Here is a 57,671-nt window from a genome sequence, read left to right on the forward strand (position 1 = left end):
TTTTTCCAGCGAGGCCACGACACCGCGCAGCGCGCGCACTTCCTGGTCGGTCAACTCAGCCTTCTGGAAGATGTTGCGCAGCGTGCGCACCATATGCGGCCGCCGCTCCGGCGGACGGAAGAAGGTTGCCTTGTCGAGTGCCCCTTCCAGATGCTCGAAGAAACGCAGCACTTCGTCCTTCTTCGCCGGTGGATGCACTTCTTCCGACAGGATAAAGGGCAATGCACCGGACGTCGCGGTCTTGCGCCATTCATAGGCACACACCAGCACTGCCTGCGCAATGTTCAGCGAGGCAAAATCCGGATCTACAGGCAGCGTGACGATCTCGTCGGCGAGAGCCACTTCCTCGTTGTTGAGACCCCAGCGCTCTCGGCCGAACAGATAACCGGTCGCGGCACCCTGTTCTCCAAGTTCGACGGATTTTTTGGCAGCTTCATCCGGCCCCCGCACAGGCTTGGGCACTTCGCGCGAGCGGGCCGTGGTGGCGAAGACGAATTGCAGATCGGCAATAGCCGCCTCGACACTGTCGAAAACCTGCACCTTGTCGATAACGTGATCCGCCCGGCTTGCCGCAGCTCTTGCCTTCTCACTCGGCCAACCGTCGCGCGGGTTGACGATGCGCAGATCCACCAGACCGAAATTCGCCATCGCCCTTGCCGCCGTGCCGATGTTCTCGCCAAGCTGCGGCTCGCAAAGGATCACCGCCGGCGGCTTGGCCGTCACGGCGCGGGCTTCGTCTCTGATGTGTGCATTCTTGCTCATGAAGCGGGGATTTAGCGGAAGCAACGTCGGATGAAAAGACCGAAAGGCCTGCACCACAGCTGCGGTCGGCCTCATTCCTCCGATAAATACGATGATTTTTGAGGTCCGTCTGCGTTCCGTGCATCTTGGCCTTGTCAGACGCATCTCCGCCACTGCTCGGAAGGTCTCTCGTTTTCCGAGGGGAAGCCGGTTCGCCGGCACCACAATCTGGCAGCCGGAAAGCGTCAAAGCCTGAGATTGAAACATGTGCGTGTGGATGACCCAACGCTTTCCGAAGGCCGGGAAGTCCAGACATCTTGAAATCAGCCAATTACACCTACGATTAAACAACACTGCAAATATTACCCAGGCACACAAACATTTTATTGTTAATATTTGAGATAAATTGCAGGGAAGATACAATATCAACTTTACACACCCTCAATAAGTGCATGGGATACTGCTTTTCACGTTTCAATTCGGGTGTATTTCGTGCGAAAATCTGCAACCCTCTTCCGGACTTATTGTCCAGCGGTTTCAATGCTTTGCGTTGCCGTGCTGTTCAGTGCGGGGCTGCTTGTGACCAAGAACGCCGGTGCGGTGGGACTGCAGGCAGTGGCTGTATTTCCGCCCTGGTTTTCTGAACGACAAAGCTTCACTTCAGTAGCGCTCACCGGAGCTCCCATCGCAGCACCCGGACCTTTCGACTGGATGGTGGTTGCAATTCCGCAATCCGCGCAACAGTCGCAAAGTCTGAAATCTTCCAACGCACTCTTTCTGCTCAATGCCGAATTTGCACGGTTGTGCGGTATCGACCAGCACGGCCCCAGACTATCGGAGGCACGACCGGTCGAATGAAACCTTCGTTTCTGAATAATTTCTGGGTCGATGTTTCGGCACTGAACGTGCAGCGGCTTCGCCAGGCTGTGAGCTGGATTCTCGTCTGGTACTTCTGGCTGGCTGCAGCAATAGCCGTTATCGCATCTTATCTTACCGGCGGCTCAGTGCTTTTTGTTGCCCTTCCTCTGGCCCTGATCGGTACCGTCACGACGGCAACCGTCATGGCCGACGCGTCGGCCTTGCGCACGCGGCTGATCGTGACCGTCGCGATCAATTCCACATGGATGTTCGGGCTCTACGTCGCCTCCGACATCCACAATGGCGAGTATATGCTTGAAGTGCATATGCTTTATTTCATCAATACGTCGATCATCATTGCCTATGTCTGCTGGCGATCGGTGCTGATGACCACTGTTGCCGCCCTTGTCCATCATTCGGTGCTGACGCTCCTCCACCCGGAACTTGTCTGGCCTTCCTCCAGTTATTCCTGGTGGCATCTGATGAACCACTACATCCTGGGAACGATCAATTGTCTGGGGGGCATCTATATTGCCGCTTCACTCAAGAGATTTCTCGACCACATGGAAAGCGCAAGGCTTGAAGCGCACCATCGCTCGATCCACGATGACCTGACCGGCCTACTGAACCGCCGCGGACTTCGCCACGCCATTGGAAAGCTGCACCAGGACGACGGCACCCTGCCCGACATGACCCTGTTCCAGATCGACCTGGACGGTTTCAAGAACATCAACGACACAGTCGGCCATGCAGCCGGCGACAAGCTGCTTGTGCTGGTGGGGGAAAGACTGAATGCGATTGCTCCCGTCAACTCGATCATCGCTCGTATTGGCGGCGATGAATTCGTGGTGGCGTCTCCTGCGATCGGCGCAGACCAGCAAACCGATTTTCTTGAGGGACTGAAAAGCTGGATGCAACGCCCCCATGTCGTCTCGAAAACCAAGCTTCGCGTGGGCGCCTCGGTTGGCGTAACCCATTCCAGCATAAGCGGCGGCAAGCTCGACAGCATGATGGTCGACGCGGACATAGCGCTTTACGAGGCCAAGAAGGCCGGGAAGAACAGGGCCGTGATGTTCAATCCGGGCCTGAAGAAAGATGCGCAGCATCTGATGAAAACCGCCGAAGCGGTCCTCTACGGGTTGGAGAACGACGAGTTCGAGCCTTATTTCCAGACCCAGCATGACACCCGGACAGGTGCTGTTGTCGGGATTGAAGTGCTCGCCCGCTGGAACCATCCCAAGCAGGGCATTCTGGGTCCCGCCGCTTTCCTGGACGCGGTTCAGGAAGCGGGCAAGGCGGCTGCCTTCGACAGCCACATCATGTCGAAAGCAATCGATCTTATCCTGGCCCAGGAACGCACGGGGGTCGTTTTTCCGAAGGTGAGCTTCAACGTCAGCTACCAGAGGCTGGCCGAACCCGGACTTGCCGAATACATCCAGAACCTGCCGAAGGTCCGTGCCGAAATCGCATTCGAGCTGGTCGAGTCGGTCTTCTTCGATACGCTGTCGGACGATGAAGTCGAAACCGTCAACGCCCTGCGCAAGCTCGGCATTCGAATAGAAATCGACGATTTCGGCACCGGCCACGCATCGATTATCGCGCTGACAAAGCTCAAACCCGATCTTCTGAAGATCGACCGGGCCCTGATTTCTCCGCTGTCCAGCAATCCGGAGCAGTTCAAGCTGATCAAGACAATTGTCGACATGGCACACGGGCTCGGCATCGAAGCCCTTGCCGAAGGGGTCGAAACGGAAGACACGATCAACAAGCTGCGCATGCTCGGTGTCAACTACGTTCAAGGATATGCCTTCAGCAAACCAATGAACATTGTCGACCTGCAAGGCTTCCTCGTTCGCAAGTCAGCCTGACGCGGGCGGTCCTTTCCTTCAGCCTAATGGATATTCCGGTCCCGATCGGAAAGCTCCGGCAGATCGCCCATAACTGCCGGCCAACCTCCGCCGGAACGCCGATCTGCCCGTTGAAAATCAGGCCATGGCCGATGCCGCTCCCTCCACTCCTGATTGCCTTTTCCAACGGCTTTGCTAGAACACCTGCGGACTTCACACCCTTCGCCTTCCGGAGGGCTTTCAATTGATTGCGTACAATTGTATACGCATGTCGAAATTCATCGGGAGCGGTCCCGCACCACTCCTTTGACCAATGTTCGAACGCTAGGAAATGTGACTGTCATGGCCGACATTATCTACACCAAGGTCGACGAAGCACCGGAACTGGCCAGCGCCTCGTTCCTGCCGATCATCCGCTCCTTCACCAAGGCAGCCGGTTTGACCGTCGGTACCAAGGATATCTCCCTCGCAGGCCGTATCCTGGCGAACTTCCCCGAGTATCTGACGGACGCACAGAAGCAGTCCGACGATCTTGCGGTCCTCGGCGAAATGGTCAAGCAGCCGGACGCCAATGTCATCAAGCTGCCGAACATCTCGGCATCGCAGCCCCAGCTCAACGCCGCCATCAAGGAACTCCAGGCCCAGGGTTACAAGCTGCCTGAGTATCCGTCCGAGCCGAAGACGGACGAGGAAAAAACCGTCAAGGCCAAGTATGACGCGATCAAGGGTTCTGCCGTGAACCCGGTGCTGCGCGAAGGCAACTCCGACCGCCGCGCGCCGAAAGCGGTCAAGGAATACGCCAAGAAGAACCCTCACCGCATGGGTGAATGGCTGCCGTCTTCCAAGACCCACGTCGCCACCATGGGTGAAAACGACTTCTTCTCCAACGAGAAGTCGGTGACCGTTTCTGCTGGCTCCGCGGGCAAGGCGAAGATCGAATTCGTCGGCAAGGACGGAACCGCAACGGTTCTCAAGGGCGACTTTGCCCTGGACGAAGGCGACGTCGTCGACGGCACCTACATGAGCGCCAAGGCGCTGTTCGCGTTCCTGGAAAAGGAAATCCAGGATGCCAAGGACATGGGTATCCTGTTCTCGCTGCACATGAAGGCAACCATGATGAAGGTCTCCGACCCGATCATCTTCGGTTACTGTGTGCGGGCGTTCCTGAAGGACGTCTTCGACAAGCACGCCGCAACCTTTGCCGAGCTCGGCGTCAATCCGGACCTCGGCATCGGTGATCTGGAGGCCAAGGTCGCCACGCTGCCGGCCGACAAGGCCGCCGAGATCAATTCCGACATCAAGGCTGCTCTCGACAACGGCCCGGCCATGTACATGGTGAACTCCGACAAGGGCATCACCAACCTGCATGTCTCTTCCGACGTCATCATCGACGCCTCCATGCCGGCCCTGATCCGCGCAGGTGGCAAGGGCTGGGGTCCGGACGGCAAGGAAGGCGACGCCAAGTGCGTGATCCCGGACAGCTCCTATGCCGGCGTCTACTCCGCCGTGATCGACTTCTGCCGCGAAAACGGCGCGCTCGATCCCGCCAAGATGGGCACCGTGCCGAACGTCGGCCTGATGGCCCAGAAGGCCGAGGAATACGGCTCGCATCCGCAGACCTTCAAGGCTCCGGCTGACGGCACCATCCGCATCGTCGACGCTGCCGGCAACACCCTGATCGAACATGCCGTCGAAGAAGGCGACATCTGGCGCGCATGCCGCACCAAGGACGCCCCGATCCGCGACTGGGTCAAGCTCGGCGTCACCCGCGCTCGCCTGTCCGGCATGCCGGGCGTCTTCTGGCTGGACAAGACCCGCGCTCATGACGCGGAACTGATCAAGAAGGTGGAAGCCTATCTGCCGGAACACGACACTTCCGGTCTCGACCTGCAGATCATGGCTCCGGCCGATGCGGCGAAGTATTCCACCGAGCGTATCGCCCGCGGTGAAGACACGATCTCCATCACCGGCAACGTGCTGCGTGACTACCTGACCGACCTCTACCCGATCCTGGAAGTCGGCACCTCGGCAAAGATGCTGTCCATCGTTCCGCTGATGAACGGTGGCGGTCTTTTCGAAACCGGCGCAGGCGGCTCCGCTCCCAAGCACGTTCAGCAGCTGATGGAAGAGAACTACCTGCGCTGGGACAGCCTGGGCGAGTTCTGTGCCCTCGGAGCATCGCTGGAACACCTGGCCAACGTCAAGGGCAACGACAAGGCACAGGTTCTGGCGGACGCGCTTGACAAGGCCGTCGAGAAGCTGCTCGACAACGACAAGTCCCCGTCCCGCAAGGTCGGTGGCCTGGACAACCGCGGCAGCCACTTCTACGTCGCGCTTTACTGGGCACAAGCACTGGCCGCACAGGACAAGGACGCCGAGCTGAAGGCGCATTTCGCACCGATCGCCGAAGCGCTCTCTGCCAAGGAAGATGCGATTGTTGCCGAGCTCAACGGCGTTCAGGGTTCACCCGCCGACACCGGTGGCTACTACCATGCCCCGCAGGAAAAGGTGAACGCCGTCATGCGTCCGAGCGCAACGCTCAACGCCATTATCGGTTGATTTGCAAATACACCCTTGGGTAGAAGTAGGGCGGCTCCGGCCGCCCTCTTTTTTTGCGCCAGGGAGCTCATTTCAAATGGTCCTTCAAAACGAGAACCATCAGCCGGTTGTCCGGAATGGAGCCGGGGAAGAGTTCACCCTCTTCTCGGCAACAAACGACCCTCAATCAGCCAAATGGTGGCCGGACACGAGCTTTCTGGTGCATGCGCTCAGCGATGGCGATTTTTCGACCCTGCGCGGTGCCATACAGCTCATGGATGATGAGCACGAACCAGTCTTTCTGACCGGGCCCGGCAGCGTCACGAACGAACTTTATGCCCGCCTGGAACACCTCGGCTACATGAGGACAACGGAAAAGCCCCTGCCCGAAGACATGCAGGGGCACCTGATCGAGCGCGGGCTGACCGACTACGGCAAGGAACATATCGCCGACTTTGTAATCGCCCAGCGCATCCAGATGGAAGAGCTGGATGGCAACAGGGAAACGCTGGAAGACTTCTGCACGAAATTCGACAATCTGCGGGAGCATCACACGGGTTTCCCGCTCGAGGCGCTGCACACGTTCCGGATGTTCTTTTCCGATCCACGCTACGATTTCGATCTGGACCAGTCTTCGAACTATCTTTTCCGCCTCTACAAGATGTTCGGCATTGTGGAGATCTCCGACGAAGGTGTCGCACGCGCAAGCCGTTTCGGCTCCATGAATGTGCCGTTTCTCTTCGATCTGCTTCTCAACGAGCGTGGGGCAACAGTCAGACACTAGCCCGGAAAAGCGCTATTGCCTGGGTGCAGGAGATCCCCGGGGCTCATGACGATCGGTTGCCTTAGTTGACCTTCCCGAGCCGCAGTTCCGGGCCTGTATCTTTGCTGTGCTCCGTGCGGGGAGACGATTTGAGGCTGGTAACGAAAAAGGGCGGCTCACCGAGCCGCCCGTTTTTACCGATACCGCTTATCCGCGGATGAATGCCAGAACGTCGTTGTTGAACTCCTCGGCCTGCAATTGTGCAAGACCGTGGCCACCGCCTTCATAGATCTTCAAGGTGGCATCGTCGACGATTTCCGCCGCCCGGTGGGCAGAAGCCTTGATGGGCACGATCTGGTCGTCGTCGCCATGCACGATCAGCGTCGGCACCTTGATGGCCTTCAGGTCACCAGTGTAGTCGACTTCCGAGAACTCGCGAATACAGTCGTACTGACCCTTGATGCCACCGGCCATGCCCTGCAGCCAGAAGCTTTCCTGCAGACCCTGATTGGTGTCGACCCCATCGCGGTTGAAACCATAGAAAGGTACCGTCAGGTCCCTGAAGAACTGCGACCGGTTGTAGGCGGTCCCCTGGCGGATACCGTCGAACACTTCCATCGGCGTGCCGTCCGGATTGTCTGCCGTTTTCAGCATCAGCGGCGGCACAGCACCGACGAGAACGACTTTGGCGACCCGGTCATTGCCATGCCGACCAACATAATGGGCAACCTCGCCACCACCGGTGGAATGACCGATCAGGATCACGTTCTTCAAATCCAGATGCTCGATCAGTTCGGCAAGATCGTCCGCGTAGCGGTCCATGTTGTTGCCGTCCCATGGCTGGCTGGAGCGGCCGTGGCCGCGGCGGTCATGGGCAATCACCCGAAAACCGTTCTGGCCGAAAAACAGCATTTGCGCGTCCCAGGCATCAGCCGACAGCGGCCAGCCGTGGGAGAAGACAATCGGCTGCCCCTGCCCCCAGTCCTTGTAGAAAAGCTCAGCACCATCGGATGTCGTGAAAGTCGTCATTTTCAGATTCTCCTGTTCAAGCAGTTGTTTTGCGGCACCGAACTTCGGTGCCATCACCAGACCAAGCCCAAGGACACCGCCGCCAATCAGCGCCTGGCGACGGTTGACCTGCGGCCCAACGATCTTGTTTCCCATCGGATGATCTCCATTTAACTCGTGCACGATTTGATCGTGTGCGATGTATATGTATCGGCAAGTTCGCTCTGTCAACGCTTGCCAAGAAAAAAAATGCTGCTTAGGAACGTTTCATGTCAGAACGCACTGAAAACAAAGGCGCCTCGAAGCCCTTGAAGAACACCGGTCCGGACGCCTTGGGCGGAGATCTCGACGATTTTCTCTGTTTTGCCGTCTATGAGGCCAATCTGGCCTTCAATCACCTTTACCGGTCTTTGCTGGAAGAGCTCGGCCTCACCTATCCGCAGTATCTGGTGATGACCCTGCTTTGGCGCAGAAACGAGAGAACGGTCAAGGATATCGGCGACGCGCTCAGCCTGGAATACAACACGCTGACACCGATGATTAAGCGCCTGGAAGCAATGGAGCTTGTCTCACGCGTCCGCGATCTGGAAGACCAGCGCGTCGTCAATGTCTGCCTGACAGCCAAGGGCAACGCGCTTCGGGAAAAGGCGGCTGCCGTGCCGCAATGTGTTGCCGAGGCATCCGGTCTTTCGGAACAGGCTTTCGAGGATTTGAAGTCCGCTCTCGACACATTGCGGTCCAACCTGAAATCCACGGGAGACCGGACTTGAACAACCTCACGGGCAACATCACCGCCATCCTGTTTGACAAGGACGGCACACTGTTGGATTTCGACGCGACATGGGCACCGGCCTATCGCGAAACCTCGCTCCATGCAGCCAGAGGAGACCGCGCCCTGGCCGACAGGCTCCTGGAACAGACCGGCATGGATCTGGCGACCGGAAAGTCCGCGGCCGGGTCTCTGCTTGCAGCCGGCAACTCTGCGGAAATCGCGGCGGCCTGGATTGCCTGCGGTGCTGATTTTCAGGAAGGCCCGCTGACCGCAGACCTCGACCGGGTGTTCATCGGCTGCATGCATGATGCTGCGCCCCTTACTGGCATTCCGGAAGCTGTCGAGACCTTGAGCGGAACCGGGTTCACTTTAGGTGTTGCCAGCAGCGACAGCGAAGCGGCCATAAGGGCCTTTCTCGCCGGCACCGGGCTTGCGCCCCGATTTGCCTTCGTCACGGGTTACGACACTGGTTTTGGCCCGAAGCCGGAACCGGGCATGGTTCGCGGCTTTGCCGAGGCAACAGGTCTTGCACTGGACCGGATCGCCGTTGTCGGTGACAACACGCACGATCTGGAAATGGCCCGTTCGGCGGGCGCCGGACTTTGTATCGGTGTCCTGACGGGCACAAGCGCGCGCCACGACCTGGAAACCCTGGCGGATGCCGTTCTGGAGAGCGTTGCCGATCTGCCGGCCTATCTGGCCGCTAACTGATTCACATCAGGCCGGCACTGCCGCGCCTTGCCGTCGCACCTGTCCGGGCGTCTGGTTGAATTGACGCTTGAAGGCCCGGTTGAAGGCGGCTTCCGAGCTGTAGCCGATGTTTTCGGCAATATCGATCAGGGGCAGATCCGTCTCCCGAATGTCGCGCCGTGCCCGTTCCATGCGCCAGTGGGTGACATAGGCCAGCGGCGTCATGCCGACGAGGTTCGTAAACCTGTCCGCAAAAACCGTCCGGGACATGCCGGCTTCCCGGGCAAGGCTCTCCACCGTCCAGGGCTTTTCCGGCGCCAGATGGATCTTGGACATGCTGCGCCCGAGCTTCGGGTTGAGCACCGCCGCCAGGCATCCGGCCCTGTCCCCCTCCCTGTCGACGAACGTTCGCACCACCTGGATGAAGATGATCTCCGTCAACCGGTGGATGATCGCCTCGGACCCCGGCTGCCCGGCGCGCACCTCGCTGGCAACAAAACGCATCACTGCTTCCAGCCAGAAGGCGTTCATCGTCTGTGTGTTGGGCAGATGAATGACCGATGGCAAGGCATCGAGCAGCGGATGGACCGAGCCTTCCTCGAATTCGAAATGGCCACAGAACAGTTTGCAGGCCAGTTCCTCGTCCGGACCGCCGTAATAGAGCGCACCTTCCCCCGTATAACCGGATTGCCGCACGACCTCGTCCACTTCGGCAGCGGGACGGCCCGGTTCATCACTCAGGATATGAGCGGCCCCGTGCGGAATGACGGCCAGGTCACCAGTCGCAAGGCGGATCGGCTTGTCAACACCGTCCACCGCGAGCCAGCAGCCACCACGCATTGCCATGTGAAACCGCGCGACATTGCCGAAAGCCGGCACCCGCACGGCCCAGGGCGGCGAAAAACAGGTATGGAAATAGACGGATCCCCGTAGCTTCAAGGCATCCAGGATCTGGGTCAGGGCGTCATGTTTCATGAAAGGCCGGTTCCGGTTGAAGTCTCATTCCCGCATTTTTGCCTCAACACCGCAAAGCGCAAGGCTCCCGGACGATCGGTCAATTTTCAGGGACTTTCGTGCATGGATAGAACCGAAGTCGACCAACATCTTTGGGCTCGTGGGCAATCCGCCCGCAGGAAACCAACCTGGAGCACCTGAAAGATGTCTGTTCGCTTCGTCACCAAGACCATGCACGCCTATCTCGATTATCCCGTCGCGATCGGCCTTATTGCCCTGCCCGTATTCCTTGATCTCGGCCAATCCAACCCGATCGCCTTCTGGCTATCCTTCCTGACAGGCTTTGCGGCCCTGGCCCTGACGATCCTGACGGATCACCAGACCGGCATCATCCGCATTCTGCCCTATTCGGTTCATCTGGCGGTCGATTTTGCCGTCGGCATCGTGTTCCTGGCAGCTCCCTTCGCACTTGGCTTCACCGGCCTCGACTTCGCCTATTACCTGGTCAACGCCATTGCCGTCCTGACAGTGGTCAGCCTTGCCAAACCGCAGGAAACGGTTGCGCAGGCCGCTTGACAGCCACCGTCCACGCACAATGACACCGGCCCTCGCGCCGGTGTCTTTTTTTGAACTGCAATCCGGACGATCTGCAAATCCTCGGGAACTTGCGAACATGGAGACGCCTGAGCTTCGGACGCAAGGTAGAGGCACCGGAGCAAATCCGGCCTTCAACCTTCATACCCTTTCAGGAGTAGAACATGTCCTTGATGAAATCCGCCATTGCCGCAACGCTGCTGTCTCTTGCCGCTCTCTCTGCCCCGGCAATGGCCGCGGACGAATACAACACCTCCAGTGGCCTGACGGCCGCCGGCAGCCCGCTCGGTCTTCATGGTGTCGATCCCGTGGCCTTTGTCAGCCTGGGCAACCGGATTGACGGAACCGCGCAATATACGGCCGTCCACGACGGTGTTGCCTATTACTTCGCATCCCAGGAAGCCATGGATGCCTTCACCGCGCATCCGGATCAGTACTTGCCGCAAAACGGCGGCTTCTGCACCTTCGGTGTTTCAGTCGGCAAGAAGTTCGACGGCGATCCGCAGTTCGCGGCTGTTGTGGACGGCAAGCTTTATCTGTTCCTGAACGAGGCCATCTTCCGCGAGTTCCAGAAAGACCAGTCCGGTACAATCGCCAAGGCGGAAGCCAACTGGAAGAAGATCCGCTCCACCGAGGCAACGAAGCTCTGATTGTTCGTTGTCAAGGCGTCGGAACGACAAACAAAAAGGGCGGCCCCAGGGCCGCCCTTCGTGACTTGATTTCGGCAAAAGCCCGAAGACTTAAGCCGCGTTGTGCAGCCGATTTTCGAAAGCAAGGTTCCGGGTCAGCGGTGCCAGTGTCTTGGCAGCGGCCAGAACAGCCAGATCAGCCAGCGGCTCGCCCAGGATCACCAGCATATAGGCAAAACCGAAGGAACCGACGGAAGCCATGTTCTCGGCACCGAAGCCCTGGCCGTAGAATGCCCAGAAAGCAACCCAGCCAACGATACCGGCCTGGAACGTGGTGGAAAGAGCCAGTGCCTGAACGTAGGAAACGTCAACATAGGCGGTCTTTTCCGGAATGATGCGGTTTGCCAGCATGCTGACAGCCCACAACGGCACAAGCAGCGTGGTGACGTTGATGCCGTACTGCGGCAGGTCGAAAGGAGCAACCAGCGTCCCCTGAAGCAGAAGGCCTGCAGCAAGGCCGATTGCTGCCGGACCTGCGCCGAACATCAGGAACAGGGTGGAGCCCAGGATAAAGTGAACTTCGGAAACACCGACCGGGTAATGCGGCAGGATTTCGAAGAAGCAGAACACGGCAACCGTCGTGATGACGGAGCGGACGGCAAGGCTGAGAACGCCGCTTTTGCGGATCGTGTCGAGAGCCATTTTGCCCAGAAGGCCGAAGGAAGCAGCCGCGGTACCGTAGCTGAGTACGATTTTGGCACCGTCGACGATGCCCGGTTCGATATGCATGTCATTTCTCCTTTGCGCACCCTCCGTGCGCGAGCAGATGGTGTGAACCGGCCCCGATGGGACCGCTGGATGGCAGGTTTCCTGGCTCGCGAGTCTCTGCGCTGCCCGCCTTCCCGGATCGCTCCAGTGGCTTGAAGGGCTTTGCTCGTCGCATACAGTTGCGGGGGCAGCCACGGTATTGGTCCCTGTTGGGTACGCCTCACCGTGTTCCCATTTCATCCGCCCTTACGCTTGTTCGGGCGAAACCATCGCATCGTCTAGATTTGCAAGGATTGGCGATATTCTGCAAGCGAATTTTCGCCATATTCGGTCTGAATGCGACATTGCACCGAAATTTTGCCGCCTGAAGACCGCCACCGAAATCAGCCGGATCAGCATCACCGACAAGCTTCAGATCTCAAAACACTTCTTCAGGAAATTGCGTCAGCCACCTGAAAATTCTGAACTTTGAAGAATCCAATCAAAGATGAAAATCAAAACCATTGTTTATTAAACTTTTCTGTATTTAGGGTAATTGTGATTTTTACTTGCAGAAACCCTAACGAAAGATAACCTCACTCGCATACAAAGCACATCATGAGAGTTTGCAATGCCCTTTACCAAATTGGGAACGCTTATCGCTGGTGTCGTCTTTTTCCTTGGCTGCATTCAGCTGGCACTTCTAGCCGGCGTTACTCTTGGTGCAGTCACTGAACCAAGACCGGGTTTTTTCCTTGGCAATCTGACACGCGAACAGGCGCTCGACAGCGGACTATTGAAGATCATGGCCGCCGTCGCATTCGGCGTGATCACCGAGATCAGCCGCTCGGTTGAAAAGAAGTAGACCACAACCAAAGACTTGCCGCAGGCGGTGACCTGTGAAAGTCTTCGGCCATGTTGAAATCGATTCCCCTGACCGCTCTCGCGGTATCTCTCCTTGCTGCCACCGTCACTCCTGGCTGGGCGGCACCTTACAAGCTGTTCGGCGCCATCAACGAACGTCTGTCGTTCATGCAGTCGGTTGCAGCCTGGAAAGCGGATAACGACAAACCTGTCGAGGATCTGCCGAGGGAAAAGGTGGTGCTGGATGCTGCCCGCGAAAAGGCCGTCGAAAACGGCCTGTCGGCTGACAATGTCACCTTGTTTTTCCAGGCACAGATCGATGCGGCCAAGGACATTCAAACCTGCTGGATCGAACGCTGGGAGAGCGGCGAAGCTCGCCCGCAGAACGTACCCGACCTGATCAAGGATGTCCGTCCGGAGCTGTTGCGCCTCGGCAACGAGATCCTGACGCTACTCGCAGAAAGCCCCGTCGAGGCCTCTGACCAGCAGGCCTTCACGGAGGCGCTGACCGTGGAATGCCTGTCCGACGGATCAAAGAGCGCTCTGTTTGAAGGTCTGGTCGACGTACACGACTAGACACATACGGCCATCAGGACATCCCTTATCGGAGTTCAGGAGGCTGCCTGCCTCCAGGGCTCGGCCGCATTCGCCAAGCCTTCCCGCTTCATGACCATTCGCGAGAACTCGCCGAACGGCACTGCCGGGCTCCACAAGTAGCCCTGGCCGAGCGTCCCGCCCCACAGATTGATGTAATCCATCTGCAACTGGGTCTCGACCCCTTCGGAAACTGTGTTGAGATTGAGCTGCCTCGCCAGCATCAGGATCAGCTCGACGATGGTCCGGCGATCCTCGCAATTGGCAATGTCCATGATGAAGGACCGGTCGATCTTCAGCGTGTCGAACGGCATGCTCGCTAGACTGTGCAACGAAGAATAGCCGGTGCCGAAGTCGTCGATTGCAAATTTGACGCCTTCTTTCTTGATCGGCAGGATCTGATCCAGAAGGTTCTGCGAATAGTCGACAAGACTCGATTCCGTCACTTCCAGTTCCAGCTTCTCCGTCGAGAACCCGCTCTCGCCAATGATCCCGAGCATTCTGCCGGTAAATCCCTTCGCCTGCAGCTGCGCCGGCGCAACGTTCACGGCGACAGATACATCGACATTCTGCCGGTGCAGGGATTTCATGTCGGAGAGCGCCGATGCCAGCACGAATTCTCCGATCGGAACGATCAGACCGCATTCTTCTGCCACGGGAATGAACTTGTAGGGCGGTACGGATCCGAGTTCGGCATCGTTCCAGCGCAGCAGCGCTTCTGAACCGACAATCTTGCCGGACGAAATGTCGACCTTCGGCTGGTAGTGAACGGAAAGCGTGCGGTCTCTCAGCGCGCTTTGCAGCCTGTGCCGGATCTGTTCGCGCTCGGTCATCCGTTCGCGAATGATATCGTTGTAGGCGATCGACTGAGCCCTGCCTGCACCCTTTGCTTCATACATGGCCATGTTGGCGTTTCGCAGAACTTCCTCGGCCGTTGTACCGTGCTCCGGGTATCTCGCGATCCCCGCGCTGACGGTCAGCGAAAGGGAAAGCCGGCCAATTCTGTAGGCCCCGCCCAGCCGCTCGACCATCGTTCTGGACAACTTGGCAAGCGTCTGCAGATCATCGACGCCGGGTAACAGTACGACGAATTCGTCGCCTGAAAACCGGGCAACGCAGGGGGGTTTTGACGTCAGTGGCTTGGCCAGCTCGTCGACCAGGACGGCCAACCGGTTGCCGACCAGCCGCAACAGCTTGTCGCCTACGGCATGTCCGTGCATGTCGTTGATCAGTTTGAAGCGGTCCAATCCAATGTAAAGAACGCTGCCCGTTTCCTTGGGTCGCAGATCAATCAGCGTCATCGCGACATTGTCCAGCTTGGCCCTGTTGGGCAAACCGGTAATGCGATCAGTGTAGGCGAGTTCCTCGATCCGCAGAATATTCTCGCGCAGCTTCACCATCATTCCGCGGAACGCGGTTTGCAGGTCACCCACCTCGCCCGGTGCATCAGTTTCCAGATTGCAGTCGAGGTAACCGGCAGCGGCCTCATTGGCTGCCTGCGTCACGCGGCTGACACCTGCCGTTGCCCGGTACATCAGGGCAGCAATCACCGGAACGAAGGCAAGAAGAAGAACCGCCAGGATCAACACCACCTGAACTATCTTTTCCCTCAGAACGCCCGCAAGCTCGTGCTTCGAAATGCGCACCAGCACGGACCCCACCACTTCCCCACTTCGGGAAACCGGCAGGATGTATTCGATCATATCGGCGGTTTCCGAATACTGAGCCTTGCCCGACTGCGCGACATTCAGGGCGCCTTCGTTGAACTGCACGGCGCTCGAAGGTTCTGCGGAGGTGAAATCGCTGGCGAACTCCTGACCGAAGCGGCTATAGGCCTTGGCTGCGATAATGTATTTGTCACCCGCAATCGCATTCAAAAGTCGCTCGACTTCACCATAGTTCTTGTTGGCGATTTCGCGCGCCGCAATATTGGTGACAAACAGCGCCTTGTCGTGAGCAGTCCGAGCAAGACGTTCCTCGATCTTGTCCGTCTGGGTCAGATAATCGATGCCGATCAGAACCAGCGAAAAAGCCAGCAACCCGAACACGCCATAAAGCGTTGCCCGCACAAAGACGCGCTTGAACAGCGCGTTTCCTCTTGATCGAACGGTTTCGAGCACGAAACAAGCCCTTTCGGTCCATTGCGTTGCCCGGGTCGAAGTGCGACCCGATACCAGCAGTGTTTCGGCAGCCGCCTCAACAAATTCTGAACCTGAAAGAGGAAACACGACCCTATTCTGGAACTATTGAACCTACGAGCATCTATTTCTTTCACGCCGGCCAAATTGCTCGTCAAAATTTCCTAGGCACTACTGAATTCACGAGAAACCCTGTCCGCGTAGAATTACCAAGCCGGTCCGGCATCTACGGAAGATTTGAATCGATCACACTCTCAACTTGGCCCGATTTCTGTACCGAAAGGTGCGATTTTCAACCAACGCCCCAAATCGACGCGCGTCTGAGCAGCTTCCGAACATACTGTTCTTGACGTTGTTGGTTCGTGGGCAATTTTCGTGGTTTGTTGTCGAGCAACGGCAACTATAAATAGTTTTTACTTTACCGGGACCGGATTCGACATATTGGCAAGGGCGCAGTGCAGGCGCGGCCCTACGTGGACACCTGGATTGCAGAAGCCCAGCTGCCGCGCGGTGAACCTGGTGCGGCCTTCAATCGCCTGATCGAAGTGCGCCGGTTCGCCCGCCGGTCAGGATCTGACCTGCAGCTCTCGAATTTCCTGCCCCATCTCATCAGTTTTCTCGCGGTTTAGGTCCGGCGCTAGATAGATTGCCGTTGTCCAATTCCACTTTCAAAGGCACTATTTTCGTATCTGGAATATCAATCCTGGGCGGGAGGCCAAGGACATGTCCGGTAATGCGAAACACGATTCCTGGAGTGCAGGTCGCAGTTACGATCACTACATGGGCAGATGGAGCCGATTGATCGCAAGAGAGTTCGTGTCCTGGCTCAACGCGCCTGCTGATGCAAACTGGGCGGACATAGGGTGCGGCACCGGAGCCTTGACCGAAACCATACTCGATATGGCCAAGCCAAAATCGGTTGTCGGTCTCGATCTTTCGGAAGGCTTCGTGATGCATGCGCGGGAAGCGATCACCGACGAGAGAGCCCGCTTTGAAGTCGGGTCTGCACAGGACCTGCCGCTTCCCGACAACTCCGTTGACGTATCAACGTCCGCGCTCGCGCTCAACTTCGTTCCGGACAAGCTGCAGGCGCTGGCCGAGTTGCGTCGCATTACCCGCCCTGGCGGAACAATATCCTTCTATGTCTGGGACTACCCGGGAGGTGGCATGGGCTTCATTGACGCCTTCTGGAAAGCAGCCGCTTCAATCGACCCCGCAGCCGAAGAACTTGATGAGGCGCTTCGGTTTCCCTTTTGCACTCCGGACGGGCTCCGCCAACTTTGCACTGAAGCCCGGTTGCCGGGTGCCAGTGTTCACACCCTTGAAGTCGACACCGTGTTTCCCGGGTTTGAGGAATTCTGGCATCCCTTCACGCTCGGCACCGGGCCCGCACCCGGCTATTGCATGAACCTGCCACGGGAAAAACGTGATGAGCTGAAGGCAAAGCTCCGGCACCAACTCGATACCGGCGAAGAAATCCGCTTGCCCGCACGCGCCTTTGCTGTCCGCTACCAGCAGCCGTGAACACGCAGTTCATCCAGAGCGGAATTTACAGGCAAGACCAACGGCAAGCACAGCAAGCGCGAAACACGAACTCACCGGATAGAGCAACGCTGCAGCCGCAGCATCCCGGTACAGAGCCTCACTACGACCAGCCGCCAGAACCTGGAAGAAGATCTGGCCCTGCACTGCGATACCAAGCGCCATGCCGATCTGCTGGAAGGCCTGGAGAACGCCGGACCCCGCTCCGGCATCCGGTCCGGAAACCCGCGACAACACGAGCTGGAACAATGCTGGAATCATCGTTCCGGTACCAAGTCCGACAATCAGGAATGGCACCACCAGCAGGCTTGCCGATAGTCCATCGGAAACAAGCAGGCGCACCGCCACCAGACCGCAGAAGACCGCCAGCATGGCAAGGCTGATCCTTGCCGCCTGATAGCGGGTTCCGAAGCGGCCTGTCATCGCGGACGCAAGGATGACACCAACCGGATGTGGCGCCAGGATGAGCCCGGCTGTCATGGGCGATAGTCCAAGGCCTGCCTGCAGGAAGAGCGCCATCATGAAGAACATGCCTGCAAGACCGGAAAAGAACAGCGCGACAAACGCGACACCCGCAACAAACACGCGGTCCCCTGTCAGAAGCACCGGCAGAAGCTGCGCCTGGCCGAGGCGAGCCTTCTGAACCTGCAACCGGTAGAACAGGACAGCCAGAACTGCGCTTAGCCCCATCAAGGCAAAACACCAGAACGGCCAGCCGAATTGCCTGCCTTCCACAAGCGGAAACACCAGCGCCAGCACTGCGAGGGCAAAAAGAAACGTTCCGGACCAATCCGGCGTCACCCGGCTTTCGGTTTCAAGGTGCGGCAGAAAGCGAAGAGCGCCGGCCAGCGAGATCAGCCCGACAGGCAGATTGATCAGAAAGATCGGCCGCCAGCCCAGCCAGAAGATATCGGCCGCCACGATTGCCCCGCCCACCAGTGGCCCCGCCACGGCCCCAAGTGCGCTGATGGAGCCGAACAGGCCGATGGCCTTGCCTTTCTCCTCTGCCGGAAAGATCACGTGAACAATGGCAAGTACCTGCGGCACCATCATCGCCGCGCAAAGCCCCTGCAGGCCGCGGGCGGTAATCAGGGTGCCTATATCAGGCGCCAGGCCGCATGCCAGGGAACTGGCGGTAAACCCGGCGACACCCCAGCGGAAGACCCGCCCCCTGCCGACCACGTCTCCAAAACGGCCGAAAGGCAGCAAACCGGCGGCAAAGGCCAGCACATAGACAACCAGCACCCATTCCAACTGGGTGTCATTGGCACCAAGCCCTTGGCGGATGGACGGCAGCGCCAGATTGACCACTGACACATCGAGAATATTCATGAACATGGCAAGGTAGAGCGCGGCGAGCGCCGCCCAGCGATTGCGCCTCTCCCTGGTCGCACCGTCAAACAAAAGGGACATTCAGAACTCCTGGCAAGGCGTGAACTCGATTTTGTTACTTATAAAGTTACATATTCACACACGTCAATCTCATGTGCCTTGAATTGTCACGTAATCGAATCCGGCATAAGGTTTTTCAAACGGAGATTTCCATGCGAACCGACAGCCGATTGCCGCGCGTGCTTCACGTGCTCCTGCATCTGGACCAGACTGAAGACCCGGTGACGTCCGATCAGATCGGGAAGATGCTCAACACCAACCCTTCCCTGGTCCGGCGCACCATGGCGGGGCTGCGGGAAGCGGGTTTCGTCGGGGCCACCAAGGGTCATGGCGGCGGCTGGGTGCTGGCCAAGAGCCTGGACAGCATCTCGCTGGCCGAGGTCTATGCTGCCCTTGGCTCACCACAGCTTTTTGCCGTCGGTCAATCCGCCGACGCCCCCACCTGCCTTTTGGAACAGGCGGCCAACCGGGCAACTTCAGCCGCGCTGAAGGCGGCACGCGAAACTTTTCAGGAGAAGCTTGGGCAGGTCACGGTGGCCGATCTGGTACGGCCGCATGCGCAGGAAATCCGGGAGCATCAGGAAAAACCTTAGGTCCGAATTTTGGCCGCAAACCTTGGGCAATCTTCGGAACACCTGTGAAGACATCCATTAAAGAACCTTCTTCGAGGCATGGTCCGGGGCAAACTGAACAGCCCCCTTGCCTCGCGGCGCAACATTGTATACAAGCGCACACAATAGAGATCAGGTACAACCGCACCATTCAGATTTCCGTTTCACCGTCCCATTTTCCAGACCCGCGAGGCAATGCGTCCCATGGCAAAGATCAAAGTCGACAATCCGGTCGTCGAGCTCGACGGCGACGAGATGACCCGGATCATCTGGGCCTTTATCAAAGACAAGCTGATCCACCCCTATCTCGACATCGACCTGCTCTACTTCGATCTGTCGATCCAGAAACGCGACGAGACCGACGACCAGATCACGGTCGATGCGGCCAACGCCATCAAGGAACATGGCGTCGGCGTCAAATGCGCCACGATCACACCGGATGAAGCGCGGGTTGAGGAATTCGGCCTGAAGCGCATGTACCGTTCGCCCAACGGCACGATCCGCAACATCCTTGGCGGTGTCATCTTCCGTGAGCCGATCATCATGCAGAACGTGCCGCGCCTGGTGCCGGGCTGGACCCAGCCGATCATCGTCGGCCGCCATGCCTTTGGCGACCAGTATCGCGCCACCGACTTCCGCTTCCCCGGCAAGGGCAAGCTGACCATCACCTTCACCGGCGAAGACGGCCAGGTGATCGAACACGAAGTCTATGACGCGCCGTCCGCCGGCGTTGCGATGGCGATGTACAATCTCGACGACTCGATCCGCGATTTTGCCCGCGCTTCGCTGAACTACGCGCTCAACAGGAAGGTGCCCTGCTACCTCTCCACCAAGAACACGATCCTGAAAGCCTATGACGGCCGCTTCAAGGACCTGTTCCAGGAAATCTACGAAGCCGAATTCAAGGACCAGTACGCCGAAGCCGGCATCTGGTACGAACACCGGCTGATCGACGACATGGTCGCCTCCGCTCTGAAATGGTCCGGCGGGTACGTCTGGGCCTGCAAGAACTACGACGGTGACGTCCAGTCCGACACGGTTGCCCAGGGGTTCGGCTCGCTCGGCCTGATGACGTCCGTCCTGATGACACCGGACGGCAAGACCGTGGAAGCGGAAGCCGCCCACGGCACGGTCACCCGCCACTATCGCCAGCACCAGAAGGGCGAGAGCACCTCGACCAACTCCATCGCCTCGATCTTCGCCTGGACCCGCGGGCTCGCGCACAGGGCCAAGCTCGACAACAACCAGGAGCTTGCCCGTTTCGCCCAGACGCTGGAAAAGGTCTGTATCGACACGGTGGAAGCCGGCCACATGACGAAGGACCTTGCCCTGCTCGTCGGTCCGGATCAGGCCTGGCTCACCACCACCGGTTTCCTGGACAAGATCGATGAGAACCTGGCCAAGGCCATGGCCGCCCACTAAAGCTTGGCCTGTGAAGGCCGAAGGAGCGACACCGCGGACATTGTCCGCGGTGTTTTGCTTTTCGGCCCAACAACAACCTGCCGATTGTCCCTCTTCCCGGCCCGCGCTAGGCTCACCTGGCCGGTAGCCAGAGGAGAGGACGGTGTTGACGATCCGCGAATTGAAGACGCCTCTGATCGGCCCCCTGGACCTTGCCTTGCAGGCGGGTGAAGCCGTTGCGATTTCAGGTCCCTCCGGCGCAGGCAAATCCCTGTTTCTCAGAGCAATTGCCGATCTCGATGAAAGCGCCGGCCATGTTGCCCTGGATGGCACGAAGCGCGAATCCATACCGGCTCCTGAATGGCGCCGAAAGGTGGCTTACGTGCCTGCCGAAAGCGGCTGGTGGGCGGACCGTGTTCAGGATCATTTCGCCGAAACTTCCGACCTTCCCAACCTGCTGCACCAGGTTGGTCTTGCCGATGCGCTTGCCTGGGAGGTCTCCCGGCTTTCCACCGGTGAGCGCCAACGCCTTGCCCTTGTGCGCGCTCTCCAGACAGCACCGCAGGTTCTTCTCCTGGATGAACCCACCTCCGCGTTGGACCCGCCTTCCGTTGACCTGGTCGAAACTCTCCTGAAACACCAGCTTGCTGCCAATCGCGCTCTTCTGATCGTCACGCACGACCCCGGCCAGCCCGAACGACTCGGAGCACGACGGCTTGTCATGGACAAAGGCCAGCTGACGGTAGGTGCTGGCCAGGGAGCGCCCGCGTGACCGGTTATCTCGCCCTCACCTATTGGGACCTCGTGGCTGCCTCGGTGTTCCTGCTATTGAACGCGGTTTTTTCGATCGTGCTTGATCTCGGCCTCACCCGCACGCTCATCATCTCGGCCTTGAGAATGAGCGTGCAGCTGATCCTGGTTGGGCTTGTCCTCAAGGCAATCTTCTTTGCCGGATCCCTGTTGTGGACATTGCTGGCTGCTGCCGTGATGCTGGCTTTTGCAGGGCGCGAAATCTGGGCGCGGCAAGACCGTCGCCTGGCTGGCCTCTGGGGCCCGGGGCTGGGCGTTGCCGTCATGCTGGTCGCAGGCACCCTCGTCACGATCTACGCCCTGGCAGGGCTCATCCGCCCCGATCCGGTCTGGATGCCGCAATATGCACTGCCGCTTTTCGGCATGGTGCTCGGCAACACCATGACCGGGGTCAGCCTCGGCCTTGATACGCTTCACACGTCGCTTGCCCGCGGGCGGCGCGATGTGGAAGCCCAGTTGCTCTTGGGCCGCACCCGCTGGGAAGCGACACGCCCCTTCTCCCGTCAGGCACTGCGGTCAGGTTTCACGCCGATCATCAACGCCATGGCGGCAACAGGCGTCGTGTCATTGCCAGGAATGATGACAGGGCAGATCCTGTCCGGGGTCGATCCGCGTGAAGCAGTCAAATATCAGCTCATGATCATGTTTCTGCTTGGCGGCGCTACCGGCCTCGGTGTCCTTGGCGCTACCTTCGCCAGTGTGTGGCGCCTGACCGACAACCGTGACAGGCTGCGTCTCGACCGTTTGAACGGAGGGTCTCGATGATTGAACTTTATGGCGCGGACTATTCGGTGTATGTGCGCTCGGCCCGAATGGCACTTATCGAAAAGGGGATCGCTTACCAGCTAGTCCCGATCGATGTGTTTGCTCCGGGCGGACCGCCGGAAAGCTATCTTGAGCTTCAGCCTTTCGGCAAGATCCCCACACTGAAGCATGGCGACTTCACCCTGTTCGAAACAGCGGCCATCCTGCGCTACATCGATGAAGCCTTCGACGGCCCTCCGCTTCAGCCAGCCTCCCCGCAACCGCGGGCGCGCATGGCTCAGCTTCTCTCCATCCTCGACAATTACGCCTACAAGACCCTCGTCTGGGACATCTTCGTAGAACGGGTGTCAAAGCCCTCTGGCGGCGCCCCCGCGGATGAAGTCAAGATTGCCTCGGCTCTCGGCCGGGCAAGAACGATCGTCAAAACACTGGAAGCGCTTGTGACGGAAGGTCCGTTCCTGATGGGGGATCAGCTCACCCTCGCCGACTGCCATGCCGTCCCGATGCTTGCTCTCTTCGAGCTGTCAGAAGAAGGCCGGCTGCTGCTGCGTTCGGCGCCGAAGCTGTCTTCATGGCTACAGATGTTCAAGGAACGCGACAGTTTCAGAAAAACCGGATTGTCTGGTTGAGCGCGATTACGCGTCAGGCCTTTATCTTTTCCGCAGGTCAGATCCACTGCAAACATGTTAGTCTTTTGCCGTTCCACGACGCCCGTTGTTCCATTTATCTTCAGGCAGGCGCAACATTGAATCATTTTATAAAGAAAGGGATTTTTTGATGAGGTTTCAAAAGCTTGTAATTGTTTTCTTGAGCAGCCTTTTGCTGATGTGTGCCGGTTTGACAGCATCGGCACAAACCGTCCACGAGCCCTCCCGCGGCACTGCCGAGCGCAAGGATATACTTGATGCAATGCGTCCGATGATGGAGGCAAGGGTGGGGCCGCCGGTCGAGTTCGTGGTCAACTGGATGCGTTCAGGCCATGGCTGGGCTTTCGTCCAGGTCTCGCCGCAGCGCCCAGGTGGTGGCGTCATTGACCTGTCCCGCACGACCTTCGCCTCGCAGGCGGACTATATGGATGGCCTCATCACCTTCGCCTTGCTGCGTTACCAGTTCAACCGATGGAACCTGGTCGACTTTGTCGTCGGCCCGACAGATGTCTTCTGGCAGGGCGATCCGCTCTACGCCCAGGTACCCCGCGGCCTGACACCCTACTGAGCGCCTTTCTGACTGGCCTACTTTGCCGGATCCTTCTGCGTTCCGGCAACTTCCTCCATCATGTCATCTTCAGAGTCGGCTTCGTCCTTGGAATCGTCCCCCTGGAAGAGCTCCGGCTCCTGGTCAGTGTTCTCTGAAGATGCAAACACGCCCGACTGCTGAAGTTCCTCTTCCGCCAGCTCGCCCAGCACGCGTTTTCCCGCCGCCACACGGTCGCGCGCTTCATCCATGATCTTCTTGGCCAGCCCTTCATCCCTGTCCATCAGGTGTTTGAGGGCTTCAGCCTCCAGCACCAGAAGCTGGCAATCCTTGTAAGCGACCACTTTCGCGGTTCTGGGTGTCTGATTGATCAGTGCCAATTCGCCAAAGAAACTGCCTTCTCCCAGATAGACCGTGTCGTGCTGCAGCCGGATTTCGACTTCTCCGTCGGCAATGAAATACATCTTGTCCGCAACATCGCCCTGCTCGGCAATCGTGCCGCCCTTGCGCACGCGAAGCGACTGCAGCAGCTTCGCAACTTCGGCAATCTCCGTCGCCTTCAAGTCTTCGAACAGAGGCACACGCGCCACCATCGACCAGGTGACGACAAAATCCCGGCTATGGATTTCCCGGGCAAAGGCCGAAGCAATGATGCCGACCGGCAAGGCTATCAGCCCGTAGCCCATCAGCATGACGATACCCCCAACCGTCTTGCCGAGATTGGTGACCGGCACGACATCGCCATAGCCAACGGTCGTCACAGTGGTAATCGCCCAATAGATTCCGTGCAGAATGCTGCGGAACTTTTCCGGCTGGTCGTCATGCTCGATCAGATACATCAACGTGGCGGCCATCAGGATGACACCGCAGATGATCATGCTCGATCCGAGCAGCGCCCTGCGCTCGTTGCCGACGGCGGAAATCAACGAACGCAACGCCGGTGAATACCGGGCCAGCTTCAGGAAGCGCAGCAGCCTCAGGATGACGACCATCGTGACCGCCTGATTGGGCAGGAACACCACGAACAACAGCGGCAGGGCCCCGATCAGATCGATGATCGCGTCCGGCTGCATCGCATAGCGCAGCCTGGAAAACACCGGCCCGTAACGGCGCAGCGGCGGATGGAGATCGGCCACGTAAAGACGCATGACGTATTCGGCCAGAAAGACAAGTCCACTGCCCAACTGGATCAGACGCAGATGCGTGCTCAGGATGTCGCGGATTTCCGGCACGGTTTCCAGCACCGCAAGCGCGATGTTGATCAGAATGAGGACGATCAGGAAGTTCCGCAGCACGCGCGCGCCGATGCGGCGTTTGCCCGTGTCCTCAAGCACCTCATAGAGCGCCCGTTTGAATTCGTGGCCGGACACCGAGCCCCCCGTTTCTGATTTTGCTCGCGTTTTCATGAATAGCCGAAAGACAGGCTACGACAAAGCTCTCCACGCGGACAGCCCTCACCATGCCGCACGAAGCTGTGCATAGGGGTGAGCGGAACGTGATTGGGCAATTTTGTCGCAGGCCCCATCTCCATGGATAGCCAACCGAACGGAAGGAGGACACCATGACCATAGACACCGACAAGGTTCGCGCCGCAGAAACCACGCCTCACCACATCGTGCTGAAAATGTTGCTGGTCTCGACGTTCTTCGCAGCCGCCGCCCTGGCAGTGACTGCTTTGCTGAACTGAACCAACCGGCAGGCCACCGGAGGCAGACCTGACCAGGCCACCTCAACCGACGCCTCCCTCCGTCGTCATCCCGGCCAAGCGAAGCGCGAGCCGGGACCGGGGAGCGATAAGCCTTGCAGGACCTCAAGAGGCCATGCCGAGAGCAATAGGGCTCCCCGATCCCGGATCTTCGCTTTACTGCGTCCGGGATGACCAAGGAGGGGCTCGCGTAATTTCTCCCCGAGAAGTGACCGAGCGCCTTAAACGAACAAGGGCGGCCCTGATGGGACCGCCCTTTTCAATTTTGATTGCCTGTAGAACCGTCAGAGCCCCGTGAGGTGTGCCTCGATTGCGGCAACGGCTGCGTCGGCCTTGGACCCATCCGGTCCACCGGCCTGCGCCATATCAGGCCGACCGCCACCACCGCGGCCGCCGAGCGCTTCCGAACCGATCCGCACCAGATCCACGGCGCTGACCTTGTCGGTCAGATCCTGCGTGACGGCAGTCACAATGGCAGCCTTGTCGTCTTCGGCAACGCTGATCAGAACGACCACGCCGGACCCGAGCTGGGTTTTGGCCTCGTCGGCCATGCCTTTCAGATCCTTCGGGTTGATCCCCTCGACGATACGCGCCATCAGCTTGAACGCGCCGGCGTCCTTCACCGGCGTGCCGCCTTCCGCTCCACCGCCCATGGCGAGCTTCTTCTTGGCGTCCGCCAGTTCGCGCTCCAGCTTCTTGCGATCTTCAACCAGCTGGGCCACGCGAGCCGGAACATCGTCAGCACTGATCTTCAGCAGGCTGGCCAGTTCGCGCATGCGCTTGTCCTGGGCATCCAGATATTCACGGGCTTCCGCGCCGGTCAGCGCCTCGATCCGGCGAACACCGGCAGCAACCGCACCTTCGGAAACCAGCGTCACCAGACCGATGTCGCCGGTACGCTTCACATGTGTACCGCCGCACAGTTCAAGCGAATATGGCTTGCCCTGCTTCGGGCCATGGAGAGCGGTCCCCATGGACACGACGCGAACCTCATCACCATATTTTTCGCCGAACAGAGCCATGGCGCCAGCTTCGATTGCGTCGTCGACCGCCATCAGGCGGGTGTCGACGGGCGCGTTCTGCAGCACGATCTCGTTGGCAAAGCTCTCGACCGTTGCCAGTTCCTCATCGCTCACCGGCTTGGGATGCGAGAAGTCGAACCGCAGGCGCTCCGGCGTTACCAGCGAGCCCTTCTGAGCGACGTGATTGCCAAGCACCTCGCGCAAGGCCTCATGCACAAGGTGCGTCGCCGAGTGGTTGGAACGGATCGACTTGCGGCGGGAATGGTCGACCTTCAGTTCCAGGGCAAGGCCCGGAACCAGCTCGCCTTCTTCCACGGTGACCGAATGAACAAAGAGCCCTTCGGCCTTCTTCTGCGTATTGGTCACGGCAACCTTGACGCCATTGGCCAGCATCCAGCCGGTGTCGCCCACCTGGCCGCCGCTTTCCCCGTAAAACGGCGTCTGGTTGAGAACCACGAAACCGCTTTCACCTGCGGACAGTTTGGCAACTTCCTTATCGTCAGATGCAAGACCGGCAACGACACCTTCGGCCGTCTCGGTCTCATAGCCGAGGAAGTCCGTGGCGCCGTGCTTTTCCTTCAGTGCGAACCAGACTGCCTCCGTCGCTGCGCTGCCAGACCCGGACCAGGCCGCACGGGCTTCCGCTTTCTGGCGCTCCATTGCAGCATCGAAGCCATCCGTATCAACCGAAATGTCGCGCGTTCTGAGCGCGTCCTGGGTCAGATCCAGCGGAAAGCCGTAGGTGTCATAAAGCTTGAACGCGGTTTCCCCGTCCAGACGCCCCCCAGCCTCAAGGCCTTCGGTTGCGGTGTCGAGCAGGCCGAGACCACGCTCCAGCGTCTTGCGGAAACGCGTTTCTTCCAGCTTCAGCGTTTCTGTGATCAGATCTTCAGCGCGGCTCAGCTCCGGATAGGCACGGCCCATTTCACGCACCAGCGCCGGAACCAGCTTGTGCATCAGCGGTTCGCTCGCCCCCAGAAGATGGGCGTGGCGCATGCCGCGGCGCATGATCCGGCGCAGCACATAGCCGCGGCCCTCGTTGGACGGAAGCACGCCATCGGCAATCAGGAAGCTCGTGGAGCGCAGATGGTCGGCAATCACGCGGTGGCTGCCGGTGGCTTCGCCTTCCGCTTCCACACCTGTTGCGTTGACGGACGCCGCGATCAGCGCCCTGAAGAGGTCGATGTCGTAGTTGTTGTGGACGCCCTGCATGACAGCGGCGATCCGTTCGATGCCCATGCCGGTGTCGATGGACGGCCGCGGCAGGTCGAGACGCTTTTCCGGCGTCTGTTCGTACTGCATGAAGACGAGGTTCCAGATCTCGATGAACCGGTCGCCATCTTCTTCCGCAGAGCCCGGAGGGCCGCCCCAGATGTGGTCGCCATGGTCGTAGAAGATTTCGGAACACGGGCCGCACGGACCGGTATCGCCCATGGACCAGAAATTGTCCGACGTCGCGATACGGATAATCCGGTCTTCACTGAGACCAGCGATCTTCTTCCAGAGATCGAACGCCTGATCGTCTTCGGCAAAGACGGTTACCAGCAGCTTGTCCTTCGGCAGGCCGAATTCCTTGTTGACGAGGTTCCAGGCCAGTTCGATCGCACGGTCCTTGAAATAGTCACCAAAGGAGAAGTTGCCCAGCATCTCGAAGAAAGTGTGGTGGCGTGCGGTGTAACCGACGTTATCCAGGTCGTTGTGCTTGCCGCCGGCGCGAACGCATTTCTGTGCCGTGACCGCACGGGAATAGTCGCGCTTTTCCAGGCCGGTGAACACGTTCTTGAACTGGTTCATGCCCGCGTTCGCAAACATCAGGGTCGGATCGTTACGCGGCACCAGCGGCCCGGACTCGACCACTTCGTGGCCGTTTGTCTTGAAATAGTCCAGAAAGGCAGAGCGGATTTCATTTACGCCGGTCATTCGGATCTCGCATCGGTCACAGCCCCGCATATGAGGGCCTGTTGTAAATCTTGAAGGCGCTGGATCTGGGTCGCCGATCCGCGCCGGAACAGCCTTTTAACTTTCACCTCCAACCCTGTCCAGCGGTTGCACGGACCCGACCCAACGGAAAGCTGCCGGGAAACAGGCGATTTCCGGAATGAAGGCTGCCCTCACGCGCAGGACAACTGCTCCGACGGGATCTGACCTCTTCCAATTTCGCTTCGTTGCGGGACCCGAAATGCAAAAGACCCCCTTCCGGAGTGCGGAAGGAGGCCCTTGGAAGACCGGACAAACGTCCGGAGCTCTTGTAAGCGCTAACCGGAAGCTGAGGATCAGTCCTCGGCTTCTTCCGATGCAGCGTCCGGATCAATGATCGCATCGGCGATCAAGCCGGCGTTCTGGCGGATCGCCAGTTCGATTTCATCGGCAATTTCCGGATTGTCCTTCAGAAACTGCTTGGCGTTTTCCCGGCCCTGGCCAAGACGCTGGCTGTTGTAGGAGAACCAGGCACCCGACTTTTCAACGATGTTGCCCTTGACGCCCAGGTCAATGAGTTCGCCGGTCTTGGACACCCCTTCACCATAGACGATGTCGAATTCCACCTGACGGAAAGGAGGCGCAAGCTTGTTCTTGACGACTTTCACGCGGGTCTGGTTGCCGACGACTTCGTCCCGGTCCTTGATCGCACCGATACGGCGGATATCGAGGCGGACAGAAGCATAGAACTTGAGCGCGTTACCGCCGGTCGTGGTTTCCGGAGAACCGAACATGACGCCGATCTTCATGCGGATTTGGTTGATGAAGATCACCATGCACTTCGACTTGGAAATCGACGCAGTCAGCTTGCGAAGAGCCTGGCTCATCAGACGGGCCTGCATACCCGGCAGACTGTCGCCCATCTCGCCTTCGAGTTCGGCCTTCGGCGTCAGCGCGGCGACCGAGTCGATGACCAGAACATCGATGGCGCCGGAGCGCACCAGCGTATCGGCAATTTCAAGTGCCTGTTCACCAGCGTCCGGCTGGGAGATCAGCAGATTGTCGATATCGACGCCAAGCTTGCGTGCATAGATCGGGTCCAGCGCGTGCTCCGCATCGACAAAGGCGCAGATACCACCGGTCTTCTGGGCTTCGGCAACCGCATGCAGGGCAAGCGTGGTTTTACCTGAAGACTCCGGCCCGTAGATCTCGACGATACGGCCGCGCGGCAGACCGCCGATCCCGAGCGCGATATCAAGTCCGAGAGACCCGGTCGAGACGGCTTGCACCTCAACCACCTGGCCCTGGCCCATCTTCATGATGGAACCTTTGCCGAAGGCGCGTTCGATTTGGCTGAGCGCTGCGTCCAGCGCTTTTGTCTTATCCATCTGGCTGCTTTCTACGAGACGAAGTGTACTTTGCGACATGGCTTACGCTCCTTATTCCACGATGGACGCGCCGTTTCAATGAGAGCCTTTGTACACATTTTGTTCTCATTTGACAAGTCGGCAAAACCGATTGGTATTAAAATGAAAATGGCTGTTTGTTTCCAATATGTTCTCACTTATCGATTTTAGAACTTACCTAGCGTAATCTATTGCTCGGAACATCCCGTGATTCCGCGATCGTGCAGAATCACCGGCGCCTACACTGATAGCCGTAGACAAACGACGACCTATCACCAGATTGCTCTATGTGCGTCGTCTCACAGCATACATTAGCTCCATGGAAGTATTTGAGTGCGACCCAACATGCCCCGGGACGGGCTAGGGTTTTCCGGATCAAATCAGGAACAACCGCTGGTTTTGCAGGGAGCGCACGTGAATATCGGGTGGCAGTGAGCGCATATTTCAACCGTACCTTGAAAAACAGATTTGCAAAGAATTTCGGTTCGGCTAGGTCTACGCCACTTTCGTTTCACTCGGCTGGGAAGCTATTTACATGAAAACAAACAAACTGTTGTGCCTGGCGCTTGCGCTTGGCTTGTCGGCTTGCGCCACCGCGACACGCGGCACCAATGAGATCGTGAAGGTCTACGCTTCGCCGGAAGGAGCGCAGATCGCCACGTCCATCGGCCTCACCTGCAACACGTCCCCCTGCTCGCTCCAGGTGTCCCGCAAACAGGAATTCACCGTTACGGTTTCCAAGGAAGGCTACAAGACCCAGACCGTCGAGGTGAACACCAAGGTTGCCCCCGGCGGCGTCGCCGGCATGGCGGGCAACGTGCTGATCGGCGGCGTTATCGGCGTCGGTGTCGACAGCGTTTCGGGAGCCACGCTCGACCACTCGCCCAATCCGGTCCTCGTTGAGCTGGTCCCCAACAACCCCAGGAACCCGAAAACCCCTAAAGGCGATCTCTCCGAAATCAAGGAAAAGATCGCCGCCAAGCAGCGCGCCCAGGAAGAGGCCGTAATGCGGAAGTCGGGTGGGGTTTAAATAGTCGAAACAACCTGGAGGCTTGGGATCTCAAGATCGCGAGATCTCAGGCCTTTAAAAAACGTGACCCGATGCAGGACATAAACCGGGTGCCCGAAGACAAAAGACGTGTGAAACACAACGACTATATCTTTTAATATAGCCCCTACAGTCGGTTAGGCTCTGGCGACGCGCCTTGCCTGGAACTCCGTGACCTATCAGGGGCAGATGAGCGCCAACTTTGTTGCCGCAGTCGCGATGCGACCAATGGTTCGGTTCAAGAACAACCGTCCGCTCAAGACAATTGCAGTTCAAGTTCCTGCGCAGCGCCCAACATGGATAAAGACCCATAATTGGCGTAGTATCTTTTTATGAATGACACGTCTCGAAGTGAAGAAGTTCAACACCACTACGCGACGCCCCGCCATCTCGCGACACGTGGTTCGTTTCAAGCGAAATATGCAACCGTTAGCTGGTTTGGCTGGCTGATTGGGCATTTGAACTTACAAACAGAAATGGATGTATTGGACGTCGGGTGTGGTCCTGGCTGGATATGGCGTTCTCAGGCAGACCGTCTGCCGAACGAACTTCGTCTTTCTCTTATAGATGCCTCTCCCGGCATGATTGAGGAGATTTCGGCGAATCTGGCGACGGTGGAGAAGATTGAGGTCGTCAGCGCAAAGGTGGCAGATGCAATCGACCTGCCGCACCAAGATGAGACCTTTGACGCGGTGCTGCTATTGCACGTCCTTTACCACGTAGAGGATCCAAGATTAGCCTTGCGTGAAGCGAGACGTGTCTTGCGCCCAGGCGGGCAGGTTTTCGTAAGCACAAACGCACTGGAAAACATGAGGGAACTGCATTCAATTGGCGCCAAGGCATTTGGAGGCAGGCCCGTTGATCCAGGGGCCGCAATGTTCTCGCTCGATGATGCCGAGCAGTTTGTGGGTGAGCTCTTTGACGATGTACGGCGAATTGATCTTACCGACACTATGACGTGCACCGATCCAGAAGATGCGGTGATGTTCCTGTTGTCCTGTCCACCAGGCATTTCTGCGCCCGAGGCTCAACAGAGGCATCTTGCAAAGCTGATGCGCGAGGAAAGCGACAGCTTGCAAGGCAGATTAGTAACTACACGCCGAAATGGCCTCATCGTCGGCACAAAAGCACAATGACTGCGAAAAGCGGCCCCGTTGGCCGCTGATCCGTTGTTTCATGTTATCAACGGATGCTTCTTACCGATGCGTTCACAGAGCCCGTTGCCGCCCCCCGCTTAATCTGCTAGCCCGCCTCTTCAACGGTTGCCAGTACCGGCGCATCGAACGCTTCTGTTCTGATGCCGGCTTTTCATGAGACAGTCCAGAACGTGACTTCAGCCATCTCCTCCCCCGTCATCGCAATCGGTGCGATCCATTACGATACGATCGCCCATGCCAGCGAACCGATCCGCCCTGAAACATCAACCCCATCGAGACTGAGTGCAAAGCCGGGCGGCGTTGCCACGAACATTGCTCGTGCGCTGGTTCGGCTCGGGGTTGGAACACGCCTCGTGGGAGCGGTTGGAGAAGACGGCGCTGCCGACATGCTTTCCCGCCAGCTCAGCCAGGAAGGGCTCGAGCTGCATGTGAAGGCCCGGAAAGGTTTCGCAACGGGCCAGTACCTTGCGTTACATAATCCGGCAGGCGATCTAGCGGCCGCCTGCGTTGACGACCGTGTTCTGTCCGAAGCCCCCGAGGATCTCTTCGACGCTATCGTTGCGGATCTTGCAGCAAATGCGACGGACGATACGATCTGGTTTCTGGATGCCAACCTGCCCGCTGCAATGCTGGTCCGGCTGACGGGGCGTGCCTTGCCCGGGCGTCTTGTTGCCAATGCCGTTTCGGATGCCAAGGCAGTCCGGCTGCGTGGGGTCCTCGGCAAACTGGATTGCCTGATGTTGAACCGCGGCGAAGCGGTCACGCTTACCGGGCTTTCCCGCGACACGTCTTCCGAAGACCTGGCAGCGGCCTTGTCGCAGACCGGTCTCAAGAGTTTTGTCCTGACCAGCGCGGCATCTGATTTGCTGGTACTCGAAAGCGGGGAACTTCACCGGTTCGCACCGCTTCAAACAGATATCGTCGATGTCACCGGAGCAGGCGATGCATTAACCGCCGGAACAGTCGCGGCGCTCGCCAGAGGCTATGGCCTGAAGCAAGCAGTCCCACTAGGCCTTGCAGCTGCAGCCCTGACCCTGCGCAGCACCGGCGCCCTCGCGGAAGAGCTCTCCTGGGATGCCCTCGCCAACTTTTGACCATATGGACAAATTCCAATCTTGGCGCTGCTCCGCCTTGCGCCTATAAGACCCGAAGAATTGACCCGGCCCGAGCAGCCGGACGAAAACAGAAAGGCACACGCCGTGACCACTCCGACAACGCCCTCCGCCATCAGGGATCTGATCGTTTACAGCGATGAAGTGCGCGAGGCACTTGCGAACGGCAAGCCGGTCGTTGCGCTGGAATCGACCATCATCACTCATGGCATGCCTTTTCCGAAGAACGTTGAGACCGCCCGTGAGGTGGAAGCCGATATTCGCGCGGAAGGCGCCGTTCCGGCCACCATCGCGCTGATGGACGGCAAGATCATGGTGGGACTTTCCGATGAGGATCTCGACCGCCTGGCACAGGCCAAGGACGTGATGAAGTGTTCACGTGCCGACATGACCTTCGCACTTTCCACCGGATGCTACGGCGCGACAACCGTCGCCGCCACGATGATGGCGGCGCATGCCGCTGGTCTGAAGGTCTTTGCCACGGGCGGCATCGGCGGCGTTCACAAGGGCGCGGAAGAAAGCTTCGACATTTCCGCCGACCTGGATGAGCTTGGCCGCACGCCGGTCTGTGTAGTGTCCGCCGGTGCCAAGGCATTGCTCGACATTCCCAAGACCCTCGAAGTTCTGGAAACCAAGGGCGTTCCCGTCATTGCTTTCGGCACGGAAGACCTGCCGGCATTCTGGTCGCGGGCCAGTGGTCTCAAGGCCCCCTACTCCCTGAATTCGGCCGCCGAAATCGGTTCGCTCCTGAAGATGCGGTCCCGTTTCCCGGATCATGGCGGTGTCCTGATCGCCAACCCGGTACCGGAAGCCGACCAGATCCCGCGGGATGAAATGACTGGTTATATCGATGCCGCCATTGCGGATGCCACTGCGAAGGGTGTTCGCGGCAAGGACGTGACCCCGTTCGTTCTCGGCGCCATCCTGGAGTTGACCGGCGGCCGCAGCCTCGACACCAACATCGCGCTGGTGCGCAACAATGCCCGCCTGGCCGCGCGTATTGCTGCTGAACTGGTCTGACGGCACGGTTTCTCGAGAAACCAACTGGACCCAAAAAATCTGCCGGGCTTTCAATCCGTTTGGAGTGAAAGCCCGGCAGACTTGTCAGGACGGTTTGTCTTCCACCGGTTGAGGAACATCCGGCGCCTGACGGCGCTCAAGCGCCGCCGCCAACCGGTCGATGTCCTTGAAATGCAGGTCCCGCTGCGGGAACGGTATCTCGATACCCGCCTTGCCAAGCTCGTTGTAGACCGTGAAGTAAAGGTCCGACTTGGTAATCATCACATTGCCGATGTCTTTCAGGAAACATCTCAGTTCGAAATTCAGCGAGCTGTCGCCCAGCCCGATGAAAAGAACCTGCGGGGTCGGATAACGTGCGATGGTGTTGTGTCCGCGTGCCGCATCGAACAGGATGGATTTCACCTTTTCCAGATCACTGCCATAGGCAACGCCAACCGGCAGGATGAGCCGGCCCGACTTGTTGGTCAGCGTCATGTTCTTGACCGTGCCGGCAATCAGGTCCGAATTCGGAATGATGACGTCATGCCGGTCGAAGGTTTCGATGCGCGTTGAACGGACCGAGATCTTGCGCACATAGCCGGATTGTCCGGAGACCTCGATCCAGTCGCCTTCCTTGATAGGCCGTTCAATCAGCAGAATGACGCCGGAGACAAAGTTGGACACGATGGTCTGGAGACCAAAACCGATACCGACCGACAGCGCACCGGCGACGACTGCAAGACTGGACAGGTTCAGTCCGGCGGTGGAAATCGCAATCAGCGACGCCAGCGTGAGCCCGACATAGCCTGTGCCGGTGACCACGGCGTTCTGCGCACCGCTGTCCATCCGCGTCTGCGGCAGTACGGTTGCCTTCAGCAGGTTCTGCAACCAGCGCGTCACGACAACGCCAATGCCGAAAATGGCAACCAGGACGATGAAGGAGTCCAGCGACAGGTGAATGTCGCCCAGTTGCACGCCGTTCGTGAGCAGATACCAGACCTCGACGATATCCGTTCCGCGTGCGCCCCAGGTCATGGCGATCAGGGGCGCGAAAATCAGTGTCAGAACACAGATCAACCCAAAGGCAACGAGGACCGGAGCAGGTTCGTCTTCCCGCTTGCCGATAGCCGTTTTCACGACAACGAGCACGAGATGGTAAAGCATGAAGCCGAAACCGAGCTCCGCAACCGTCATGATTACCGGCAGGATCGCAACCCGGGCAAGCTGGACATAACCGACCAGCGTTACGCAGACGGCAAGAACGGCGGATGTCTTCATGAGCAGCGACAAGAACAGCAGAAAGCCGGATTCCTGGGGTTTTACTGATGCCTCTTCGGGTTCTTCCGCAGTCTGCTCGCTCTCCACGGCACTGCTTTCAACGGACTTGTTGGATCTGATGACGCTGGCCAGAGACCAAAGCAGTACCGCCGCCATCGCAATGGGGGGAGCTGAAAGCACCGAAATCGCTGCCGTACCGAAGGCGTTATCGAGTTCGAATGCCTCGACCGCCACTTCAAGGGCCATGAAGACGCCCAGTCCCTGGCAGAGACGCAACCCGAGTTTTGCTTCCCGGTCACCCAGCTCCAGGAGACGCCAGCGATCCTGCCCGGGGGCAAAAATCGTGTGCCCCAGCCAGTTCGCTATGATCATCACGAGAGCCATTACCGGCACAGCGATAACCGCCGTGCGAACCGAGTTCGGATAGATATCGAGAATGGGAAAGATGGAGACCAGGGCGACGGCACCAATGGTCGGAAGCACGATAAAGCTGGCATTGTAGAGCACCGCCAGCATCAACGCCTTTGCACCAGTGGCCGGCTTTTCGCAATAGACCTTCAAAGCCCGTGAAATCGGATGCTGCAGAACCGTCAGGAACAATATCCCGAAAATTGCCAGACCGAGGGAAAGCGGCACCGTCTCATGCAGTTTCTTCGAGACGCTCGGACGGGCCAGTTCGTTCTGCACACCACGTTCGAACCGCTTTATGAATTCCCCGATCTCCTGAAAGCCCGCGGCCCAGGTCGACGGTGCAAGCGGCGAAGGATACCTGTCCAACAGCGTTGAAAATTGCCGCGCACGAAGCTGCCTGTCGACCTGGCGAATGTAGAAGATAGCCTGATTGTTGATTTCGCCGGCCACACGGACCGGTGCATTTGCGGCCGCCAGCGCATTGGTAAGCTCAAGACGTCTTGCAGCAACTTCTTCAGCTTCCTTCTGCCCGTCTGCAGGCGGTGCACCGAGGCTGTTCAGCTGGGCTTCCAGGGCGCTCGCCCGAATGTTCCCGCGATCTATGATCTCCGCGCTGGCGTCCCGAACCTCAACGAGCTGAGACCGGAGCTGATCGAGGGTCTTGGGAGAAATGCTTCTTTCTTCCAGCGCCGTTGCCGCCCGGCTGAACAATTCGGCCGACCGCGCTAGGGGCTCCGGCGGAACCTGCCCGGCCTCCTGGGCAAGCAGCGTTCCGGCCGGCATGCCGCCGGCAAAAGTGATGGATAAGGCCAGAACCAGCAGGATACACTTGAGAAACTTCATGAAGACGCCATCACTTTTGGGACAAGGCCCCGGTTCCGGTTCGCAGACTGACCACGTTGCCTAGGAAGCCAGGTGGGCTTCAAGGCATATGCATCCATCCGCGGTCCGATTCGAACAATCAGCTTATGCGCGAATTTCGGCAGATCTTTCACCATGGAAACACATTTGTCGCAAAACGGGCCTAAGGAAAGGCTCTGGCAGGTTTCAAGGCTGCCCGGCTTTGGCCCGAAATCCGTGCCAAGCCGTTGACAGAGCGGCGTAAGCCTGCCCTAACATGCGAAATTATGACGTTAACAGGACGTTGCGGCAAAATACCTGAAAACAAGCCGCGTCCTTCAAGGAGGTCAGACATGACAGACGCGGCAACCCCTGAAACCCCGCAGACTGCAACGGCTCCGGCGGGAAGCATTTCCCCGCTTCAGTACCTCGACCGTGCGCTGTCGACCCTCCGCGACATCGGCATCACGCCGGAAAGCGAGCAGGATGCACCGATCAACGCCCTTCTGGAACAGATCACCGATCTTTCTCCCGACAAGGTGCTGATCATCACCCGGACCCTGGCCCAGGCTTCCAATTTCAACGAGGTTGTTCGCTCGCAGGTTCAGCAGATGGATATCGGCGAACGCTACGAGCAGATCACCGAGGCGTTCAATTCCATCCGCGATGACGCGAAGGCGCTGGTCGATCAGCTTGCCGACGGCAAGATCTCATTCACCGAGAACCTGTCCAACAAGTGGCGCGACTTCCGCCGCGGGACCATTTCCGATCGTTTCGATGATATCCGGGGTACCTACAAGGACGTTGCAAAGGCAACCAAGGACCAGATCGAGCGGGAACAGACCATTCTGGAAGCCTATCGCGATTTCCGCGGTGCCTTGAAACAGGCGGAAGTCACCGCACTGGAACTGCTGAATATCGCAACCGGCAAACTGGACGCTGCCAAGGGTGCCCTTGAAGCTGCCTCCGGCGAAGTCGAAGCCTACACCGGTGACGACCCGGCGCAGAAGGCACGCCTTGAACTGGCACGCGACGAGAAGCTGCGTGAAATGCAGGACGAGGAAAAGCGGTATCAGATCGCCAAGGACCTCTCCGACAACCTGACGATCGGCTACAACACGTCAGAGGTCATCATGGCGCGCCTGGTCCAGACGACCAACGCCAAGGAGCGCGTTTACGCCCAGTCGGTCAGTTTCTTCTCCACCAATGAATCCGTTCTCACCGCACTCAACGCCTCGTTCACCGGCCTCCAGGGCCTGCACGAAAGCACCGAGACGCTGAACGCCATGAAGGACGGCATCAACAAGAGCCTGGAAACGCTGGCGGACATCGGCGACGAAGTGCAGAAAAAGGCGCTCGAAGCCGGCTATGGACCGACCGTTGCCGCAGCCTCGGTGAAAAAGCTGGTCGATTCCGTCGTCAATTTCCAGGTGCAGTCGCGTGAAATCATCGACGAAATGCGCGAGATGTCGACCAAGAATTCCGAGGAAATCCGCAACGCCGTGGAAGACGGCAAGCGGCGGCTTGCCAAGCTGACCGCCCAGGGCAAGGCCCTTTGATCTGACGATAATCCGGCAGGCCGGACCCTCCGGCCCGCCCTTTTTCAAGAAGACATGCATTCATGGCAAGCAAATCCGACGCCCCGCTTGACGATCTGATGATGGCGATGGACGTGGTCGACACGCTGCGTCATGAAGAAGGTCAGGTGGCCCGCGAGCTGAAGACCGATGAACGCGATGCCGCCATGGTCGAACGGCTGCGTCAGGTCTATGCGTCCCAGGGCATCGATGTTCCGGACCATATCCTGAAGGCGGGTGTCGAGGACCTGAAGCGCGACCGCTTCGTCTATTCTCCACCTTCCGCAGGCTTCCAGCGCACGCTGGCGATGATCTACATCTCGCGCAGCACTTGGTCAAAATGGCTGGCGGCGGTCGTTGCTGTCGTCATCGTTTGCATTGCGGCCTGGTACTTCATCGTCAAGCTGCCGGCGCAACGCGCGGAAGCGGACCTGCTGGCAAGGCTTCAGGCCCTGCCCGCGACCTACACCGAGTTGGTCGGGCGGATCGATTCCCTGACCGAAAATACCGAAATCGAAGCCAACGCCGCACGTCTGGCCACCGACGGCAACCTTGCCCTTTCGGACGGCAACAACGAGGCAGCCTTCAAGGCGGAGGCCGACTTGCGCGATCTTGCCGGACGGCTGCAGGAAGTGTTCGAGGTCCGGATCATTTCCCGCGAAGGCGTGCCGACCGGCGTTTCCCGCATTCCCGAATCCAATCCAGACACCGAGAACTACTACATCGTGGTCGAAGCCGTGGACGCGGACGGCAAGATCCTGGAACGCAGGATCGTGTCGGAGGAAAGCAGCGAGGCCGAACTCGTCGACAAATGGGGCCAGCGCGTTTCGGAAACCATCTACAACGCCGTTCGCCGCGACAAGATGGAAGACGGCATCGTGCAAAAAGGTGTCCTGGGGCAGAAGCGGCGCGGAGAGCTGGATATCAAATGGCGCAGCGGCGTTCAGGACGGAGCAATTACGAAATGGTAGCGGTTAGGATTGCACCGCCTCACCGGGAGGCACCGGCATGCTGACGGGACGTCAGACCCTGGGCACCATCGAGCAGTCACTTGCCGATTTGCGCCGTGAAGAAGCCGAGCTGAGCAAGCGGATCGAGCGTTCGACCCGCGCCCTGACGGACCTGCAGGAACGCCAGAGCGAAGCCTACCGGGACCTTGCCCGGTTCCGACTGGATACCGACAGTGCCGGAGCACTCAACACACGCCTCGACAGCGCCGCACGGGAAGCCCGCAAGCTTCTGGACAAGCGCAATGCGGACTACAAGGTCCTGACCGACCAGTTGCGTCAGTGCGAAAGCGACCGCAGCCAGTTGCAGAAGAAGCGCGTCGAGCTCGATAGCGCCCGTGATGCCGCCGAAAACCAGATGGACGAGTTGATGGAGGCTGTCGACGGCCGTCTGGAAGGCGATGCCGGTTATCAGGCACAGCGCGAGAAGACAGAAGCCGCTCTTGCGACTGCGGAGGCAGCCGCCTCCAAGGCGGCTACATCCGAAAAGGACCGAAAGGAAAAAGGCAAGGCCTATGAGGCCGATCCGCTGTTCATGTATCTGTGGCAACGCGGTTTCGGAACACCGGCGTACGCGCACCGCGGTCTTGTGCGCTCGCTCGACCGATGGGTGGCCGGCCTTGTCGGTTTCAACGACGCCCGCGCCAATTTTGCGATGCTGACCAGCATTCCGGACCGCATGGCGCGCCATGCGGAGCGCTGTGCCGAAATCGCACTGGAAGAACAGGACAAGCTCGCGGAGTTCAGCCGCAATGCAATGACCGACGCTGCCGGAACGGATCTTGTCGGCACCATCGAAACCCTGAGCGCGGACATCGACCGTATCGACGGAGAACTCGACAATCTGGACAGGCGGATCGAAACGCTGTCCTCGGCCCTCGCCGAATTTTCCAGCGGGGAAGACACCGACTTCCAGAAGGCGGAGGAACATCTGTCCGTTTCTCTGCAGGCGGATGACCTCAAGGATTTGTGGCGCGCCGCGCTCGATACCCCCTCGCCCGAGGACGAGAAAATCGTTCAGCGGATCGAGGATCTGAAGGAGCGCATCGACCAGGTTACACGCGAGATCCGTCAGGACAGAGAACTGCAACGCGATATTGGCCGACGTCGTGCGGAACTTGCAGACGTCATCAAGCGTTTCCGTTCCAGCGGCTATGGCAGCTGGGAGTCCACCTTCTCTGACGAGAAGCTGACGACCGTCCTGTTGGGCGAGTTGGTCAAGGGTGCGATTACCGGTGCCGAATACTGGGCCCGCGCGGAGCGTTCGCACAAACGCCGCAAACCGAAGGGACGCCAGGTCGCGTTCCCCAACGGTTCGGGTCTTCCCAAGTCCATGGGAGGCTTCGGTGGCGGCTTTGGCGGAAGTTCCGGCAAACGGTCCGGTAGCAGTGGCGGCTTCGGCGGTGGTGGTTTCAAAGGCGGTGGAAGTTTTGGTGGTGGCGGTTTCAAGACAGGCGATACATTCTGACCTTCACCGATTGAAATCCCTGCCCCCGTGAGGCCACAAGGCTTCGTTAGGAGTGTTATGTCAGTTTACTGGCAGAAGATGGTGGCGGTCACATGCAGTTTTCTTGTGCTTTGTGAAGACGTGTTCTAGACCGGCTCTTAAGTTGACCATTTTAACCTTGGGACTGCCCATGCGACGTATCGTTTTATCCGCTTTTTGCGCTCTTGCTCTTGCCGCCTGCCAGTCCGGGTCCTCTCAGCGCCCCACACAGCCGGATCAGCCAAGGCTGGACGTGCCGGCCGGCGCGCAATCGGTAAATATCGCAGCCGATCCGGCAAGCGTGCGGTCCGCACTGGTCTCCAGTGCCCAGGAACGCGGCACCGTCGTACTGCAGGACCAGCCGAACATGGTGGTTCTGGAACGGCCGATGACCGGCGCGAACCCAGCGCTCGATTCCGAATTCGGCCCGTCCGACAACGGCCAGCGCGTGATCCGCATCCGGGTTCGCTTCACCGGAACGCCTTGCCAGACGCTGGCTGTTCAGGATCTTGCCGTGATCAACAACGTGCGCACGGCACTTGAGCAGAGCTTCGTTCTGCCGGGCAACCCGAACACGATGCAGAGCCTTCAAGGTCTGAAGTCGCGCGCCGAACAGGGTAGCTCCTGTCCGCCGGTTTCTTCCTGACGCATCAACAGTCAGTCTTGAAAATGACGAGGCGTGGCCGGGTTTCCGGCCACGCCTCTTTCATGCCGGCCTACTCCGAAGCGGATCACAGCAGTGGGAGACTTCCCTCACTCCGGACGCATTCACCGGCATGACTGTCGACGCGTCAGGCAGGCACAGCTTCAGCGGCGAACTGCTTCAGGAACTCTTCGCTGGGCGGGATCGGCTTGATCACGTCGATCAGCACTCCGTTCGGATCACACGTGATGAAATGGCGCTGGCCAAAGGCCTCGTCCCGCAGCACCTGCAGAATGGGTAACCTGTTCGCCTGGGCGGCCTCATAAACCGCATCGACATCCTCGACCTCAAAATTGATCAGAAGCCCTCCTGCGCCCCGGCCACGACCGGCTTCCGGAATGGTTTCGTGGTTCTGGTCGAGGATCGCGAGATTGACGCTTTCGTCCTCCTCCGACTGCAGGTGCACGTACCAGTCGGCTTCAAACATCGGCTTGAAGCGGAAATTTTCCGAATAGAACCGGGCAGTCTCCGCGACCTTGTCGGTCATGAGGACCGGATAATACTGGGTGCATTTCATCGTTTTTCTCCTGTTCCTCGCCAGATTCGGATGTGGATTGCCTGTTCCATCCGGCCTACGGCTGTTTCCGAGGCTTTCCAATCACCACAAAAAGACATACAGTCTGTATGTATTTTTCAACTAACATACAGGCTGCATGTATGCAAGACAAAAACTCCGAGAAGTCAGGTGAACGCCGTACACAGGCGGAAAGGCGCGCGGAAACGCGCAAGGCCCTGCTGGATGCGGCAAGGGCGCTGATCGTTGAAAAAGGCTATGCGGAAACCGGAACACCTGAGATCGTCAAGGCGGCAGACGTCACCCGCGGCGCGCTCTATCATCACTTTGCCGACAAGGCAGACCTGATGCGGGCGCTGGTCCACCAGGAATCGGAAGCGATCGCGGCGGAAATCAACAGCCAGACGAACACGGGCCAGACACCGCTCGATGCCTTCATGTCCGGCGCCAGCGCCTATTTCTCGGCCATGTCCGTTGCGGGCCGGGCAAGGATCATGCTGCTGGAAGGACCGACGGTGCTCGGGCTGTCGGAAATGGCGGAGATCGATCGCCAGACCGGCGGTGCCACGCTACTGGATGGCCTGCGGCATGCAGCCAATCACGGTGCACTGAAAGATATTCCCCTGGAGCCTTTGGCGGACCTGCTCTCTTCCGCGTTCGACCGCGCGGCGCTGGCAATCGCAAATGGCGGTGACAGGAAAGCGTATGAAGCGGCGACCCGCAAGCTATTGGCCGGCATTCTGGCAGACTGACAATCGGCTCTGATGTCGTGATCCTTCAAGACGGCCTTGCACCAACCTTCTATGGCTGGCGCCAAACCAACCGACCGGGAGACCCAAGTGATTCTGAGATACACCATCCTCTACGTCGAGAATGTCGCCGCCGCTCTCGACTTCTACGAGAAGGCCTTCGGGCTGGAACGTCTGTTCCTTCATGAATCCGGAGACTACGGCGAACTCGCAACGGGCGAGACAAAGCTCGCGTTCTCATCCAAAGCACTGATGAACCAGCTCGGAAAGACACCGGGCACCCCCGAACCGAAGTCACCTGTGTTCGAACTGGCGTTCGAGACGGATGACGTTGCAGCCTCCCTTGCCCGTGCAGTCGCCGCCGGTGCAAACAAGTTGCAGGATGCACGCGAGGAACCCTGGGGGCAGATCACATCCTATGTGAGCGATCCTTTCGGCTACCTCGTGGAGATCTGCTCGCCGATCCAGTTGCCCAGTGCTGGTTGAGACAACAGCGACAGGCTATCGGGGTCCCGGCGCAATTGCGCCGGTGACCGTCCGAACCAGCGCTGCAGGTCGCGCGTCATATGGGCCTGATCGCTGAAACCACACACAGCAGCGATCTCCACCAGCGGCACCTCCGTCGCCAGCAGTCCGGCAGCCCTGCGCGCTCGCGCGAGCAAGCGCCAGTATTCCGGTGGTGGCAGGCCCTGCTCCCGAAACCGCCTCTGCAGTGTTCTCACCGACACGCCTGCCTGTTTCGATGCCCGCTCGACGGTCGACTGTGGCAACGTCAGGGCAACGATCACGTCATCCAGGTCATTGGTCTCGTCAAGTGCGTTGCCGAGGATGTCTTCCACTCGTTCGCAGTCGCGTTCAATGGCCTGAAGAACCTCGTCCTCAACGACGCCACCCGGGCGCAACCGGAACCCCGTGATATGCGTCCCGGCCGCGAGTTCGGCGATGCGCGGCTGGAAATCGAGGTCCGTCAGCAGAACCTTTTCCCGCTTGCCCTGCTCACGCACCACCAGCACATCCCGGCAGCCATCCGGAAAGATCAGCGCATTTTCCGCTGTGTCGATCCGGTGATGCCATTTTTCAAATCTGACGGTGCCACTCATGCCCAACCTTTAGCAGGTGGCGGCAGCGCACGCGAGATTGTTCAACCTGGCGTGAGCAGCTGCAAGTAAACATCGATCGAAAATTCTGATTGAAAACACCACTTTCAATTCTCCTGATCAAATGTCATGAAGCATGGACCCACCCATTACTGACCGGTTCGGAGCCTTTGTGATGATCGAAAAGCTGGAGATGTTTCTCGCCGTGGCCCGGGAAGAACATTTCGGCCGTGCGGCTGAAAGCCTCGGCATCGCCCAGCCGACACTCTCGACAGGCATCAAGCAGCTTGAGGATCAGCTTGGTGTTCAGCTGTTTTTCAGAGGCTCCCGGTTCGGCGGTCTGACACCGGAAGGCCAGCGTGCCCTGGTCTGGGCCCGACAAATCGTGGGGGACGCCCGCCAGTTGCGCGAGGAGATGCGGTTCTCCCGCGATGGCCTGACAGGACAATTGCGCATAGCCGTCATCCCGACCGCCCTCACCTGGGCAGCCAAACTGACGACATGGTTCGGCAACAAGCACCCGAACGTGCGTTTCACCATCTTGTCGCGAAATTCGATGGAGATCCTGTCGATGCTGGAGAACCTCGATATCGATGCCGGCATTTCCTACCTCGACAATGAACCGACCGGCAGGGTCAGCACCGAACCGCTCTACAATGAAAGCTATATGCTGGTTTGCAATGAGGCTTCGTCCTTCGCTGGCAGAAAGTCGGTCAAATGGAAGGAGCTGGCCGAGGAACGGATCTGCCTTCTGACGCCCGACATGCAGAACCGGCGGATCATCAACCGTCATTTCGGTGAAGCCGGAATCATGCCGGAAGCCCGGATCGAGTCCAATTCCACGGTCGTGCTGGTGGCAAATGTGCTGGACGGCGGCTGGATAACCGTCCTGCCAGCGGACCTGGCAGAATTTCTGACAGCCGGAAAACCCTTGAAGACGATCCCTCTTGTCGGCGTTCACACCGGTCACACTGTCGGCCTCGTGGCCCCCTATCGCGAACCGCACACCCCGGTTTTGCGGGCTCTTCTGTCCGAAGCAAGGCGTATTTCCGAGGTCTGACCGGAAGTTAGCCGAAACGGTCAAATGATGCTCGATCGCGATTTTCAATCGATCAACGGAAAATCATTATTGATATCAAATCAAACTTAATGGTGTGATGCGCCTCGAAATATACGGGAGGACGCGCATGCCGTATGCGACGGGAGAGCCCATGGCCGAACAGATCTCGGCCGTGATGGAAGATTTTATTACCTTGGAAGGTCCACTTCTGCCCATGCTGCACGGCTTGCAGGCGGAATTCGGCTATGTGCCCCAGGCAGCGGTCGAGCTGATTGCAGAGGCGCTCAATCTGTCCAAGGCGGAAGTTCACGGCGTCATCTCCTTCTACCATGATTTCCGCAAGGCCCCCGCCGGGCGCCACGTCGTCAAGATCTGCCGGGCAGAGGCCTGCCAGGCCGTCGGCGGCGAAGCCCTTGGCGAGGCGGTTCTGGCGAAGCTCGGCCTGGACTGGCACGGCACAACCCGCAACGGTGCCGTCACTCTCGAACCTGTCTACTGCCTCGGCCTGTGTGCCTGCGCCCCTGCCGCGATGGTCGACGGCAAGGTCATCGGCCGTGTCACCGAAGATCGCATGACGCGTATCCTCCAGGAGGCCGGTGCATGAAGATCTTCGTTCCCCTCGACAGCGCTGCCAAGGCACTGGGTGCCGATGAAGTTGCCGCAGCAATTCAAATCGAAGCCGGCAACCGTGGTCTCGATGTCACCGTGGTGCGCAATGGCAGCCGTGGCATGGTCTGGCTTGAACCGCTTGTCGAAATTGAAACCGACGGCACCCGCAAGGCCTATGGCGCCGTCACAGCCGAAGACGTTCCCTCTCTTCTGGATGGCACGCTGGAAAGTCTCGGCACGGTGGAAGACATCCCCTTTTTCGCCCGCCAGACCCGGCTGACCTTTGCCCGTTGCGGACTGATCGATCCGCTCAGCCTCGCCGAATACGAAGCCCATGGCGGACTTGTCGGCCTGAAACGCGCTCTTGCTCTCAGCGAAGAAGAGATCGTTACGGAAGTCACCAACTCCGGCCTGCGCGGCCGTGGTGGCGCAGGGTTTCCCACGGGCATCAAGTGGGACACGGTCCGAAAGGCAGTTTCTGCGCGCAAATACATTGTCTGCAACGCGGACGAAGGTGACAGCGGCACCTTCGCCGACCGCATGCTCATGGAAGGCGATCCCTTCACGCTGATCGAAGGCATGATCATCGCCGGCCTCGCCACAGGCGCCACCAAGGGCTTCGTCTATATTCGCTCCGAGTATCCGGACGCCATCGCAGTCATGGAAGCCACTGTCAGGATCGGTCTCAAGGCCGGCCTGCTCGGCACGAACGTTCTCGGGTCCGGCAAGGCTTTCGACCTGGAAATTCGCACTGGCGCAGGCGCATACGTGTGCGGTGAGGAAACGTCCCTCCTCAACAGCCTTGAAGGCAAGCGCGGCATCGTGCGGGCCAAGCCGCCGCTGCCGGCGCTTGAAGGCCTCTTCGGCAAGCCGACCGTCGTCAACAACGTGCTCTCGCTGGCAACTGTTCCGGTCATTATGGAAAAAGGCGCAGAGTTCTATGCCGGGTTCGGCCTCGGCCGCTCCAAGGGTACCATGCCGATCCAGATCGCCGGCAATGTCCGCTACGGCGGTCTTTTCGAGACCGCTTTCGGCATGCCTCTGGGTGAGCTGATCAACGATATTGCCGGTGGCACCGCCAGTGGCCGGCCGGTCAAGGCTGTCCAGGTTGGTGGCCCCCTCGGGGCGTATATGCCCGTCTCCAAGTTCAACACGCCGTTCGGTTATGAAGAATTCGACGGCCAGGGTGGCCTCATCGGACATGCCGGTATTGTCGTCTTCGATGACAGGGCGGACATGCTGAAGATGGCCCGCTTCGCCATGGAATTCTGCGCTGTGGAAAGTTGTGGCAAATGCACACCGTGCCGGATCGGCGCTGTGCGCGGTGTCGAGACAATCGACCGGATCGATGCTGGCGATGCAGGGGCTGTCCACCTCCTGACGGATCTCTGCGACACGATGAAAGACGGCTCGCTCTGCGCGCTCGGTGGGTTCACGCCCTATCCGGTCATGAGCGCCCTTACCCACTTCCCTGAAGATTTTGCCCGCCAGAAGGAGGCCGCCGAATGACGGATCTCGCCAACATCCATGACGATCGCGACATGGGCACTCCGGCAAAGGAAGGCGCTCCGGTCACACTGACCATCGATGGCTTCGAGGTCACGGTGCCGGAAGGCACCTCGGTGATGCGCGCGGCCTCTGAAATCGGTCTTCAGGTTCCCAAGCTTTGCGCCACGGACAGCATCGACGCCTTCGGTTCCTGCCGCCTCTGCGTGGTCGAAATCGAGGGCCGACGCGGCACACCTGCCTCCTGCACCACACCGGTTGCGCCGGGCATGGTCGTTCACACCCAGTCCTCCAGGGTCAAGCAGATCCGCAAGGGCGTGATGGAGCTCTACATCTCCGACCATCCGCTGGACTGCCTGACTTGCGCTGCCAATGGCGATTGCGAGCTGCAGGACATGGCCGGCATGGTCGGTCTGCGTGATGTCCGTTACGAGCCGGGCCGCAACCACTTCGAACAGCGTACCTCTGTTGGGCCGAACCCGGAGTATATCCCGAAGGACGTTTCCAACCCCTATTTCGCTTATGACCCGGCCAAGTGCATCGTCTGCTCGCGTTGTGTGAGGGCCTGCGAAGAGGTTCAGGGCACCTTTGCCCTGACCATCGAGGGCCGTGGTTTTGAAAGCCGTGTTTCGCCGGGCGCGGCGTTCGACGATTTCCTGTCTTCCGACTGCGTGTCCTGTGGCGCCTGCGTGCAGGCCTGCCCAACCGGCACGCTTCAGGAAAAATCCGTCATCGAACTGGGAACGCCGGAACGTTCTGTCGTCACCACCTGCGCCTATTGCGGGGTCGGCTGTTCGTTCAAGGCTGAACTCAACGGCGACGAACTGGTGCGCATGGTGCCTTACAAGCACGGCAAGGCCAATCGCGGCCATTCCTGCGTCAAGGGCCGCTTCGCCTATGGCTATGCGACCCACAAGGACCGGATCCTCAACCCGATGATCCGCGACAGCATCGATCAACCCTGGCAGGAAGTTTCCTGGGACGAGGCCCTCAGCTTCGCCGCCAACCGCCTGCGCGGCCTGCAGGAAAAGCACGGCCGCAAGTCCATCGGCGTGATCACCTCCAGCCGCTGCACCAACGAGGAAACCTTCCTTGTGCAGAAGCTGACCCGGGCGGTCTTCGGCAACAACAACACCGACACCTGTGCCCGTGTCTGCCACTCGCCGACTGGCTACGGCCTCGGCCAGACCTTTGGGACCTCTGCAGGGACGCAGGATTTCGATTCCGTCGAACATACCGACGTCGTCATCGTGATTGGCGCAAACCCGACCGACGGTCACCCGGTCTTTGCCTCCCGCCTGAAGAAGCGCCTGCGTGCCGGTGCCAAGCTGATCGTTATCGACCCGCGCCGCATCAATCTGGTGAAATCGGCTCACATCGAGGCGTCCCACCATCTGCAGCTGCGTCCCGGCACAAACGTTGCCGTGGTAACCGCCCTCGCCCATGTCATCGTCACAGAAGGTCTTTTCGACGAAGACTATATTCGCGAACGTTGCGACTGGGACGAGTTCCTGACCTATGCCGACTTCGTTCGCGATCCGCGCCACAGCCCGGAAACCAGCGAAGGCCTGACCGGCGTTCCGGCGGAAGAACTGCGCAAGGCGGCCCGCCTGTTCGCGACCGGCGGCAATGGCGCGATCTACTACGGCCTCGGCGTGACGGAACACAGCCAGGGCTCGACCACAGTCATGGGCATCGCCAACCTTGCAATGCTCACCGGTAATGTCGGGCGAAAGGGTGTTGGCGTGAACCCGCTGCGCGGCCAGAACAACGTCCAGGGCTCCTGCGACATGGGCTCCTTCCCGCATGAACTTCCGGGCTACCGCCATGTGAAGAACGAGGACGTCCGCGCGATCTTCCAGGACATCTGGGGCGTTGAGATCGATGCCGAGCCGGGCTTGCGCATCCCCAACATGCTGGATGCCGCTGTCGATGGCAGCTTCAAGGGGCTCTATTGCCAGGGCGAGGACATTCTCCAGTCGGACCCCGACACCAAGCATGTGGCGGCCGGCCTTGCAGCCATGGAATGCGTCATCGTACACGACCTCTTCCTGAACGAGACCGCCAACTACGCCCATGTCTTCCTGCCCGGTTCCACGTTCCTGGAAAAGGACGGTACCTTTACCAACGCCGAACGCCGCATCAACCGCGTGCGCAAGGTGATGGCGCCGCGCAACGGCTATTCCGACTGGGAGATCACCCAGATGCTCGCCAACGCCATGGGTGCCGGATGGACCTATAGCCATCCGTCCGAAATCATGGCTGAAATCGCTGCAACCACGCCCTCCTTCGCCGGTGTGACCTACGATCTGCTGGAGGAAAAAGGGTCGGTGCAATGGCCCTGCAACGAAGCCTCGCCGGATGGCACGCCGCTCATGCATGTCGATGGTTTCGTGCGTGGCAAGGGCCGGTTCATTGTCACCGAATATGTGGCGACGGACGAGAAATCCGGACCTCGCTTCCCGCTGCTTCTGACCACCGGCCGCATCCTGTCCCAGTACAATGTCGGTGCCCAGACCCGGCGAACCGACAACGTTATCTGGCACGATCAGGATCTTCTGGAAATCCACCCGCATGACGCGGAAAACCGCGGACTGAAGGAAGGCGACTGGGTGAAGCTGGCATCGCGTTCCGGAGAAACCACCTTGCGGGCCCATCTCACCGACAGGGTCAGCCCCGGCGTCGTCTACACCACCTTCCACCATCCGGACACCCAGGCGAATGTCATCACGACCGACTTCTCCGACTGGGCCACAAATTGTCCGGAATACAAGGTGACGGCGGTTCAGGTCAGCCTGTCCAACGGACCGACCAACTGGCAGGAAGACTATGCCGCCCAGGCAGCTATGTCCCGGCGGATCCTGCCGGCTGCGGAGTAACTGGTGATGGATCGTCCGCTCTCCCGCTCCATGCCCGGCCGTGCCGTCCACGCGGACGGCCAGGTGGCGGTCGCGAGAAGCCTGCCGGAGGAAAGCCCTGTTGCGCTCGTCTTTGATGGCACCACGCAGGCGGTGATGATGGCAACGCCGGGCGATATTGCCGACTTCGCCGTCGGTTTTGCCCTGAGCGAAGGCATCATCAGCTCGGTCACCGAAATCGAAGCCGTCGAGGAGGTCTCTCATGACCGCGGCATAGAGGCTCGACTTTGGTTACGCGCAGACCGCTCGAAACGGCTTCTTGCCCGTCGCCGTGCCATGGCCGGTCCGGTTGGTTGCGGCTTGTGTGGCATCGAAAGTCTGGATCAGGCTCTGCGGCCATTGCCGAAGGTCGACGCAACAACAGTCCTGTCCCGCCTGGATGTGGCCAGAGCAACCGATGCGCTCAGCCGGCTTCAGCCGCTTCGGGACCAGACGCGCGCCACCCACGCCGCCGGTTTCCTCCAACCGGGCAAGGGCGTGGTCGTGGCGCGCGAGGACGTTGGCCGCCACAATGCGCTCGACAAGCTGATCGGCGCCCTTGCCCAAGCCGGGACCGCCCCCGCAACCGGCGCCTTCGTCCTCACCAGCAGGCTGTCGGTGGAACTGGTGCAGAAATGCGCCTTCGCCGGTTGCCCGGCCCTGATTGCCGCCTCGGCCCCGACGTCGACCGCACTCCGCCTCGCCGACGAGGCCGGCATAACGGTCGCCGCATTTTCAAGGGACGGCGGGTTTGATCTTTACGCGCATCCAGAGCGCGTCTTATCCGGAGTTGCAGATGTCGCCTGACAAGATGGTCTATATGGCCAACCAGATCGCCACCTTCTTCAAGACCCAGCCAGGCGTTGACCAGGCGGAGAAGGTCGCGAACCATTTGAAGGACTTCTGGGAGCCGCGCATGCGCGACCAGTTAAGAGCCCATGTGGAAGCCGGCGGTGCCGGTCTCGACGCGGTCGTCCTGGAAAGCGTGCGCAGGCTCTGACAGGAGGGTTTCCCTCTTCTTCGCCACGATACTGAAATTTGGAAATTCTGCCGCTGCGAATATGCGGCCCCATCCTTCGAGACGGACCTGACGGTCCTCCTCAGGATGAGGTCGAAAGGGAGATTTCGGCTTCGCAACAAATACAACGTCATCCTGAGGAAGCGCGAAGCGCTGTCTCGAAGGATGGGCCACAAACTCCGGCCTCTTTTCAAATAAGACTACCCGCCGGCAGATACCCCGGCCGCTCCGTTGCCCGCAAGCGCCCCATCCCCGCGCCGTTCCCGCCCCCGGTAACGGACAAAGGTCTCCAACCCGACCAGGGCATTCGTTTCAGACCCCTGAACCGATCTCGCCAGCAATCCGGCGAGATGCGCTGCCGCCGCGCTGGCGCCGCGAATATTCTCGCGCCCGGCAGCCATTGGACAGGCACCGAAGGTGGCCTGCGGCAGATCCAACTTTGACAGCTCCGCAGGGCCACAGCGGGCATCCCCCTGCACTGACAGGACGCCTGTAATTGCCGCCGGATAGGCGTTACCACCGCGCGCCGGAGCAGAACCGACAATCAGACTGCCCGCCTGCTGTAGCCGAGCCACTGCCACCGACATCTCGATGGAAGATCGCGCCATGCCGAAGGCACACAGGACAATGTCGGGTGGATCCTCAGCCAACCAGCTCAAGGCAGCGCAGATGGCGTCAAGCGTGGTCGAAAGCTGCCCCGGAAACACAACGGCGTTGAGAAGCAAAACATCTTCCGCATGAGTGCACACGGTCTGCGCCATCGCCTCCGCATGCCCTGAGGCAAGTTCAGCGGCATCCGGCCTGCAGAACCATTCCTGTCCCACCAGGCCCGGCCAGTCCCCCGGCAAGGCGCCGTCTATCAGCCCGACCCTGATCAAACCCCGACCTCTCTTGCTTGCAGCACCAGCTCACTGTCAAAGGTCCCATACCGTTCCGCATCCCCATGCGTGACGACAAGGCGGGTACGATCACAAAATCGGGTGTCAATCCGGGTCATGATCCGTGACACCCGGTCCGCATCAACCTCCGAAAGGCTTTCATCCAGGATCAGCACCTGGAACGGTTGCAACAGGGCACGGGCAAGACACAGCCGCTGACGTTCTCCGCCGGAAAGATCAAGCCCCCCCTCGCCAAGAGCCGTTTCAAGTCCCTTGCCAGAAAACCGGTCCTCCAGCTCCACGAATTGCAGAACGGCATGCATGTCTTCCTCGGCTGCCTCAGAAGACCCGAGACAGAGATTGTCCGCCACCGTTCCGGAAAAGACATGCCCCTTTTGCGGCACGAGGGCGACAACCGTGCGGAGATCTTGAAGAGAGAGATGACGTAAGTCCGTACCATCCAGAAGGATCGTTCCGGCCTTCGGGTCGTCATGGCGTTGAAGCAGCGACAGAAGCGACGTCTTGCCGATGCCGGACGGACCGCACAGCCGGATTTTCTGTCCTTTGGGGACGATGAGGCTAACATTCTCAAAAAGCGGCACGCCGCCATCCGGTGCATAGGCAACACCTGCCAGCACCAATTCACCACCACCGGCAGTCAGTGGCACAGGTGAAACCGGGTCCTGGACATCCGGTACGGCACTCATGATCCGGTCGAGCCGGTCGAGCGCCGCTTTCATGCGCGCCTGTCCGTGCCAGAGGGAAATGAGCGACTGCATCGGCCCGATCAGGAAGGCGAGATAGGCGGTGAAGGCGATCAGGGACCCGAGCGGCATGGTGCCGTCGATCACCGCGAGCCCGCCAACCAGAAAAACCGCACCACGCAGGAGCGCCGTCAGCACCATCGGCACCGCGCGCGTTACTTCGTTCCACATCTGAGCAGACATCAATGCTGCGACAAGGCCCTGTTGCCGTGTTTCGATCCGTTTTGCCGCAGCTCCGGTCGCATTCAGCGCCCGCAGCGCGGAAAGCCCGGTAATCGTCTCCGCAAGCCCGGATGCCAGCACACCGCGCGCTTTCCGTACCTCAGTTGCCTTCGCCTGGGTGACGGGTCGTGCACGGGCGAAAAACAACAGTTCGACCGGTGCCAGTGCCAGTGCAAGAAGAGCCAGCTTGGGCGCCAGCACAAACAACATGACCAGGCCGCCCACCAGTCTCAGAAGGCTGCCACCGCCGTTCACCAGCACGGCAAACGTGAATTGCTGTACTTCCCCGGCATCGCCATCAAGGCGGCTCATGAGTTCGCCGATGGATTGTTTCGCCTGCCAGCGGGGCGACTGGGCAAGGATCCGGTCTACGGCCGACCGGCGCAGGTCCTTCAGCAACCTTGCCGAAAACCTCAGGTGCAGCAAGGAATTCAGTGCGCCCAGCGCCAGTGCCGCCAGCCCAACCCCAAAAAGGATGGCCACAAAAACCACAAGCGCGTGCTTGTCGCCGGCCATCAGTCCCCGGTCGATGACAAGCTTGGTCAGGTAAGGCGGCACAAGCGCCGCACCTGCCGCCACAAGGGATAACAGGAACAGCATTGCCAGCGGCCAGCGGTATGGCGCGACCAGCGGCACCAGCCACGCCGCCTCACGAGTACCGAAGACCCGGTTGAACAACCCACGCAGCAGCGAAGGCCGGGTCGACATGGTCCCGGCCCGGTCTGCTCCTCTCAAGGAAACTGCCTGTTTCATCCGTGTTCCTTGTTTGCAACCTCCCCATTGTCATCCCCGCGAAATCGGGGGCCCGGTAATCACCGGCAATGAGATTGGAGCACTTCAGTCGCCACCAGGAATACCGGGTCCCGATTTGCCGCTGACGCAGCAAACCGGGACGACAACCGGGATCCTCGCAGGTTCGGTTCTCTCCTAGCTTCCGGTGCTGATCACCTGCATCGTACCGGCGGCCATGTCGCCGCCCGAAGGCAGGAGGATTTCACCGATACGTTCCAGGGTTTCTGCATCATAGACGCCAATGTCGTCATTGGTGCCGCCGACATAGATCTCCTTGCCGTCGGACGAGATGTTCACACAGTAATAGGTGTGTGGCAGGTCGACCCGCTTGATCAGCTCTTTCTTCTCGACATCATGCTTGGAAAGCTGGGTGTAGACACCGTAAAGCTTGCTCTTGTCGTTGGGGTCACGCACGGCGGAGAACATGATCACTTCCAGGCTGGCGAAATCCTGGATATCGCTTTCCCCAGTCGTCAGATCGACCGACTGGTACCCCCAGACGAAATCGGCAATCTCGCTCATCGACTCGTCGGTGAACTTGGCGGCCGAATAAAGCAGCATGAACTCGTCTGCCTGTGTACCGATGGGCCAGAAGGCAAGGACGTCCGGCGGAGAATAGGTCGGCCGGTCCCAGGTGGCATTCTTGATCTTGATGGAGATTTCGCCGGTCTTCGGGTCAATCGCATAGATCTCGTGCCCGGCGGCATAGAGCATGCCGTCACGCCCAGTTGCCATCACCGTCATGCGGCGCGGGCTGGGGAACGTGCGGGCCGGTTTGGCGTCAAGACCGGCTGCTGTCTCATAGACCGCAATTTCCGGTTCAAGAACCTCGTATCGGTCGGCAAGCAGCCGAACCGGATTGCGCACCGTGTAGACCTCCTTGCCATCCTTGGAGACGGCCAGCGAGGCGATCGACTTGCGCCGGATGTCGCTTTCTGACTGATGCGCGGAAAACACCGTCTCGCAGGTGGAAAGGTCAATACCGAACACATCCTCCCAGCGATTGCCGAGGATATAGGCGATCTTGTTGTCGGGCGAGACGACAATGACACCGGGGATCAGGTTGAAGTCGAGCTTGCAGTCGGTCTCTATCGTCCGTGCCTTGGCGTCGATCACGTAAAGCCGGTCGGGCTTTGCGGCCGTAACAATCAGATCCTTGGCGAGGGCCGGCAGAGCGGTAAGGCTCAAGGCCAGGGCTGCGCTTGCCGCAGCAATAAGGTTTCGCATCGGGTTTCTCCGAATATCTTGAAGGGCGTCTGCCGGTCAGGTTTCGCTGTCGGACGGGAAAACCGTTCCGAGCGAGCGCCAGTCCTTTCCGGCATTGTCGGCATCGGCGTTCCAGTCCCGATAGGAATTGATGGTGTCCGGCACCTGGGCCGGCCACCAGCAAGGGTCCGAGCAGCCGTAAAGATCGGCCTCCATCGGTTGGCACAGGGCGGCGACACCGCCGAACGGGTCGACTTCCCAGCCGGGATCGAGGGTCGATGTGCAGCCCACGACCACGGTCTGCATGGCCCGCACTTCGTCCATCTTGTCGGTTTCAACCGCAGTGACGACGCGGTCGGCTTTCTGGTTCAGGGGTTTCAAGTGTCTCATTTGCCGAATGCCCTCCGAGGCATGATGTGATCCGAAAAGAAGGCCGGAGCCCCGGCGATCAACTCGCCATAGACGCCAATGCCGAAATCCACCCAGTCGCGCATGAGGTCGCAATAGTGGTAGGTCGGCTTCATCGGATCGGAGAAATGGGCGTAACTCTCGTGGTAGCAGCCACCCGCGCAGATGTTGCGGATGCGGCAGGTGGAGCAGCCCTTGTCGGTGCGATCCGCCCGGTCCTCGATGAAACGGGCGAGCTTCTGCTTTTCGATGCCGCCGTCGACCGTGCCATAGGTCTCCATGTCGGACCCGGTGAACCGATGGCAGAGATTGAGACCGCCCTCGTGATCAACCGCCAGCATGCCGAGCCCTGCCCCGCAAGGCAGTGCCTTTGACCGGCCTTCGTAAAGGTCGTTCATGAGCTGGTGCATGTTGGAAAAGCCGATGTTGCGGCCAAGAAGCGCTTCATCGCGGTAGTGCCGTCCGAGCCGTTTCATCTCGTCGAACACTGTCTGAAGCTCGTCGCCGGTCAGGTTGAACGGCGCGATGGGACCGGAGGTCACCGGCGAGAAGCCGACTTCATGAAAGCCGATTTCGTTTTTCAGGTGATCCCAGATCTCGTAGACGGCAGTCACGCCATGGGTCAGCGTCACTCGCCCGCCGACCGGGCGGGAGGTGTAGCGTTCCAGCAGCATCCTGGTCTTGGAGGCAACGACGTTGTAGGTGCCCTTGCCACCGACTGTCTTGCGGTTCTTGTCGTGAAGCGCCTTCGGCCCGTCCATCGAAACGGTCAGACCGAACCGGTGGGCATTGAGCCAGTCGACGATCTCCTCGGTCAGCAGCGTCGCGTTGGTCGTCAGGGTAAAGTCGACACGCTTGCCGAGATTGCCGAAGCGGTCTTCCGCATAGGCAACAACTTCCTTGATCAGGGCCAGGTTGCTGAGCGGTTCGCCGCCGAAGAAGACAACATTGTAGCTGTCCCGGTCGGGGCTTTCCGCCAGCAATAGTTCGATCGAGCGCTTCGCCGTTTCGAACGCCATGCGCCGGCCCTTGGACGGCGTATCCAGATCTTCCTTGTAGCAATAGGTGCAGGAAAGATTGCAGCCCGTGTTGACGTTGAGAACGATCGTCGTCAGCGGGAAGTTCTGGATATGGATAGGCGGCCGTTCCGCCCGGGGCGGGCGGCCGTCGGTGATGATGTCGAGATCGAGAAACGAACGGATCCGCTCTGTCACCTCGAGCGGATCGACCCGGCCGCTGAACCGTTCCCGGACATCGGCTTCGGAAACCCTGGTCCGGTCTCTGAAGAGGTCGATCACGTCATTGTCGAGCCGGTCGATCTCGAACAGAGATGTCGTCGGCACATGGAAGAGCAGATGGCGTCCGTCCACTTCGACCCGGTGCGCATTCTGCGGCTGAAAAAAGAGATATCCCATGATTACAAACTCCTGTTTCAGCGAATCGGGGGATCGTTCCAGCGCTGCACCGTGACGATGAGCTGACCTTCGCCGGTCGCCTCGCCGCTGGTTGCCAGCACCTTCAGATTGCCCGCATTGTTGGTGGAGAACGGACGCTCGGTATTCGGACCTGCAACGCCAGGCATGAAGATGCCGAGCGTTTCATCCATCACGCCTGCATATTCCGTATCTTTCAGGTGCTCGGCCTCTTCGTTGAAAGGCGCAACCGACCAGGATGCCGGCACGGAGCCGATGCGGATATCGTCCTCGGTCCCCGGCTGACCGTCCGGACCATTCCAGTAACCGACCGCATCGAAGCGGGCGGGAACCTTGCCGGCAGACCCGCCACCGCCGCCGACACGGGCAACGGCAAAGGCCGGCTCCACCTTGAGGCTGTCGACATGGCTATAGACCGCCAGCGTCTCATCCGTGGTGGCGTCTCTGGACGCAACGGTGATCAGGCCATCGGTATCCGCCGCGGGAGAGACTTCAATTGCGGATCCATAGGCGTTGGTAGCGCCGCCGGTGGCTTCAAGCGCACCGCTGAGGGCAACATCGCCAAGCCCTGTGCCGACGATCTGGACCGTAGCGCTGCTACCGGCCGGAACCGTGGACGGAACGACGCCGACGATCGCAGGAGCACCGCCAGCCCTGGCCGCCCTGAACGCGCCGCCGAGGCTGTCTTCGGCATGCAGGAACTGGCGGCCGCTCAGGCTGCTGCCGTCTTCGGAGATCGCCAGGATCTGCCGGTACTTCGTTCCGCCAATGTCCAGGTTGGCGCGCCATTCGTAGCCGGTATAGACGTTCAGCTTGCCGGAAAGAGTCAGCTCCTCGCCACCGACGGTCATCAGCGTACCGGAAACCGTATAGGGCTGGCTGTCACCGGAAACCTCAAGCGTGCCATAGGCCTCGCCCTTCTCCGGCAGGCTGGTTGCGAACACCCAGCCTCCAGCGGCCTCCGGCTTCTGTGCCTCCAGCCACGTGTTCCAGGCGTCGGACTCGAGCGGATAGCGCTCGGCCAATAGCGGCACCACTTCCTCGCGGGCCAGTTTCAGCCATTCACGATCACGCCCGAGCGCCTGATATTCCAGTGTTGGCCATTGACCGACATGGAAATCGATATGGAGCGCCCATTCCTCCTGTGTGCGCCGCTGAAGCTTGAAACGAGCGGCTGAATGGCAACGAGAGCACATTTCGCCGAGCGGGGCCTCGACCTCTTCCATATGCGCAGGTTCACGTTCCAGAACGTAACGCAGCCCTTCGGTCTCGCTGGGGGCAAGACCTTGCGTGTCCGATAGGTAGTGCACCAGCTCGCTCTGCACGGCAGGCTCTATTTCCATGCCATGGAAGAGCCGCATGCGCACGATGGTCATCAACCAGCCTTCCGGCGTCTTT

At 59.5% G+C, this 57,671-nt stretch carries 53 protein-coding genes and 1 riboswitch (2 of these 54 cut by a window edge); of the genes, 35 read left to right on the plus strand and 18 right to left on the minus strand.

Going from position 1 to position 57,671, the window contains the following annotated elements:
• On the minus strand, nt 1-762 hold the 5' portion of the coding sequence (locus tag Q666_RS49885; RefSeq protein WP_023000834.1) for an RNA methyltransferase. It extends 51 nt beyond the left edge of the window; only the first 762 of its 813 coding nucleotides appear in the window; it begins with the start codon at nt 760-762; its stop codon lies beyond the left edge, outside the window.
• A gap of 519 nt (nt 763-1,281) precedes the next feature.
• Between Q666_RS49885 and Q666_RS49890 the strand changes: the two genes are divergently transcribed.
• From Q666_RS49890 to Q666_RS49900, 4 genes are all read left to right on the plus strand, one after another.
• Entirely contained in the window at nt 1,282-1,599 is a 318-nt protein-coding gene (locus Q666_RS49890) for a hypothetical protein (RefSeq protein ID WP_023000832.1), read from the plus strand.
• The gene (locus Q666_RS0133360) at nt 1,596-3,467 is read left to right on the plus strand and encodes a bifunctional diguanylate cyclase/phosphodiesterase (RefSeq protein WP_023000831.1); all 1,872 of its coding nucleotides are present in this window, start codon (nt 1,596-1,598) and stop codon (nt 3,465-3,467) included. The genes Q666_RS49890 and Q666_RS0133360 overlap by 4 nt, the downstream gene beginning before the upstream one ends.
• A gap of 312 nt (nt 3,468-3,779) precedes the next feature.
• Nucleotides 3,780-6,005: an NADP-dependent isocitrate dehydrogenase gene (locus Q666_RS49895; RefSeq protein WP_353608219.1), complete on the plus strand. Its 2,226-nt coding sequence runs from the start codon at nt 3,780-3,782 to the stop codon at nt 6,003-6,005.
• Between the two features lie 76 nt (nt 6,006-6,081).
• A complete protein-coding gene (locus Q666_RS49900) occupies nt 6,082-6,768 on the plus strand; it encodes a hypothetical protein (protein WP_023000829.1) in 687 nt (228 codons plus the stop codon).
• Between the two features lie 186 nt (nt 6,769-6,954).
• Here Q666_RS49900 and Q666_RS49905 read toward each other — a convergent pair whose 3' ends face one another.
• Complete coding sequence (locus Q666_RS49905) at nt 6,955-7,776, minus strand: alpha/beta hydrolase (protein WP_031269231.1); 822 nt, start codon at nt 7,774-7,776, stop codon at nt 6,955-6,957.
• A 248-nt stretch (nt 7,777-8,024) separates the two neighbouring features.
• Between Q666_RS49905 and Q666_RS49910 the strand changes: the two genes are divergently transcribed.
• Both Q666_RS49910 and Q666_RS49915 read left to right on the plus strand, forming a co-directional pair.
• Nucleotides 8,025-8,525 (plus strand): MarR family transcriptional regulator, encoded by a 501-nt coding sequence (locus Q666_RS49910; RefSeq protein WP_023000827.1) that lies wholly within the window; start codon nt 8,025-8,027, stop codon nt 8,523-8,525.
• Nucleotides 8,522-9,238 carry an HAD family hydrolase gene (locus Q666_RS49915; protein WP_023000826.1) on the plus strand — a complete coding sequence of 239 codons (717 nt, stop codon included), beginning with the start codon at nt 8,522-8,524 and terminating at the stop codon, nt 9,236-9,238. Before Q666_RS49910 ends, Q666_RS49915 begins: the two co-directional genes overlap by 4 nt.
• A gap of 6 nt (nt 9,239-9,244) precedes the next feature.
• Here Q666_RS49915 and Q666_RS49920 read toward each other — a convergent pair whose 3' ends face one another.
• Nucleotides 9,245-10,192, minus strand: coding sequence for an AraC family transcriptional regulator (locus Q666_RS49920; RefSeq protein ID WP_023000825.1), 948 nt, complete (start codon nt 10,190-10,192; stop codon nt 9,245-9,247).
• Between the two features lie 183 nt (nt 10,193-10,375).
• Between Q666_RS49920 and Q666_RS49925 the strand changes: the two genes are divergently transcribed.
• Both Q666_RS49925 and Q666_RS49930 read left to right on the plus strand, forming a co-directional pair.
• Entirely contained in the window at nt 10,376-10,747 is a 372-nt protein-coding gene (locus tag Q666_RS49925) for a hypothetical protein (RefSeq protein ID WP_023000824.1), read from the plus strand.
• Between the two features lie 182 nt (nt 10,748-10,929).
• Nucleotides 10,930-11,415: a YHS domain-containing (seleno)protein gene (locus tag Q666_RS49930; RefSeq protein ID WP_023000823.1), complete on the plus strand. Its 486-nt coding sequence runs from the start codon at nt 10,930-10,932 to the stop codon at nt 11,413-11,415.
• A gap of 90 nt (nt 11,416-11,505) precedes the next feature.
• On the opposite strand, the gene Q666_RS49935 is transcribed toward Q666_RS49930, so the two are convergent.
• Nucleotides 11,506-12,183: an energy-coupling factor ABC transporter permease gene (locus Q666_RS49935; RefSeq protein ID WP_023000822.1), complete on the minus strand. Its 678-nt coding sequence runs from the start codon at nt 12,181-12,183 to the stop codon at nt 11,506-11,508.
• Nucleotides 12,184-12,236: 53 nt separating this feature from the next.
• Nucleotides 12,237-12,448: riboswitch (cobalamin riboswitch) on the minus strand.
• 324 nt (nt 12,449-12,772) lie between these two features.
• Here Q666_RS49935 and Q666_RS49940 point away from each other — a divergent pair.
• Together Q666_RS49940 and aroQ are read left to right on the plus strand one after the other, a co-directional pair.
• A complete protein-coding gene (locus tag Q666_RS49940) occupies nt 12,773-13,006 on the plus strand; it encodes a hypothetical protein (protein WP_023000821.1) in 234 nt (77 codons plus the stop codon).
• Between the two features lie 50 nt (nt 13,007-13,056).
• Nucleotides 13,057-13,581, plus strand: a complete 525-nt coding sequence (aroQ, locus tag Q666_RS64920) for a gamma subclass chorismate mutase AroQ (protein WP_023000820.1) — start codon at nt 13,057-13,059, stop codon at nt 13,579-13,581.
• 35 nt (nt 13,582-13,616) lie between these two features.
• Here aroQ and Q666_RS49945 read toward each other — a convergent pair whose 3' ends face one another.
• Entirely contained in the window at nt 13,617-15,719 is a 2,103-nt protein-coding gene (locus Q666_RS49945) for an EAL domain-containing protein (protein ID WP_152533351.1), read from the minus strand.
• Nucleotides 15,720-16,210: 491 nt separating this feature from the next.
• On the opposite strand from Q666_RS49945, the gene Q666_RS66220 reads away from it, so the two are divergent.
• Together Q666_RS66220 and Q666_RS49950 are read left to right on the plus strand one after the other, a co-directional pair.
• Nucleotides 16,211-16,366, plus strand: a complete 156-nt coding sequence (locus tag Q666_RS66220; RefSeq protein WP_161633247.1) for a hypothetical protein — start codon at nt 16,211-16,213, stop codon at nt 16,364-16,366.
• A gap of 94 nt (nt 16,367-16,460) precedes the next feature.
• A complete protein-coding gene (locus tag Q666_RS49950; protein ID WP_031269225.1) occupies nt 16,461-17,261 on the plus strand; it encodes a class I SAM-dependent methyltransferase in 801 nt (266 codons plus the stop codon).
• A 9-nt stretch (nt 17,262-17,270) separates the two neighbouring features.
• Here the strand turns inward: Q666_RS49950 and Q666_RS49955 are convergent, their stop codons facing one another.
• Nucleotides 17,271-18,692 carry an MFS transporter gene (locus Q666_RS49955; RefSeq protein WP_023000816.1) on the minus strand — a complete coding sequence of 474 codons (1,422 nt, stop codon included), beginning with the start codon at nt 18,690-18,692 and terminating at the stop codon, nt 17,271-17,273.
• Between the two features lie 131 nt (nt 18,693-18,823).
• Between Q666_RS49955 and Q666_RS49960 the strand changes: the two genes are divergently transcribed.
• The 6 genes from Q666_RS49960 (at nt 18,824) to Q666_RS49985 (ending at nt 23,473) form a co-directional block, all read left to right on the plus strand.
• Complete coding sequence (locus Q666_RS49960; RefSeq protein ID WP_023000815.1) at nt 18,824-19,264, plus strand: Rrf2 family transcriptional regulator; 441 nt, start codon at nt 18,824-18,826, stop codon at nt 19,262-19,264.
• A gap of 222 nt (nt 19,265-19,486) precedes the next feature.
• Nucleotides 19,487-20,704, plus strand: coding sequence for an NADP-dependent isocitrate dehydrogenase (locus Q666_RS49965; protein WP_023000814.1), 1,218 nt, complete (start codon nt 19,487-19,489; stop codon nt 20,702-20,704).
• A gap of 142 nt (nt 20,705-20,846) precedes the next feature.
• Complete coding sequence (locus Q666_RS49970; protein WP_031269223.1) at nt 20,847-21,455, plus strand: ABC transporter ATP-binding protein; 609 nt, start codon at nt 20,847-20,849, stop codon at nt 21,453-21,455.
• A complete protein-coding gene (locus Q666_RS49975) occupies nt 21,452-22,258 on the plus strand; it encodes an ABC transporter permease (RefSeq protein WP_023000812.1) in 807 nt (268 codons plus the stop codon). The genes Q666_RS49970 and Q666_RS49975 overlap by 4 nt, the downstream gene beginning before the upstream one ends.
• Nucleotides 22,255-22,887: a glutathione S-transferase family protein gene (locus tag Q666_RS49980; RefSeq protein ID WP_023000811.1), complete on the plus strand. Its 633-nt coding sequence runs from the start codon at nt 22,255-22,257 to the stop codon at nt 22,885-22,887. The genes Q666_RS49975 and Q666_RS49980 overlap by 4 nt, the downstream gene beginning before the upstream one ends.
• 196 nt (nt 22,888-23,083) lie before the next feature.
• Complete coding sequence (locus Q666_RS49985) at nt 23,084-23,473, plus strand: hypothetical protein (RefSeq protein WP_208993908.1); 390 nt, start codon at nt 23,084-23,086, stop codon at nt 23,471-23,473.
• A gap of 17 nt (nt 23,474-23,490) precedes the next feature.
• Here the strand turns inward: Q666_RS49985 and Q666_RS49990 are convergent, their stop codons facing one another.
• On the minus strand, nt 23,491-24,822 hold the full coding sequence (locus tag Q666_RS49990) for a cyclic nucleotide-gated ion channel (protein ID WP_208993906.1): 1,332 nt from the start codon (nt 24,820-24,822) through the stop codon (nt 23,491-23,493).
• Between the two features lie 191 nt (nt 24,823-25,013).
• Here Q666_RS49990 and Q666_RS66760 point away from each other — a divergent pair, with 191 nt between their 5' ends.
• The gene (locus tag Q666_RS66760) at nt 25,014-25,139 is read left to right on the plus strand and encodes a hypothetical protein (RefSeq protein ID WP_023000808.1); all 126 of its coding nucleotides are present in this window, start codon (nt 25,014-25,016) and stop codon (nt 25,137-25,139) included.
• A 302-nt stretch (nt 25,140-25,441) separates the two neighbouring features.
• Here Q666_RS66760 and alaS read toward each other — a convergent pair whose 3' ends face one another.
• On the minus strand, nt 25,442-28,099 hold the full coding sequence (gene alaS / locus Q666_RS49995) for an alanine--tRNA ligase (protein ID WP_023000807.1): 2,658 nt from the start codon (nt 28,097-28,099) through the stop codon (nt 25,442-25,444).
• A 353-nt stretch (nt 28,100-28,452) separates the two neighbouring features.
• Nucleotides 28,453-29,523: a recombinase RecA gene (gene recA, locus Q666_RS50000; protein ID WP_031269221.1), complete on the minus strand. Its 1,071-nt coding sequence runs from the start codon at nt 29,521-29,523 to the stop codon at nt 28,453-28,455.
• Between the two features lie 514 nt (nt 29,524-30,037).
• Between recA and Q666_RS50005 the strand changes: the two genes are divergently transcribed.
• The 4 genes from Q666_RS50005 to Q666_RS50015 all read left to right on the plus strand — a co-directional run bounded on the left by Q666_RS50005 (nt 30,038) and on the right by Q666_RS50015 (nt 33,839).
• Entirely contained in the window at nt 30,038-30,532 is a 495-nt protein-coding gene (locus Q666_RS50005) for a hypothetical protein (protein WP_023000805.1), read from the plus strand.
• Nucleotides 30,533-30,882: 350 nt separating this feature from the next.
• A complete protein-coding gene (locus Q666_RS64925) occupies nt 30,883-31,686 on the plus strand; it encodes a methyltransferase domain-containing protein (RefSeq protein WP_081713276.1) in 804 nt (267 codons plus the stop codon).
• A 191-nt stretch (nt 31,687-31,877) separates the two neighbouring features.
• Entirely contained in the window at nt 31,878-32,801 is a 924-nt protein-coding gene (locus Q666_RS50010; RefSeq protein ID WP_208993904.1) for a PfkB family carbohydrate kinase, read from the plus strand.
• Nucleotides 32,802-32,906: 105 nt separating this feature from the next.
• Nucleotides 32,907-33,839, plus strand: a complete 933-nt coding sequence (locus Q666_RS50015) for a pseudouridine-5'-phosphate glycosidase (RefSeq protein WP_035908785.1) — start codon at nt 32,907-32,909, stop codon at nt 33,837-33,839.
• An 84-nt stretch (nt 33,840-33,923) separates the two neighbouring features.
• Here Q666_RS50015 and Q666_RS50020 read toward each other — a convergent pair whose 3' ends face one another.
• Nucleotides 33,924-36,350 carry a DUF3772 domain-containing protein gene (locus Q666_RS50020; RefSeq protein WP_023000801.1) on the minus strand — a complete coding sequence of 809 codons (2,427 nt, stop codon included), beginning with the start codon at nt 36,348-36,350 and terminating at the stop codon, nt 33,924-33,926.
• Nucleotides 36,351-36,700: 350 nt separating this feature from the next.
• Between Q666_RS50020 and Q666_RS50025 the strand changes: the two genes are divergently transcribed.
• The 4 genes from Q666_RS50025 (at nt 36,701) to Q666_RS50040 (ending at nt 41,063) form a co-directional block, all read left to right on the plus strand.
• Complete coding sequence (locus Q666_RS50025; protein WP_023000800.1) at nt 36,701-37,906, plus strand: hypothetical protein; 1,206 nt, start codon at nt 36,701-36,703, stop codon at nt 37,904-37,906.
• Between the two features lie 62 nt (nt 37,907-37,968).
• On the plus strand, nt 37,969-38,895 hold the full coding sequence (locus Q666_RS50030) for a DUF6384 family protein (protein ID WP_023000799.1): 927 nt from the start codon (nt 37,969-37,971) through the stop codon (nt 38,893-38,895).
• A gap of 37 nt (nt 38,896-38,932) precedes the next feature.
• On the plus strand, nt 38,933-40,399 hold the full coding sequence (locus tag Q666_RS50035) for a hypothetical protein (protein ID WP_023000798.1): 1,467 nt from the start codon (nt 38,933-38,935) through the stop codon (nt 40,397-40,399).
• Between the two features lie 169 nt (nt 40,400-40,568).
• A complete protein-coding gene (locus tag Q666_RS50040) occupies nt 40,569-41,063 on the plus strand; it encodes a hypothetical protein (protein ID WP_023000797.1) in 495 nt (164 codons plus the stop codon).
• 145 nt (nt 41,064-41,208) lie between these two features.
• Here the strand turns inward: Q666_RS50040 and Q666_RS50045 are convergent, their stop codons facing one another.
• Complete coding sequence (locus tag Q666_RS50045; RefSeq protein ID WP_023000796.1) at nt 41,209-41,637, minus strand: VOC family protein; 429 nt, start codon at nt 41,635-41,637, stop codon at nt 41,209-41,211.
• A 140-nt stretch (nt 41,638-41,777) separates the two neighbouring features.
• Here Q666_RS50045 and Q666_RS50050 point away from each other — a divergent pair, with 140 nt between their 5' ends.
• The gene (locus Q666_RS50050; protein WP_023000795.1) at nt 41,778-42,386 is read left to right on the plus strand and encodes a TetR/AcrR family transcriptional regulator; all 609 of its coding nucleotides are present in this window, start codon (nt 41,778-41,780) and stop codon (nt 42,384-42,386) included.
• A gap of 87 nt (nt 42,387-42,473) precedes the next feature.
• Entirely contained in the window at nt 42,474-42,869 is a 396-nt protein-coding gene (locus Q666_RS50055) for a VOC family protein (RefSeq protein WP_031269217.1), read from the plus strand.
• Here the strand turns inward: Q666_RS50055 and Q666_RS50060 are convergent.
• On the minus strand, nt 42,821-43,483 hold the full coding sequence (locus tag Q666_RS50060) for a helix-turn-helix domain-containing protein (RefSeq protein WP_023000793.1): 663 nt from the start codon (nt 43,481-43,483) through the stop codon (nt 42,821-42,823). The two genes, Q666_RS50055 and Q666_RS50060, sit on opposite strands and share 49 nt — an antisense overlap.
• A 172-nt stretch (nt 43,484-43,655) precedes the next feature.
• Here Q666_RS50060 and Q666_RS50065 point away from each other — a divergent pair, with 172 nt between their 5' ends.
• From Q666_RS50065 to Q666_RS50090, 6 genes are all read left to right on the plus strand, one after another.
• A complete protein-coding gene (locus Q666_RS50065) occupies nt 43,656-44,540 on the plus strand; it encodes a LysR family transcriptional regulator (RefSeq protein ID WP_031269215.1) in 885 nt (294 codons plus the stop codon).
• 151 nt (nt 44,541-44,691) lie between these two features.
• A complete protein-coding gene (locus tag Q666_RS50070) occupies nt 44,692-45,144 on the plus strand; it encodes a formate dehydrogenase subunit gamma (RefSeq protein WP_023000791.1) in 453 nt (150 codons plus the stop codon).
• Nucleotides 45,141-46,658, plus strand: a complete 1,518-nt coding sequence (locus Q666_RS50075) for an NADH-quinone oxidoreductase subunit NuoF (RefSeq protein WP_023000790.1) — start codon at nt 45,141-45,143, stop codon at nt 46,656-46,658. The genes Q666_RS50070 and Q666_RS50075 overlap by 4 nt, the downstream gene beginning before the upstream one ends.
• Before the next feature lie 32 nt (nt 46,659-46,690).
• Nucleotides 46,691-49,534: a formate dehydrogenase subunit alpha gene (gene fdhF, locus Q666_RS50080; RefSeq protein ID WP_208984291.1), complete on the plus strand. Its 2,844-nt coding sequence runs from the start codon at nt 46,691-46,693 to the stop codon at nt 49,532-49,534.
• A 6-nt stretch (nt 49,535-49,540) separates the two neighbouring features.
• On the plus strand, nt 49,541-50,359 hold the full coding sequence (fdhD, locus tag Q666_RS50085) for a formate dehydrogenase accessory sulfurtransferase FdhD (protein WP_023000788.1): 819 nt from the start codon (nt 49,541-49,543) through the stop codon (nt 50,357-50,359).
• Nucleotides 50,349-50,552, plus strand: coding sequence for a formate dehydrogenase subunit delta (locus tag Q666_RS50090; RefSeq protein ID WP_023000787.1), 204 nt, complete (start codon nt 50,349-50,351; stop codon nt 50,550-50,552). The genes fdhD and Q666_RS50090 overlap by 11 nt, the downstream gene beginning before the upstream one ends.
• Nucleotides 50,553-50,770: 218 nt before the next feature.
• Here Q666_RS50090 and Q666_RS50095 read toward each other — a convergent pair whose 3' ends face one another.
• The 6 genes from Q666_RS50095 to peaA form a co-directional block, all read right to left on the minus strand.
• Entirely contained in the window at nt 50,771-51,448 is a 678-nt protein-coding gene (locus tag Q666_RS50095; protein ID WP_023014534.1) for a hypothetical protein, read from the minus strand.
• Nucleotides 51,445-53,187: an ABC transporter ATP-binding protein gene (locus Q666_RS50100; RefSeq protein WP_031269209.1), complete on the minus strand. Its 1,743-nt coding sequence runs from the start codon at nt 53,185-53,187 to the stop codon at nt 51,445-51,447. The genes Q666_RS50095 and Q666_RS50100 overlap by 4 nt, the downstream gene beginning before the upstream one ends.
• 174 nt (nt 53,188-53,361) lie before the next feature.
• On the minus strand, nt 53,362-54,453 hold the full coding sequence (gene peaD, locus Q666_RS50105) for a quinohemoprotein amine dehydrogenase subunit beta (RefSeq protein ID WP_023000784.1): 1,092 nt from the start codon (nt 54,451-54,453) through the stop codon (nt 53,362-53,364).
• Nucleotides 54,454-54,489: 36 nt separating this feature from the next.
• Nucleotides 54,490-54,822: a quinohemoprotein amine dehydrogenase subunit gamma gene (gene qhpC, locus Q666_RS50110; protein ID WP_006932572.1), complete on the minus strand. Its 333-nt coding sequence runs from the start codon at nt 54,820-54,822 to the stop codon at nt 54,490-54,492.
• Nucleotides 54,819-56,255, minus strand: a complete 1,437-nt coding sequence (gene peaB / locus Q666_RS50115; RefSeq protein ID WP_023000783.1) for a quinohemoprotein amine dehydrogenase maturation protein — start codon at nt 56,253-56,255, stop codon at nt 54,819-54,821. Before peaB ends, qhpC begins: the two co-directional genes overlap by 4 nt.
• A 17-nt stretch (nt 56,256-56,272) precedes the next feature.
• Nucleotides 56,273-57,671: the 3' portion of a quinohemoprotein amine dehydrogenase subunit alpha gene (gene peaA, locus Q666_RS50120; protein ID WP_031269205.1), read on the minus strand. The gene runs 167 nt beyond the window's last position; only the last 1,399 of its 1,566 coding nucleotides appear in the window; the start codon falls outside the window, past its right edge; the stop codon is at nt 56,273-56,275.

The organism is Labrenzia sp. C1B70 (assembly GCF_000475395.1).
GTDB classification, from domain to species: domain Bacteria; phylum Pseudomonadota; class Alphaproteobacteria; order Rhizobiales; family Stappiaceae; genus Roseibium; species Roseibium algicola.

Bases quoted from the DNA above. Each gene is read 5' to 3' on its own strand.
- Q666_RS50065 (WP_031269215.1), top strand. From the start codon at position 43,656: ATGATCGAAAAGCTGGAGATGTTTCTCGCCGTGGCCCGGGAAGAACAT.
- fdhF (WP_208984291.1), top strand. From the start codon at position 46,691: ATGGGCACTCCGGCAAAGGAAGGCGCTCCGGTCACACTGACCATCGAT.
- Q666_RS49935 (WP_023000822.1), bottom strand. From the start codon at position 12,183: ATGCATATCGAACCGGGCATCGTCGACGGTGCCAAAATCGTACTCAGC.
- qhpC (WP_006932572.1), bottom strand. From the start codon at position 54,822: ATGAGACACTTGAAACCCCTGAACCAGAAAGCCGACCGCGTCGTCACT.
- Q666_RS49905 (WP_031269231.1), bottom strand. From the start codon at position 7,776: ATGACGACTTTCACGACATCCGATGGTGCTGAGCTTTTCTACAAGGAC.
- Q666_RS49900 (WP_023000829.1), top strand. From the start codon at position 6,082: ATGGTCCTTCAAAACGAGAACCATCAGCCGGTTGTCCGGAATGGAGCC.
- Q666_RS49930 (WP_023000823.1), top strand. From the start codon at position 10,930: ATGTCCTTGATGAAATCCGCCATTGCCGCAACGCTGCTGTCTCTTGCC.
- Q666_RS50045 (WP_023000796.1), bottom strand. From the start codon at position 41,637: ATGAAATGCACCCAGTATTATCCGGTCCTCATGACCGACAAGGTCGCG.
- Q666_RS50035 (WP_023000798.1), top strand. From the start codon at position 38,933: ATGCTGACGGGACGTCAGACCCTGGGCACCATCGAGCAGTCACTTGCC.
- Q666_RS50100 (WP_031269209.1), bottom strand. From the start codon at position 53,187: ATGAAACAGGCAGTTTCCTTGAGAGGAGCAGACCGGGCCGGGACCATG.
- Q666_RS50020 (WP_023000801.1), bottom strand. From the start codon at position 36,350: ATGAAGTTTCTCAAGTGTATCCTGCTGGTTCTGGCCTTATCCATCACT.
- peaD (WP_023000784.1), bottom strand. From the start codon at position 54,453: ATGCGAAACCTTATTGCTGCGGCAAGCGCAGCCCTGGCCTTGAGCCTT.
- Q666_RS50050 (WP_023000795.1), top strand. From the start codon at position 41,778: ATGCAAGACAAAAACTCCGAGAAGTCAGGTGAACGCCGTACACAGGCG.
- Q666_RS50005 (WP_023000805.1), top strand. From the start codon at position 30,038: ATGAAAACAAACAAACTGTTGTGCCTGGCGCTTGCGCTTGGCTTGTCG.
- Q666_RS49965 (WP_023000814.1), top strand. From the start codon at position 19,487: ATGGCAAAGATCAAAGTCGACAATCCGGTCGTCGAGCTCGACGGCGAC.
- fdhD (WP_023000788.1), top strand. From the start codon at position 49,541: ATGGATCGTCCGCTCTCCCGCTCCATGCCCGGCCGTGCCGTCCACGCG.
- Q666_RS49910 (WP_023000827.1), top strand. From the start codon at position 8,025: ATGTCAGAACGCACTGAAAACAAAGGCGCCTCGAAGCCCTTGAAGAAC.
- Q666_RS49940 (WP_023000821.1), top strand. From the start codon at position 12,773: ATGCCCTTTACCAAATTGGGAACGCTTATCGCTGGTGTCGTCTTTTTC.
- Q666_RS50040 (WP_023000797.1), top strand. From the start codon at position 40,569: ATGCGACGTATCGTTTTATCCGCTTTTTGCGCTCTTGCTCTTGCCGCC.
- Q666_RS66760 (WP_023000808.1), top strand. From the start codon at position 25,014: ATGACCATAGACACCGACAAGGTTCGCGCCGCAGAAACCACGCCTCAC.
- Q666_RS50070 (WP_023000791.1), top strand. From the start codon at position 44,692: ATGGCCGAACAGATCTCGGCCGTGATGGAAGATTTTATTACCTTGGAA.
- Q666_RS49890 (WP_023000832.1), top strand. From the start codon at position 1,282: ATGCTTTGCGTTGCCGTGCTGTTCAGTGCGGGGCTGCTTGTGACCAAG.
- Q666_RS50060 (WP_023000793.1), bottom strand. From the start codon at position 43,483: ATGAGTGGCACCGTCAGATTTGAAAAATGGCATCACCGGATCGACACA.
- peaB (WP_023000783.1), bottom strand. From the start codon at position 56,255: ATGGGATATCTCTTTTTTCAGCCGCAGAATGCGCACCGGGTCGAAGTG.
- Q666_RS50030 (WP_023000799.1), top strand. From the start codon at position 37,969: ATGGCAAGCAAATCCGACGCCCCGCTTGACGATCTGATGATGGCGATG.
- Q666_RS49950 (WP_031269225.1), top strand. From the start codon at position 16,461: ATGTCCGGTAATGCGAAACACGATTCCTGGAGTGCAGGTCGCAGTTAC.
- Q666_RS50075 (WP_023000790.1), top strand. From the start codon at position 45,141: ATGAAGATCTTCGTTCCCCTCGACAGCGCTGCCAAGGCACTGGGTGCC.
- Q666_RS49985 (WP_208993908.1), top strand. From the start codon at position 23,084: ATGTGTGCCGGTTTGACAGCATCGGCACAAACCGTCCACGAGCCCTCC.
- Q666_RS49955 (WP_023000816.1), bottom strand. From the start codon at position 18,692: ATGTCCCTTTTGTTTGACGGTGCGACCAGGGAGAGGCGCAATCGCTGG.
- Q666_RS49925 (WP_023000824.1), top strand. From the start codon at position 10,376: ATGTCTGTTCGCTTCGTCACCAAGACCATGCACGCCTATCTCGATTAT.
- Q666_RS49920 (WP_023000825.1), bottom strand. From the start codon at position 10,192: ATGAAACATGACGCCCTGACCCAGATCCTGGATGCCTTGAAGCTACGG.
- aroQ (WP_023000820.1), top strand. From the start codon at position 13,057: ATGTTGAAATCGATTCCCCTGACCGCTCTCGCGGTATCTCTCCTTGCT.
- Q666_RS50025 (WP_023000800.1), top strand. From the start codon at position 36,701: ATGACAGACGCGGCAACCCCTGAAACCCCGCAGACTGCAACGGCTCCG.
- Q666_RS50090 (WP_023000787.1), top strand. From the start codon at position 50,349: ATGTCGCCTGACAAGATGGTCTATATGGCCAACCAGATCGCCACCTTC.
- Q666_RS0133360 (WP_023000831.1), top strand. From the start codon at position 1,596: ATGAAACCTTCGTTTCTGAATAATTTCTGGGTCGATGTTTCGGCACTG.
- alaS (WP_023000807.1), bottom strand. From the start codon at position 28,099: ATGACCGGCGTAAATGAAATCCGCTCTGCCTTTCTGGACTATTTCAAG.
- Q666_RS64925 (WP_081713276.1), top strand. From the start codon at position 30,883: ATGAATGACACGTCTCGAAGTGAAGAAGTTCAACACCACTACGCGACG.
- Q666_RS49960 (WP_023000815.1), top strand. From the start codon at position 18,824: ATGCGAACCGACAGCCGATTGCCGCGCGTGCTTCACGTGCTCCTGCAT.
- Q666_RS49980 (WP_023000811.1), top strand. From the start codon at position 22,255: ATGATTGAACTTTATGGCGCGGACTATTCGGTGTATGTGCGCTCGGCC.
- recA (WP_031269221.1), bottom strand. From the start codon at position 29,523: ATGTCGCAAAGTACACTTCGTCTCGTAGAAAGCAGCCAGATGGATAAG.